This window comes from Thermophilibacter provencensis (assembly GCF_900128445.1).
In the GTDB taxonomy this organism is placed as follows: Bacteria; Actinomycetota; Coriobacteriia; order Coriobacteriales; family Atopobiaceae; genus Thermophilibacter; species Thermophilibacter provencensis.
Genome location: NZ_LT671417.1, coordinates 877,547 through 933,352 on the forward strand (window position 1 = coordinate 877,547; position 55,806 = coordinate 933,352).

The 55,806-nt window shown below is 71.0% G+C and carries 51 protein-coding genes (1 of these 51 running past the window's edge); 18 read left to right on the forward strand and 33 right to left on the reverse strand.

The annotated features are described in order from the left end of the window. Window positions 1-589: 589 nt before the first annotated feature. From BQ7391_RS03960 to BQ7391_RS04005, 10 genes are all read left to right on the forward strand, one after another. The gene (locus tag BQ7391_RS03960; protein WP_075279395.1) at window positions 590-1,240 is read left to right on the forward strand and encodes a hypothetical protein; all 651 of its coding nucleotides are present in this window, start codon (window positions 590-592) and stop codon (window positions 1,238-1,240) included. Window positions 1,241-1,591: 351 nt separating this feature from the next. Beyond that, the gene (locus tag BQ7391_RS03965; protein ID WP_075279396.1) at window positions 1,592-2,014 is read left to right on the forward strand and encodes a hypothetical protein; all 423 of its coding nucleotides are present in this window, start codon (window positions 1,592-1,594) and stop codon (window positions 2,012-2,014) included. A gap of 9 nt (window positions 2,015-2,023) precedes the next feature. Then, window positions 2,024-3,274 carry a relaxase/mobilization nuclease domain-containing protein gene (locus tag BQ7391_RS03970; protein ID WP_083662081.1) on the forward strand — a complete coding sequence of 417 codons (1,251 nt, stop codon included), beginning with the start codon at window positions 2,024-2,026 and terminating at the stop codon, window positions 3,272-3,274. Next, window positions 3,259-3,759: a hypothetical protein gene (locus BQ7391_RS03975; protein WP_075279397.1), complete on the forward strand. Its 501-nt coding sequence runs from the start codon at window positions 3,259-3,261 to the stop codon at window positions 3,757-3,759. The genes BQ7391_RS03970 and BQ7391_RS03975 overlap by 16 nt, the downstream gene beginning before the upstream one ends. A 198-nt stretch (window positions 3,760-3,957) precedes the next feature. Next, on the forward strand, window positions 3,958-4,686 hold the full coding sequence (locus BQ7391_RS03980; protein ID WP_075279398.1) for a lantibiotic protection ABC transporter ATP-binding protein: 729 nt from the start codon (window positions 3,958-3,960) through the stop codon (window positions 4,684-4,686). Further along, window positions 4,683-5,453 carry an ABC-2 family transporter permease gene (locus BQ7391_RS03985; protein ID WP_075279399.1) on the forward strand — a complete coding sequence of 257 codons (771 nt, stop codon included), beginning with the start codon at window positions 4,683-4,685 and terminating at the stop codon, window positions 5,451-5,453. Before BQ7391_RS03980 ends, BQ7391_RS03985 begins: the two co-directional genes overlap by 4 nt. A 5-nt stretch (window positions 5,454-5,458) precedes the next feature. After that, entirely contained in the window at window positions 5,459-6,268 is an 810-nt protein-coding gene (locus BQ7391_RS03990) for an ABC-2 family transporter permease (RefSeq protein WP_075280867.1), read from the forward strand. After that, a complete protein-coding gene (locus BQ7391_RS03995) occupies window positions 6,261-6,665 on the forward strand; it encodes a hypothetical protein (protein WP_075279400.1) in 405 nt (134 codons plus the stop codon). The genes BQ7391_RS03990 and BQ7391_RS03995 overlap by 8 nt, the downstream gene beginning before the upstream one ends. Before the next feature lie 45 nt (window positions 6,666-6,710). Further along, a complete protein-coding gene (locus tag BQ7391_RS04000; protein WP_075279401.1) occupies window positions 6,711-7,373 on the forward strand; it encodes a response regulator transcription factor in 663 nt (220 codons plus the stop codon). Then, window positions 7,361-8,797 (forward strand): sensor histidine kinase, encoded by a 1,437-nt coding sequence (locus BQ7391_RS04005; protein ID WP_129583908.1) that lies wholly within the window; start codon window positions 7,361-7,363, stop codon window positions 8,795-8,797. Before BQ7391_RS04000 ends, BQ7391_RS04005 begins: the two co-directional genes overlap by 13 nt. Window positions 8,798-8,801: 4 nt before the next feature. Here BQ7391_RS04005 and BQ7391_RS04010 read toward each other — a convergent pair whose 3' ends face one another. The 6 genes from BQ7391_RS04010 to BQ7391_RS04035 all read right to left on the reverse strand — a co-directional run bounded on the left by BQ7391_RS04010 (window position 8,802) and on the right by BQ7391_RS04035 (window position 14,586). Continuing rightward, window positions 8,802-9,455 carry a class I SAM-dependent methyltransferase gene (locus BQ7391_RS04010; RefSeq protein ID WP_200799575.1) on the reverse strand — a complete coding sequence of 218 codons (654 nt, stop codon included), beginning with the start codon at window positions 9,453-9,455 and terminating at the stop codon, window positions 8,802-8,804. 75 nt (window positions 9,456-9,530) lie between these two features. Next, complete coding sequence (locus BQ7391_RS04015; protein WP_075279403.1) at window positions 9,531-10,121, reverse strand: TetR/AcrR family transcriptional regulator; 591 nt, start codon at window positions 10,119-10,121, stop codon at window positions 9,531-9,533. Window positions 10,122-10,293: 172 nt separating this feature from the next. Beyond that, the gene (locus BQ7391_RS04020; RefSeq protein WP_075279404.1) at window positions 10,294-10,965 is read right to left on the reverse strand and encodes an ABC transporter ATP-binding protein; all 672 of its coding nucleotides are present in this window, start codon (window positions 10,963-10,965) and stop codon (window positions 10,294-10,296) included. 11 nt (window positions 10,966-10,976) lie between these two features. Continuing rightward, window positions 10,977-12,446, reverse strand: a complete 1,470-nt coding sequence (locus BQ7391_RS04025; protein ID WP_075279405.1) for an FtsX-like permease family protein — start codon at window positions 12,444-12,446, stop codon at window positions 10,977-10,979. Between the two features lie 90 nt (window positions 12,447-12,536). After that, the gene (locus BQ7391_RS04030; RefSeq protein WP_075279406.1) at window positions 12,537-13,910 is read right to left on the reverse strand and encodes a sensor histidine kinase; all 1,374 of its coding nucleotides are present in this window, start codon (window positions 13,908-13,910) and stop codon (window positions 12,537-12,539) included. Next, window positions 13,891-14,586 (reverse strand): response regulator transcription factor, encoded by a 696-nt coding sequence (locus tag BQ7391_RS04035; protein ID WP_075279407.1) that lies wholly within the window; start codon window positions 14,584-14,586, stop codon window positions 13,891-13,893. Before BQ7391_RS04035 ends, BQ7391_RS04030 begins: the two co-directional genes overlap by 20 nt. Window positions 14,587-14,875: 289 nt before the next feature. Here BQ7391_RS04035 and BQ7391_RS04040 point away from each other — a divergent pair, with 289 nt between their 5' ends. The 4 genes from BQ7391_RS04040 to BQ7391_RS04055 all read left to right on the forward strand — a co-directional run bounded on the left by BQ7391_RS04040 (window position 14,876) and on the right by BQ7391_RS04055 (window position 17,713). Beyond that, window positions 14,876-15,244, forward strand: coding sequence for a GntR family transcriptional regulator (locus tag BQ7391_RS04040; protein WP_075279408.1), 369 nt, complete (start codon window positions 14,876-14,878; stop codon window positions 15,242-15,244). A 36-nt stretch (window positions 15,245-15,280) separates the two neighbouring features. Then, window positions 15,281-16,183, forward strand: coding sequence for an ABC transporter ATP-binding protein (locus tag BQ7391_RS04045; RefSeq protein ID WP_075280869.1), 903 nt, complete (start codon window positions 15,281-15,283; stop codon window positions 16,181-16,183). Further along, complete coding sequence (locus tag BQ7391_RS04050) at window positions 16,183-16,908, forward strand: ABC-2 transporter permease (protein WP_075279409.1); 726 nt, start codon at window positions 16,183-16,185, stop codon at window positions 16,906-16,908. The genes BQ7391_RS04045 and BQ7391_RS04050 overlap by 1 nt, the downstream gene beginning before the upstream one ends. Before the next feature lie 79 nt (window positions 16,909-16,987). Beyond that, complete coding sequence (locus BQ7391_RS04055) at window positions 16,988-17,713, forward strand: ABC-2 transporter permease (protein ID WP_075279410.1); 726 nt, start codon at window positions 16,988-16,990, stop codon at window positions 17,711-17,713. A 296-nt stretch (window positions 17,714-18,009) separates the two neighbouring features. Here the strand turns inward: BQ7391_RS04055 and BQ7391_RS04060 are convergent, their stop codons facing one another. The 4 genes from BQ7391_RS04060 to BQ7391_RS12320 form a co-directional block, all read right to left on the reverse strand. Then, entirely contained in the window at window positions 18,010-18,372 is a 363-nt protein-coding gene (locus tag BQ7391_RS04060) for a response regulator transcription factor (RefSeq protein ID WP_075279411.1), read from the reverse strand. A 96-nt stretch (window positions 18,373-18,468) separates the two neighbouring features. Continuing rightward, the gene (locus BQ7391_RS04065) at window positions 18,469-19,965 is read right to left on the reverse strand and encodes an FtsX-like permease family protein (protein ID WP_075279412.1); all 1,497 of its coding nucleotides are present in this window, start codon (window positions 19,963-19,965) and stop codon (window positions 18,469-18,471) included. A 3-nt stretch (window positions 19,966-19,968) separates the two neighbouring features. Continuing rightward, the gene (locus tag BQ7391_RS04070) at window positions 19,969-20,859 is read right to left on the reverse strand and encodes a type II toxin-antitoxin system RelB/DinJ family antitoxin (RefSeq protein ID WP_235858615.1); all 891 of its coding nucleotides are present in this window, start codon (window positions 20,857-20,859) and stop codon (window positions 19,969-19,971) included. A 77-nt stretch (window positions 20,860-20,936) separates the two neighbouring features. After that, window positions 20,937-21,113, reverse strand: a complete 177-nt coding sequence (locus BQ7391_RS12320) for a hypothetical protein (RefSeq protein WP_159437347.1) — start codon at window positions 21,111-21,113, stop codon at window positions 20,937-20,939. A 394-nt stretch (window positions 21,114-21,507) separates the two neighbouring features. Here BQ7391_RS12320 and BQ7391_RS04080 point away from each other — a divergent pair, with 394 nt between their 5' ends. Beyond that, the gene (locus tag BQ7391_RS04080; RefSeq protein WP_075279413.1) at window positions 21,508-21,939 is read left to right on the forward strand and encodes a DUF4313 domain-containing protein; all 432 of its coding nucleotides are present in this window, start codon (window positions 21,508-21,510) and stop codon (window positions 21,937-21,939) included. A gap of 120 nt (window positions 21,940-22,059) precedes the next feature. Here BQ7391_RS04080 and BQ7391_RS04085 read toward each other — a convergent pair whose 3' ends face one another. Then, window positions 22,060-23,814, reverse strand: a complete 1,755-nt coding sequence (locus tag BQ7391_RS04085; protein ID WP_083662084.1) for an ABC transporter ATP-binding protein — start codon at window positions 23,812-23,814, stop codon at window positions 22,060-22,062. Beyond that, window positions 23,807-25,759, reverse strand: coding sequence for an ABC transporter ATP-binding protein (locus BQ7391_RS04090; RefSeq protein WP_083662085.1), 1,953 nt, complete (start codon window positions 25,757-25,759; stop codon window positions 23,807-23,809). Before BQ7391_RS04090 ends, BQ7391_RS04085 begins: the two co-directional genes overlap by 8 nt. Window positions 25,760-25,931: 172 nt before the next feature. On the opposite strand from BQ7391_RS04090, the gene BQ7391_RS04095 reads away from it, so the two are divergent. After that, complete coding sequence (locus tag BQ7391_RS04095; protein WP_075279414.1) at window positions 25,932-26,513, forward strand: TetR/AcrR family transcriptional regulator; 582 nt, start codon at window positions 25,932-25,934, stop codon at window positions 26,511-26,513. On the opposite strand, the gene BQ7391_RS12730 is transcribed toward BQ7391_RS04095, so the two are convergent. Both BQ7391_RS12730 and BQ7391_RS04100 read right to left on the reverse strand, forming a co-directional pair. Continuing rightward, the gene (locus BQ7391_RS12730) at window positions 26,428-26,970 is read right to left on the reverse strand and encodes a CD3324 family protein (protein WP_408033461.1); all 543 of its coding nucleotides are present in this window, start codon (window positions 26,968-26,970) and stop codon (window positions 26,428-26,430) included. The two genes, BQ7391_RS04095 and BQ7391_RS12730, sit on opposite strands and share 86 nt — an antisense overlap. After that, window positions 26,886-28,229, reverse strand: coding sequence for an MATE family efflux transporter (locus BQ7391_RS04100; protein ID WP_075279415.1), 1,344 nt, complete (start codon window positions 28,227-28,229; stop codon window positions 26,886-26,888). Before BQ7391_RS04100 ends, BQ7391_RS12730 begins: the two co-directional genes overlap by 85 nt. A gap of 406 nt (window positions 28,230-28,635) precedes the next feature. Between BQ7391_RS04100 and BQ7391_RS04105 the strand changes: the two genes are divergently transcribed. Further along, window positions 28,636-29,061, forward strand: a complete 426-nt coding sequence (locus tag BQ7391_RS04105) for a selenium binding protein (RefSeq protein ID WP_075279416.1) — start codon at window positions 28,636-28,638, stop codon at window positions 29,059-29,061. A 473-nt stretch (window positions 29,062-29,534) separates the two neighbouring features. Here BQ7391_RS04105 and BQ7391_RS04110 read toward each other — a convergent pair whose 3' ends face one another. From BQ7391_RS04110 to BQ7391_RS04135, 6 genes are all read right to left on the reverse strand, one after another. Beyond that, window positions 29,535-29,939, reverse strand: coding sequence for a metal-dependent transcriptional regulator (locus BQ7391_RS04110; RefSeq protein ID WP_075279417.1), 405 nt, complete (start codon window positions 29,937-29,939; stop codon window positions 29,535-29,537). A gap of 308 nt (window positions 29,940-30,247) precedes the next feature. Continuing rightward, complete coding sequence (locus BQ7391_RS04115) at window positions 30,248-32,005, reverse strand: ABC transporter ATP-binding protein (protein WP_075279418.1); 1,758 nt, start codon at window positions 32,003-32,005, stop codon at window positions 30,248-30,250. After that, window positions 31,995-33,845: an ABC transporter ATP-binding protein gene (locus BQ7391_RS04120; protein WP_075279419.1), complete on the reverse strand. Its 1,851-nt coding sequence runs from the start codon at window positions 33,843-33,845 to the stop codon at window positions 31,995-31,997. Before BQ7391_RS04120 ends, BQ7391_RS04115 begins: the two co-directional genes overlap by 11 nt. Before the next feature lie 244 nt (window positions 33,846-34,089). After that, a complete protein-coding gene (locus BQ7391_RS04125; RefSeq protein ID WP_075279420.1) occupies window positions 34,090-34,698 on the reverse strand; it encodes an MptD family putative ECF transporter S component in 609 nt (202 codons plus the stop codon). A gap of 96 nt (window positions 34,699-34,794) precedes the next feature. Further along, window positions 34,795-36,324, reverse strand: a complete 1,530-nt coding sequence (locus BQ7391_RS04130; protein WP_075279421.1) for an ABC transporter ATP-binding protein — start codon at window positions 36,322-36,324, stop codon at window positions 34,795-34,797. After that, window positions 36,321-37,157 (reverse strand): energy-coupling factor transporter transmembrane component T, encoded by an 837-nt coding sequence (locus BQ7391_RS04135; RefSeq protein WP_200799576.1) that lies wholly within the window; start codon window positions 37,155-37,157, stop codon window positions 36,321-36,323. The genes BQ7391_RS04130 and BQ7391_RS04135 overlap by 4 nt, the downstream gene beginning before the upstream one ends. A gap of 147 nt (window positions 37,158-37,304) precedes the next feature. On the opposite strand from BQ7391_RS04135, the gene BQ7391_RS04140 reads away from it, so the two are divergent. After that, complete coding sequence (locus tag BQ7391_RS04140; RefSeq protein ID WP_075279423.1) at window positions 37,305-38,366, forward strand: helix-turn-helix transcriptional regulator; 1,062 nt, start codon at window positions 37,305-37,307, stop codon at window positions 38,364-38,366. Window positions 38,367-38,741: 375 nt separating this feature from the next. On the opposite strand, the gene BQ7391_RS04145 is transcribed toward BQ7391_RS04140, so the two are convergent. The 13 genes from BQ7391_RS04145 to BQ7391_RS04205 form a co-directional block, all read right to left on the reverse strand. After that, window positions 38,742-39,113 (reverse strand): RNA polymerase sigma factor, encoded by a 372-nt coding sequence (locus tag BQ7391_RS04145; protein WP_083662088.1) that lies wholly within the window; start codon window positions 39,111-39,113, stop codon window positions 38,742-38,744. A gap of 399 nt (window positions 39,114-39,512) precedes the next feature. Next, window positions 39,513-39,884 (reverse strand): metal-dependent transcriptional regulator, encoded by a 372-nt coding sequence (locus BQ7391_RS04150; RefSeq protein WP_075279424.1) that lies wholly within the window; start codon window positions 39,882-39,884, stop codon window positions 39,513-39,515. Beyond that, on the reverse strand, window positions 39,874-41,676 hold the full coding sequence (locus tag BQ7391_RS04155) for an ABC transporter ATP-binding protein (RefSeq protein ID WP_075279425.1): 1,803 nt from the start codon (window positions 41,674-41,676) through the stop codon (window positions 39,874-39,876). Before BQ7391_RS04155 ends, BQ7391_RS04150 begins: the two co-directional genes overlap by 11 nt. Continuing rightward, window positions 41,673-43,382, reverse strand: a complete 1,710-nt coding sequence (locus BQ7391_RS04160; protein ID WP_083662089.1) for an ABC transporter ATP-binding protein — start codon at window positions 43,380-43,382, stop codon at window positions 41,673-41,675. Before BQ7391_RS04160 ends, BQ7391_RS04155 begins: the two co-directional genes overlap by 4 nt. A gap of 217 nt (window positions 43,383-43,599) precedes the next feature. Then, entirely contained in the window at window positions 43,600-44,601 is a 1,002-nt protein-coding gene (locus tag BQ7391_RS04165) for a helix-turn-helix domain-containing protein (RefSeq protein ID WP_075279427.1), read from the reverse strand. A 21-nt stretch (window positions 44,602-44,622) separates the two neighbouring features. Beyond that, window positions 44,623-46,083, reverse strand: coding sequence for an ABC transporter ATP-binding protein (locus BQ7391_RS04170; RefSeq protein ID WP_075279428.1), 1,461 nt, complete (start codon window positions 46,081-46,083; stop codon window positions 44,623-44,625). After that, window positions 46,083-46,808, reverse strand: coding sequence for an energy-coupling factor transporter transmembrane component T (locus BQ7391_RS04175; RefSeq protein ID WP_075279429.1), 726 nt, complete (start codon window positions 46,806-46,808; stop codon window positions 46,083-46,085). Before BQ7391_RS04175 ends, BQ7391_RS04170 begins: the two co-directional genes overlap by 1 nt. Next, window positions 46,808-47,416: an MptD family putative ECF transporter S component gene (locus tag BQ7391_RS04180; protein WP_075279430.1), complete on the reverse strand. Its 609-nt coding sequence runs from the start codon at window positions 47,414-47,416 to the stop codon at window positions 46,808-46,810. Before BQ7391_RS04180 ends, BQ7391_RS04175 begins: the two co-directional genes overlap by 1 nt. A gap of 464 nt (window positions 47,417-47,880) precedes the next feature. Beyond that, window positions 47,881-50,667, reverse strand: a complete 2,787-nt coding sequence (locus tag BQ7391_RS04185; protein ID WP_075279431.1) for a SpaA isopeptide-forming pilin-related protein — start codon at window positions 50,665-50,667, stop codon at window positions 47,881-47,883. Window positions 50,668-50,675: 8 nt separating this feature from the next. Then, entirely contained in the window at window positions 50,676-51,194 is a 519-nt protein-coding gene (locus BQ7391_RS04190) for a DNA gyrase (protein ID WP_075279432.1), read from the reverse strand. A gap of 74 nt (window positions 51,195-51,268) precedes the next feature. Further along, window positions 51,269-52,273, reverse strand: coding sequence for a VirB6/TrbL-like conjugal transfer protein, CD1112 family (locus tag BQ7391_RS04195; RefSeq protein ID WP_075279433.1), 1,005 nt, complete (start codon window positions 52,271-52,273; stop codon window positions 51,269-51,271). An 11-nt stretch (window positions 52,274-52,284) separates the two neighbouring features. Beyond that, window positions 52,285-53,226: an NlpC/P60 family protein gene (locus BQ7391_RS04200; RefSeq protein ID WP_075279434.1), complete on the reverse strand. Its 942-nt coding sequence runs from the start codon at window positions 53,224-53,226 to the stop codon at window positions 52,285-52,287. Window positions 53,227-53,665: 439 nt separating this feature from the next. Further along, window positions 53,666-55,806: the 3' portion of a VirB4-like conjugal transfer ATPase, CD1110 family gene (locus tag BQ7391_RS04205; RefSeq protein WP_235858616.1), read on the reverse strand. It continues 253 nt past the right edge of the window; 2,141 of the gene's 2,394 nt are visible here — the last part of the coding sequence; its start codon lies off the right edge, out of view; it ends in the stop codon at window positions 53,666-53,668.

The following is a 55,806-nucleotide window of genomic DNA, read 5'->3' on the forward strand; positions in this document are numbered from 1 at the left end:
CGCCTCGACCGAGTCCCGCCCGCCGTTCCAGTGGAGGTAGACGCCTAGGTCGCGCTTCCTCGTGGTGATGACCGCCCTGTTTCCCATCTCTCGTCCCTTCTCTCGGGTTCGCGCCGGCCGAACGCAAGCGCGCTTGCCTTCGGCTTGCCTGCCGCGTGCCCGGCGCCGAGGGCGGGTCAACGAGCTGCGGGAAGGCCCCCGGCCGGTCCCTGCACCGATGCCGCGCAGCGGGATCTGTGGAGGGATCCTGCGGCGACATTGACGCGGGCGAGGCGCCGGGCACAGCCCCGCGACGCCTGAGCGGGCGTGGCCGTGCGGGGCGGGGGTTCAGGGGGACCGGTCCCCCTGAACCCCCGCCCCGCACGGCCACGCCCGCTCAGGCGTCGCGGGGCTGTGCCCGGCGCCTCGCCCGCGTCAATGTCGCCGCAGGATCCCTCCACAGATCCCGCTGCGCGGCATCGGTGCAGGGACCGGCCGGGGGCCTTCCCGCAGCTCGTTGACCCGCCCTCGGCGCCGGGCACGCGGCAGGCAAGCCGAAGGCAAGCGCGCTTGCGTTCGGCCGGCGCGAACCCGAGAGAAGGGACGAGAGATGGGAAACAGGGCGGTCATCACCACGAGGAAGCGCGACCTAGGCGTCTACCTCCACTGGAACGGCGGGCGGGACTCGGTCGAGGCGTTCCTCGAGTACTGCCGGCTGCGCGGCTTCCGCGCCCCCGAGACCGACGACTACGGCTGGGCGAGGCTCTGCCAGGTGGTCTGCAACTACATGGGCGGCGAGGGCCTGAGCGTCGGCGTGTGGCCCTACACCACCGACGAGGCGGCGCTCTCCGCGGGCGACGACAACGGCGTCTACGTGACCGAGGGCTGGCGCGTCGTCGGGCGCGTCCTCCCGTGGGAGGGCTTCGAGGAGCAGCGGGAGTACGACCTCGAAGGGATGCTGCGCGAGATTGACCGGGCGCAGCCCGAGGAGCAGAGGCTCGGGGCCTACCTCGACGCCGAGGAGGTGCCCGTCGGCGAGGTGCGCCCCGGCGACACCGTGTTCGTGCGCGAGGTCGGCGGGTCGCTCCGCCCCTACCCGGTCGTGGGCCTCGGGGACGAGGGCCGCGTGGTGAACGGCGTCAGCGTCGGGGGCGTCCCCTACGTCGCGCGCTACTGGAACGGCGGGTGGCAGGAGAACTGCAACAACTTCCTGAGGGAGGAGACGGTCCGGCGCGTGCGCGACCCGTGGCGCAGCGCGTAGGGGTCGAGGGGGGCGGCGGGCGGGCCCGCCGCCCCTGACATCCCGTCAGGTACCGCGCCGGGGCGGCGCGAAGTACGCTGGGTTCGCGCGCACGGGGCGTGCGCGCGAAGGCGCCCCGGGCCCCGGGAGAGGGCCCGGGGCGCCCAGACCAGCAAGTAGCCTGCTCCGTGCGCACGGCGCCCGGAGCAGCGCGCCGCGGCGCCCGGCGGGCGCCCCCCCCCGGCCCGATTCCGATGGCCGCGGATCGGGATCGGGCCGGGGCACGGCGGCGATGGCTTCGCGATCGCCGCCGCGCTCGCGGCGCGCAGCGGGGGAGCCCCCGCGCCCCTGGGGCGGAGAGGGAGGGAGCCCATGGAGAGGTACCCCGAGCGCCTGTACGTCAGGCTCGCGAGGGAGGACAAGGAGCGCGCGCAGGAGGTCGCCGGGGCGATGGGGCTGAGCCTGTCGGACCTCGTCCGCCTCATGGTGCGCCTCGCCGCGGCGGACCCGGGGCTCGCCGCGCGCTCGGCCTCGGAGGGCGGGCCGATCGTGCTGGACACCGCGACGTGCCTGCGCATCGCGCGGGAGCTCAGGCGCTGGGGCTACCACTACAACCAGGGCGTCCACGCGCTCAACTCCGTCGCGTTCCACCTGCGGCACGGCTCGCGCGACTACGGCGACATGGCCGAGGCCCTGCGCGACGCCCGCGCGGAGCTCTCCGCGGTGAACGGGGCCGCCGGGGGCCTCTGCCGCGAGATGGCGTCGCTCACCGGGCGCGCCGCGCTCTTCCTCTAGGGGGCGGCCGTGGCGAACCTCAAGGCGATCGCCGGCCACACCTCGGCGCGCGGCGTCATGCGCTACCTCGAGCGGGGCGGGCGCGCGCTCGCCCGCGACTTCCTGAACCTCGCCCCGCCCGTCGCGGGCGAGGGCCCCGGCGGCCTGCCCGAGCACGGCCCCTACGACTGGGCCGCCGCCATGGACGCCACGCGCGCGGCGGCGGGCAACGACCTGCCCTGGCGCGGGCGCGCGGCGAGGACCTGGAAGCACTACGTGATTTCGCCCGACCCCCGCAACGGCGTGTCGCTCGACGAGCTCAGGGAGCTCGCGACGGCGTGGGCCCGGCGCTGGTTCCCCGACTGCGAGGTGGCCGTCGTCTACCACGACGACAACGCCGGGCGCATACCCCACGCGCACGTCGTCGTGAACAACACCGTCCTCTCGACGGGCAGGCGCCTCCAGGTGCCCGACCCCCTCGAGCTCAACCGCTCGCTGCAGCGCATGGAGGCGGAGCGGGGCTTCGCCCACCGCTACTCCAACGAGCGCGCGGGGTCGGGGCGCGGGAGGCCGCGCACGGCGCAGCGCGTCCACGTCAGGCGCGCCGAGCGCGAGATAGCCGCCAGGGGCGGGCGCTCCTGGGTGGCCGACATCCGCGGCAGGGTGGAGGCGGCGCGCGCCGTGTCGCGCCGCGAGGGGGAGTTCCGCTCGGCCCTCGCCGCCATGGGGGTCGAGCTCTCGGACGCCTCGCCGCGCGGCGGCAGGCGCGACTGGGTGTACTCGCTCGCCGGGACGCCCTCGCGCAGGGTCCGCGGCGAGGGGCTCGGGCTCGAGTACGGCCGCGCCGCAATAGAGGCCCGCTGGGCGGGGTCGGCCCCGCCCGCTCTGCCCCGCGAGGAGGTGGAGCGAGTCGCGCGCTCCGCGCTGGAGGTCGGGGACCTCGCCGAGCTCGACGAGCTCGCCCGGGCCGTGGGCGCGCTGGAGCGCTACCGCGTCCGCGGCGCGGCCGACCTGGAGCGGCGGGCCGGGGCGCTGGAGGCCCGCGGGGACGCCGCGGGCGCGGCGGCCCTGAGGGGTGCGCGCGAGCTCTTCGAGCGCAAGGGGGTGGCCCTCCCGGAGGCCGCGCCGCGGCCCCCGCGGCAGACCGCACCCTGCCGGGGCCCCGCGGGGCGCGGCGGGCGGGCCGGCGCGGTGCCCGGCGGCGGGCGCGACGCGGGCGCGCGCGGGCGCGCGGAGAGAGGAGAGAGGGGCGAGAGGGGGAGCCGATGGTCGTCGAGGTGAGCTACGCCGACGGGCGCGAGGACGTCTTCGACCTCGAGCGGCTCTGCGAGGGGCGCGGCCAGCCGCTCGCCACGGAGTACCGCCTGAGGTTCGACCGCATGGAGAGCGACGGGCTCTGGGTCGAGGCGAACAGCTACGGCCCGGGCGAGGGAGGGGTCGCCGAGCGCAGGCGCGGCTGGCGGCTCATGCTCGCCTCGCCGGAGGAGGTCCGCTCGATAGAGTCCGTGAGCAGGGACGGCAGGCTCAGGTACTGGCGCCTCGGCGGCTCGCTCGTCGACGACCGGCGGCTGTCCGCCGCCGAGCAGCGCCTCTACGAGGGCGACCCCGGGGCCTGCCTCCTGCGGCGGGCGCTGTGGCTCGACGGCGCGGTGTCGCGCGCGAGGCCCGACCTCGGCGCGGAGGAGGCGTGCGCGCTCTACGGGTTCACGCTCGCGGCGCGCGAGGAGGCCGCCGAGGCGGTCTCGGCGGCCGGGGAGGGGGCGTGAGCGATGAGGGTCCTCATGAGGGCGGTCAGGTGGCTGTTCCGCGCGGTGTTCCGCTGGATGTGAGCCCCGGCGCCAAAAGAGCCCAACGGCCGTTACGGCTTCGTTAGAAACGCGCCCCACCATGGATGGCGAACCCGAAGGGACGGCGCGCGGGCACGGCGACTCGGACCGCGCGCCCGGAAGAGAAGGGACGAACCCATGGGCTACATGCTCGAGACGCGTGGGCTCACCAAGCGCTTCGGCCGCGGCGACCAGGCGCAGGAGGCCGTGGCGGACGTGAGCCTCCACATCCGCGAGGGCGAGGTGTACGGGCTGCTCGGCCCCAACGGCGCCGGCAAGTCGACCACGCTCAAGATGATCTGCGGGATGCTGCGGCCGACCGCCGGAGAGATCCTCTTCGCCGGGCACCCCTGGCGCCGCGAGGACCTCTACGCCATCGGCAGCCTCATCGAGGAGGCGCCGCTCTACCCCAACCTCACCGCGCGAGAGAACCTGCGCGTGCGCACCACGCTGCTGGGACTGCCCGAGTCCCGCATCGACGAGGTGCTGGAGGCCGTGGACCTCGCGGACACCGGGAGGAAGCGCGCCGGGCGCTTCTCGATGGGCATGAGGCAGCGCCTGGGGCTCGCGCTGGCGCTGCTCGCCCGGCCGCGCCTGCTCGTGCTCGACGAGCCCACCAACGGCCTCGACCCCATCGGCATCGAGGAGCTGCGCGACCAGGTCCGCGGCTTCGCGGCGGCGGGCACCACCGTGCTCGTCTCGAGCCACATCCTGTCCGAGGTGCAGCAGATGGCGGACACGGTCGGCATCATCTACCGGGGGCGCCTCGCCTACGAGGACGCGCTGCGCCCGGGCGAGGACCTCGAGGAGCTCTTCATGGGCGTCTGCCGGGAGGGGCGGCGCGCACGCGGGGAGGTGGCGGCATGACGGGCGAGAAGACCGGCCTGATCGCGGGCCTGCGCGCCGAGGCGCTGAAGTCGCGCCACGCGGCGCCGGTTCGCCTGGCCGTGCTCATGGCGCTGCCGATGCCCCTGCTCGGCGCGATGCCCTACCGGGGCGCGCAGTCCTTCAGCGCGTGGAACTACTGGTACGCGCTCTTCCTGCCCGTGGCGCTCTCGCTCGTGGTGGCGTGCGTGGCGCAGGCCGACGCGCGAACGCGGATGCGGGGGCTGCTGGGGCTGGGCGTGCCGCTCGGGCGGACCTGGTGGGCCAAGGCGCTCTGGTGCCTGGGGCTTCTCGCCCTCTCCAACCTGGTGGTCTTTGGCATCTACCTCGCGGGGTCCGCGTTCTCCGCGCAGGGCGTCACGGCGGCCGGCACGCTCACGATGCTCTGCTGCGCGCTCGTCAACACGGTGACCGCGGCGTGGATGGTCCCCGCGGGGCTCTGGCTCACGGCGCGCCTCGGCATGCTCGCGGGCATCTTCGTCCCGCTCGCCGCGCAGCTCGTGGGCGGGTTCGCCTGGTCGGTGATACCGCTGCCGCAGCTCTTCCCGCCGTCGGCGAGCATGGTCATCCCCACGAGCTTCATCCCCGTGCTGCCGAGCGGCGAGCCGCTCGCGGCGGACGTGGCGCTCGGCGGGGCGCTCGCGGCGGACAGCATGCTCACGCTGGCGGGCCTTGCGGTCTGCGCGCTCGCGTTCGCCGCGCTCACGGCGGCGGGCGCGGCCTGGTTCGCGCGCTCCGAGGAGAGGTGATCGGCATGGCACGATTCACCGAGGCGGCGCCGCGCATGACGCTCCCGCGGGCCCTGCGCTCCGAGGCCCTGCGTCTGGCGCGCTCCCCGCTCGCGGCGGTGCACCTCGCCTGCGGCCTTGCCGCCGGCCTCGCCTGCGGCGAGTACTTCTCCGTCGCCCGATGGGACCCGGCGCTGGGCGCGGACGCCTACGCCCAGTTCCTCGGCGCCCTCATGCCCCTCATGTCCGCCATCGTCTGCGGGCTCGCCGTGGACGAGGAGCGCGCCGCCGGGCGCCTCGCCAACCTCACGGCGGTCCCGTCGCGCGGGCGCGCCGTCGCGGCGAAGCTGCTCGCCCTCGCGGCGCTCGGCGCGGGCGCGCTCGCCGTGGCGCTCGGCGTGTTCGGGGCCGTGCTCGCCGCCGCCGGGCGCCTGCCGCTCGGGCCCGCCCCGCTCGCGGCCGCCTGGGCGGGCATCGCGCTGGGCAGCCTGCCCCTCTACGCGCTCGGGCTCGGCGCGGCCCTGCGCCTCGGCCGCAACGCCGCGATCGGCGCCGGCGCGGCGGGGACGCTCCTCGCGTTCTTCTCGGTGGGAGGGCTCGCGCACGGCCTCATGACCGGCGAGCTCACCGGCGCCCTGGCGACGCCCCTGAGCTGGGTGCCGCTCGCCTGGCCCGCGCGCCTGGGGTCGCTCGGGGTGGAGGCCTTCATCGACGCCGCGCGCGCGGCGGGCCCGCTCCTCGAGACCGCGCTCGCCGGCCTCGCGCTCGCCCTGGCGGCCGCCGCCGTCCTTCTCGCCTGGTTCCGCCGCTTCGAGGACGGGAGGGCAGATGCGTAGGAAGCCGCTCGCCGCCGCCGTGCTCGCCCTCCTCGCCGCGGCGCTCGTCCTGGGCGGGAACGCCCTGCTCGACGCCGGCTGGGGGCCCGCCCTGCGCTCGGTCGCCGACCGCGTGCTGCCCAACCCGGAGGTCGCCATGTGGGCGCCCGCGCCCGAGCCCGGCAGCCACGCGAGCTCCTACGCCGACGCCACCGGGGCGGGGGCGAACTACGTCTACCTGGTGGACGCGGCGGACGCCGAGGGCAACGTCCGCGAGCTCCAGCTCATCTTCTTCGGGCGGGAGTCGGGCGGCGGGGGCTGGCTCGAGATCGAGGCGCGCGGCGGCTCGGGCGTGCGCTACCGCGCGTGCGACGCGGACGAGGCGCCCGCGGCCGCGCGCCAGGCGCTGGGCCGCTGAGCGCGGCGCTGGTACAATTCCGACTGGAACATCGGGAGGTCGAACATGGCGAGGATACTGGCGGTGGACGACGAGCGCGCGATCCTCGACGCGCTCGCGCGCGTGCTCGGCCGCGACGGCCACGAGGTCGTCAGGGCCGCGGACCCGACGGCGGTCCCGGGGACGGACCTCTCGCGCTTCGACCTCGTGCTCTGCGACGTCATGATGCCGGGGCTCGACGGCTTCGAGCTCGTGCGGAGGATCCGCCCGGACTTCGACGGGCCCATCATCTTCCTGACCGCGCGCGTGGCGGAGGAGGACGCCGTGGCCGGCTACGGGCTGGGGGCCGACGACTACGTCCGCAAACCCTTCGGGGCCGCTGAGCTGCGCGCCAAGGTGGCGGCGCACCTGCGCCGGGAGCGCAGGCCGCGCTCGCACGCCCTCTCCTTCGGGGAGGTGCGGCTCGACCTCGGGGCGCGCGAGCTCGCCGTGGGCGGCGAGGCCGTGCCGCTCACGCCCACCGAGTACGCCATCTGCGAGCACCTCGCCCGCCACCCGGGGCAGGTCATGAGCCGCGCGCAGATCCGCGAGGCGGTGCTCGGCTGGGACAGCGACGCCGACGACGCGGCCATATCCATGCAGGTCAGCCGCGCCCGGAGGAAGCTCTCGGAGGCCGGCGCCGACCCGATCGCGACCGTCTGGGGGATGGGGTACAAGTGGCAGCTCTGAGGACCGGAGCGCGGGGGCGCGGGGGCATGCCGCTCTCCTTCGTCATAGCGCGCTACTTCGCCTACGCGTTCGCGGCGGTCGCCGCGGCGTGGCTCGCCTCGTTCATGGCGCTCTCCGCGGCGATCAACATGGGATGGGTTTACGAGGCAAGCTGGGGGCCGGCCAACGCGCGCGGGGTCGCGGCCCTGCTGGCCGCAGGGGAAGGCCTCGGGCCGGAGGACATACCCACGGCCTACCGCTACGCCGTCGTGGACGAGAGCGGGGAGGTGAGCGAGACGGACCTCGAGGGCGCACGGCTTGACCGAGCCCGGCAGGAGGCGGGCGCGGTCCTCGACGCCGCGCCCGGCGCCGTCGAGATCACGGGCGGGGGCTCGGGCCTCACCTACGCCGCGTTCCCGCTCGAGGGCGGCGGGGCCTGCGCGCTCGTCAGCGAGTACCTGCCGCAGTGGGTCTCGCGCGACCTCGCCGGCCTGCTCCCAAACCCGCAGAACCTCATGCTCGCCGGCGCCGCGGCGGGAAGCGCGCTCGCGCTCGCGCTCGTGGCGCGCCGCGCGAGCCGCGTGATCTCGCGCAAGATGGCGCCGCTCACGGAGGCGGCGGGGCGCGTCGGCGCGGGGGAGCTCGGCTTCGCGGTCGGCAGCACCAACGTGCGCGAGGTGAACGACGTCCTCGCCGCGATGGACGCCATGCGGGCCTCCCTCGCCGAGTCGCTCGAGGCCCGCTGGGCCGCGGAGCGCGAGCAGCGCGAGCAGGTGGCGTCGCTCGCCCACGACCTCAAGACGCCGCTCACCGTGCTGCGCGCCAACGCAGACTTCGTGGCGGAGGAGCTGGGGGACGAGGGGGACGCCGACCTCGCGGCCGCCGCGCGCGACATCTCGGACGGCGCCGAGAGGCTCGACGGCTACGTGCGCCTGCTCATCGAGGCCTCGCGCGGGTCCGGCGGGGCGGATAGGGCCCCCGTGCGGCCGGCCGAGCTCTGCGAGCAGGTCGTCGCCGAGGCCGCGCAGGTCGCCCGGGCGCGCGGCGTGGCGCTCGACGCGGCCACGGGCCCCGCCGTCGCGGGCGCGCCCGAGGCCCCGCTCGACCGAGCCGCCCTGGCGCGGGCCGCCGCGAACCTCGTGGCCAACGCCGCCGAGCACGCCCGCTCGCGCGTGTCGGTCTCCTGCGACGTCGCGGGCGGGAGCCTCGTCATCGAGGTCGCCGACGACGGCCCGGGCTTCTCTCCCGCCGCCCTCGAGCGCGGCTGCGAGCGCCTCTTCACGGACGACTCCTCCCGCTCCTCGCGCGACGGGGGCCGCCACTACGGGCTCGGCCTCCACGCCGCCTCCGAGGCCGCGCGCGCCAACGGCGGCGCCGTCTCGCTCGCCAACAGCCCCTCGGGCGGTGCGGTGGCCACCATCACGATCCCCCTGGACGGGTCCTGACGGCTCAGGCACCCTTGCGCGCGACGACGACGCAGGCAGTCTGGCCCACGCGGCGCCAGGACACGTCGCTGAACCAGGTGCCGAGGATGCGGCGCATCTCGGCCTCGGAGTAGATGCGGACGTCGCCCTCCTTCGAGTGGGGCATCCACGCGTTCATGATCGCGCGGGCGGGCGCCGGCTGCCACGCGTCGCCGACGACGAGCGCGCCTCCGGGCGCGAGCACGCGCCACGCCTGGAAGGCCGCGCGCTCGGGGTCCGGGTAGTGGTGGAAGGAGTCGTTGCACCAGGCGGCGTCGAACGAGCCGTCGCGGAGGGGCAGGCGCTCGGCGTCGCAGAGGAGGACCTCGGCCCGCCCGCCCAGGCGCGCGCGGGCCGCCTCGGCCATCCTCGGCGACAGGTCCACGCAGCTGAGGCGCGCTCTCGGGATCTCGCCAAGCACCAGCTCGGCGAGGGCGCCCGTGCCGCAGCCCAGGTCGAGCAGGCGCGGGGCGGGGTTGCCCGCCACGGCGCGCGCCACCTCCGCGAGCACGTGCGGGTAGAGGCGCCTCGCGTGCCCGCCCTCCATCCCGGTGTCGTAGGTCGGCGCCTGCGCGTCGAAGGCCGCGCGGGAGCGCGAGCGCAGCAGCTCGGCGCTCTCCTCGTCCATCCTGTTGTCCATCTGCTCTCCTTTCTGTTGAGCATTGTTCAATACAATCGGCCGAAAAGAGCCCCGGCCGCAGCCGGGGCGGGATCCCTAGTCTGCGCCGCCCCCCAAGCGGAACTCGGCGAGCAGCGCGCGGAGGTAGCGGCGTGCGGCGGCGGTCGCATCCCCGTCCGGCATGCCCGGGCCCGAGGCGAGGCCCACCGCGCCGTAGGTCATGATCGCGGCGAGCTCGTCGGCGTCGGGCGCCGACGCGCCGCGCGAGGCGGCGTCGGCCTCGAGCGCGGCGCGCAGGTGCGGCCGCACCGCCTCGCACATGGCGAGCGAGAGCCGGTCGTGCAGGGCGCCGTGGCCCTCGGCGTGGAAGTACGCCTCGTGCGGGAAGGAAGCGTGGCCCGCCGCGAGGGAGACGGCGCGGTCGAGCCTCTCGTCCAGCGAGGGGCCCTCCTCATCCAGGACGGCGTTTATCCCCTCGGCGCAGCGGCGGGCGTAGTCCCCGATGGCCTCGGCGAACATCCTCTCCTTGGAGTCGAAGTAGTGGTAGGCGAGCCCCGGCGCCACGCCTGCGGCGCGCGCCACGGCCCGCACGGACACGTTGTCGTAGCCCTCCTCGGCGAAGAGCCTCATCGCGCACGCCAGCAGCTCGCGCCTGCGCTCCTCGGGGTCCATCACGGTTCTGGTCACGGCTGACACCTCCTCGGGATGGATGGTACACCTCAATTGAACATTGGTCAACACTGAGGCGTGCGCGGCGGGCCGCCCGTGGGGACTGTCTTTTGGGCGGCCCGCCCGGGGAGGCGCCGCGCGGGCGCCCCTCCGGGCGGGGGCTCCCCGCGGGAAGCCTCTCGCCCGGCCGCTACCGCTCGCGGACGAGCCTGCCGCGCTTGAGGCGGAGCACCCGGTCCGCCCGGCGGGCGAGGTCGCGCGAATGCGTGACCGCGACCACGCAGCGGCCCTCCTCGTGGGCGGCCCGCACGAGCAGGTCCGCGATCTCTTCCGCGGTGTCCTCGTCGAGGCTGCCCGTCGGCTCGTCGCACAGCAGCGCCCGCGCGTCGCTGCCCAGGGCCCGGGCGATGGCCACGCGCTGCTGCTGGCCGCCCGAGAGCGCGAGCACGCTGCGCCGCGCGTCCTCGGCGGAGATGCCCACCTTAGCAAGCAGCGGCAGCGCGGGCAGGCGCGTGGCGAGCGCCACGTTCTCCGCCGGCGTCAGGTAGTCGACGAGGTTGTAGCCCTGGAACACGAAGGCGACGTTCTCGCGGCGGTGCCGGGCGAGGTCGCCCCGCCCGAGCGGCGCGCCGGCGGCCGCGACCTCGCCGGACACGGGCACGTCGAGTCCGCCCAGGAGCGAGAGCAGCGTGGACTTGCCGCAGCCGGACGGCCCCACGACCGCGTACATCACCCCCTCCTCGAACGAGGCGCTGACGCCGTTGAGGATCTTGAGCCGCGGGCGCGAGGCGTAGGCGTAGGTCACGTCGCGCAGCTCGAGCGCGGGGGCGCCGCTCCCGCGGGCCTCAGGGTTCTTCTCCATGGTCTTCCTCCCTAGCTGAGCGTTGACAGGATCTCGCGGGGCCCCATGCGCCGGAGCGGCAGGCTCGCGAGCAGCACCGCGGCGGCCGAGACCGCGAGCCCCACGCCGAAGAGCGCCGCGACGGACGCCGGCCCCACCTCGACCTCGATGTCGGTGAACGAGGCGCCGTCGACCTCGAAGGTCGGCGCGAAGGGGTCGCCCGAGACGGTGGACACGCCGTCGGCGGTGCTGACGCCGCCGTCTCCGCCGCCCGTCTGGACGCTCTCGGACGCCGAGCCGAGCAGGGCGTCCCCCATCGTGCGCGCCGCGAGCGAGCTCGCCGGCACGGCGAGGGCGAAGGCGACCGCCGCGACGAGCAGCACCTCGCAGAGGTACTGGCCCACCACCGAGGCGCGGCTGAGCCCGAGCGAGAGCAGCACGCCGCTCTCGTGCAGGCGGTCGCGCACGCGCCCGGAGAGCACGAGGTAGAGGACCACGGCCCCCACGGCCACCGACGCCGCCGCGAGCGCGGTCACGAGGCGGTCCATGTTCTCGAGCGGGGCGCTCACGGCGTCCACGTCGGAGGTGTCGGCCGAGACGCGGTAGCCCTTGCCCGCGAGGGCGTCGAGCCCCTCCACCTCGCCTGCGATGCGGTCCAGCTCGGCGGGGTCGTCCACCTGGAAGGTCACGCGGTCGTATCCCTGCTCGGCGGTGCCCTCGCGGGCGTGGTCGAGCGTCTCGATGGTGCCGAAGATGGCGTTGTCCATCGACCAGCTGGCGAGGTCGGCCTGGGACTTGGCCGTGGGCTCGAAGACGCCGGCCACCTTGACCTGCGTGCGGGTGTCCTCCACGTCGATGCCCGCCATCTGCGCGTGGACGGTCGCGCGGCGCACGCTGAACTCGTCGCCGACGGCAAGCCCGTTCTTCTCGGCGAACTCCCGGCTCACGAGCACGCCGTCACCGGAGCCCTCGGTGACGGGCTCGCCCTCGACGAGGCGCAGGTAGCCGTTGGCGAAGTAGGAGTCGAAGGCGCTGTCGCTCACGGCGTAGAACTGCACCGTGCGGCCGAAGTCGTCGCCCGCGTAGGCGGCCGCGAGCGAGGAGTCGCCGTCGGCGCCCTCGACGAGCTCGAGCGCCGCCGAGCCGTCCGTCGTCTCGGGGATGAGGACGTTGGACACGCTGCCGGAGCCGCCGCGCACGCCGTCCACGCCCTCCACGACGTCGCGCACGAAGTCGGCCGTGAGCGGCTCGCCCTGGAACGTGATCTGCGAGCCCGTGCCCACGCTCGAGCTGCCCCAGTTGGACATGTTGGAGGAGTCTGGCTGCACGGTGAACGTGCCGCCGAGCGCCTGGCGGACGTTCAGCTGCGCCGTCTGGGCGGCACCTCGGACAGACCAGCTCGTGAGCGCGAGGACCGCGACCACGAAGAGTAGGGCAAGCAGCGTGAGCGTCTTGCCACGCTTGCGCGCGAGGTAGAGCAGCGCGCGTCTGGGAAACGACATGGTGCCACCTTTCCGTCGGGTTCGGCGGCCGGGGCCGCCCGTGCGACCCCGATGGTGGCGCGCGCCCGTTCGCGCGCGGTCCTCGTTCGGTTAGTCTTCCGTTCGCGCGGGCGCCGCGAGGCCGGAGAGGTCGGCCTCGAAGACGAAGGCCCCTCCCTCGCAGGAGACCGAGAGCGGCGCCCCCAGGCGGTCGAGGGCCTGCGCTGCGAGGTGAAGCCCCAGGCCGGAGCCGCCGCCGTCGCGCGAGCGCGAGGCGTCTGGGCGGAAGAAGGGCTCGGTGAGCCGGGCCGCGACCTCGGGCGGCAGCGGCTCGCAGCGGTTCTCCACGCGCAGGCGGCCGCCCCCGAGCGAGACGGTCGCGCGGGTGCCGGGCGTGGCGTGGCGCGCGGCGTTGGAGACGGCGTTGGAGACGGCCCGCTCGAGCTGCGCGCGCTCGGCCACCACCGGGCAGGGCGCCCCGGGGAGCAGCGCGAGCTCCACGCCGTGCGACGCGGCGAGCTCCCGCGACGCCGACACCGCCGAGGCCGCGACCTCGCGGGCGTCGAGGGCCTCGGGCGCCGCCGCGGGAGCGGACTCGGCCCGCGCCGCCGCGAGCATCTCGCGCACGAGGGCGTCCATGCGGTCGAGCGCCGCGAGCGCCCGGGGCAGGTGGGCGCCGTGGTCGGCGAAGTCGCCGATGCCGAGCATCATGCCCTCCACCTGAACCCGCGCGGCGGCGAGCGGGGTCTTGAGCTCGTGGGAGGCCGCGGCGAGGAAGTCGCGGCGCTCCCGTTCCCGTGCGCGAGCCGCGTCGGCCTCGGCGCGCAGGCGCTCGTTGGCCCCCCGGAGCTCGCCGATGGTGCGCCCGAGCCTCGCCGCCATGGCGTTGAGGCTCCGCGCGAGCACGCCCACCTCGTCTGCGCGCCGCTCGTCGCAAGACCACGTCATGTCGAGGCGCGACAGGCGCTCGGAGACGTCCGCGATCTCGACGACGGGGCGCGCCACGAGGCGGGCGCAGACCCATGCGCCCGCGGCGGAGACCGCGAGGATGAGGGCGGCGGCCGGCGGGAAGAGGCGCAGGAACGCGTCGCCGATGATTCCGAGCGCACCCGATGAGTCGGTGATGGTGAGGAGCTCGCTCGACCCGTCGGCCAGCTCGACGGCAACGGACACGGTGTAGGCGGAGCCCTCCGAAGCCCCCTCCCCGGCGGCCGCGGTGCCGGGCTCCCCGGAGAGCGTCACCGCCGCGCCGTTCTCAGCGGCGAAGCGCTCGACGATGCCCGCCGCCTCCCCGGCGTCCGCCTCGGAGAGCTCGGCGGCGAGCGCCGCGGCGGCCTCCTCGGCGCGGGCTGCGGAGAGGGCGCGGTAGCCGCCCGGCAGCGCGAGCGCGACGGCGACGTAGAGGGCAAGGCACCCGACGGCGAGGAGCGCCGCCGTGAGCAGGAACACCTTCGCGGAGAGGCTGCTAGCGATCGCGCGGCACACGGTAGCCCACCCCCCTCACGGTCTCGACGACGTCGGCCCCGAGCTTGCGGCGGATGTTCATGACGTGGAGCTTCACGGCCGACTCGCCGGCGGTGGGGTCGGCGGGGTCGGCCTGCCCGCCCGCGGAGGCGAGCTCGGCGCGGGAGAGCACCCTACCCGGCCGCGACATGAGGGCGAGCAGGACGTCGAACTCGGTCCTGGTGAGCCCGACGGGGACCCCGCCCCGCGATAGTTCGCGCGAGGCGGGGTCGAGCACCACGTCGCGCCACGCCAGGGCGGCGTCCGCGGGCGCAGGCCGCGCTGAGGAGCGCCTGAGCAGCGCGCGGGCGCGCTCGAGCACCACGGGCAGCGAGAAGGGCTTGGACACGAAGTCGTCGGCGAGCAGGCGGAAGGCGCGCAGCTGGTCGTCCTCGCCGTCAAGGGCGGTGATGACCATGACGGGGACGTCGGAGGAGGACCTGATCGCCTCGCAGAGCGTGAAGCCGTCGATCCTGGGCATCATCACGTCCAGCATGACGAGGTCGAAGGGCACGCTCCGAAGGGCCTCCTGGAACGCGCGGAGGCCCGCGAGCCCGTCCGCCTCCCCGCGTGCCTCGTAGCCCGCGTGCGCGAGCAGCTGCACGAGCGCGTCCAGCACGTCGGGCTCGTCCTCGACCACGAGCACCCTCTCCGCCATGGCCGCCACCCCTTTCTCATCAGACCCCGCTGCAACCATACCGCGCGGGCGTTAGCTTACGGTTAGCTTCCCAGCTGAGGGCCGTCCCGGAGTCGCGATTCAAAAAAGTCGGAAATTACCCTTGCACTGTGTATAGGTGAGTATATACTGTAGCTATCGGGTATATACGGTATATACCCGACGGGGCGGCGCGAAGACGTCCGCCGCCGCCTCGCGCCGCCAAGGGGGACGCCCCGCGGCGGCAACCCCCCGAGGGGACGCCCGAGGGGCGAGCAGGAAGGATCGGAACTTGGACATCATCATCTCGAACTCGAGCGGCAAGCCCATCTACGAGCAGATCACGGACCAGATCAAGGCCGCGATCGTCAAGGGCGAGCTGGCCGAGGGCGAGCAGCTCCCCTCGATCAGGGCGCTGGCCAACAGCCTGCGCGTGAGCGCCATCACCACCAAGCGCGCCTACGCGGACCTGGAGGCAACGGGACTCATCGAGACGGTGCAGGGCAAGGGGAGCTTCGTCTCCGGCGGGAACGCCGAGCTCATCCGCGAGGAGCAGATGAGGGAGGTCGAAGGCCTCATGGCGAGGGCGGTCGAGAAGGGCCGCTCGGTCGGCCTCACCGACGACGAGCTCACCGAGATGCTCGCCCTAGTACTGGAGTAGCGCCCGCGTGGGCGCGCAAGAAGGGACGTGAACATCATGACCAAAGGCTCGAGCGCGGCTCTCATCGAGGCCCGCGGGCTCACCAAGCACTACGACGGCTTCTCCCTCGAGGGGGTGGATCTCGTCGTGAACGAGGGCGAGGTGGTGGGGTTCGTCGGCCAGAACGGCGCCGGCAAGTCAACCACCATTAAGGCGCTCCTCGGCCTCATCCGGGTCGACGGCGGCGAGGGGAGCGTCCTCGGCACCCCGAGCGACGAGCTCACCCGCGCGTCAGGCGCGGCGACGAAGGAGCGCGTAGGCGTCGTCTTCGACACCGTCTCGCTGCCCGGGCACCTCAGGGTGGCAGACGTCGGGCGCATCTACGCGAGCGCCTTCGCCTCCTGGGACGCGCACCGCTTCTCGCAGCTCACCCGCGACCTCGGGCTCGACCCCAAGAAGGCCGTGAAGGACCTCTCGCGCGGCATGGGCATGAAGCTCAGCCTCGCCTGCGCGCTCGCGCACGACCCGCAGGTCCTCATCCTCGACGAGGCCACCGCGGGGCTCGACCCGATGGCGCGCGACGAGGCGCTCGAGCGTCTGCGCGACTTCGTGTCCCAGCCGGGGCACGCCATCCTCATGAGCAGCCATATCACGAGCGACCTCGAGCGCATCGCGGACCGCGTCGTCTGCATCGACGCCGGCCGCATCGTCTTCGACCTCGAGAAGGACGCCATAACCGACTCGGCTGGCGTCGCCCGGTGCCGCGTGGCCGACCTCGAGAGGATCGCCTCCTCCGGCATGGTCCCCGACTCCGAGCTCCGCTACCTGCGCCACGACTACGGCATCGACCTGCTCGTGCCCGACCGCTTCGCCTTTGCCGAGAACTTCCCCGACATCCCCTGCGACCGCATGACCATCGACGACTACATGGCTCTCACCCTGAAGGGCGGTGTCCGATAATGAAGCGCGCATATCTCATCGAGCTCACCATCTTTCGCGACTACGGCAGGCAGCTTCTGGCCCTCGGATTTCTCGTGGCGGTGCTCGTGGGCTGCGGGATGCAGACCGTGCTCGCCGCCCCCTCGATCATCACCTGCATGTTCTTCATGATGGGCGCCATGGGCGCCGCCGCATACGACGAGCAGAACGACTGGGGGCGCTTCCGCCTCACCCTCCCGCTCTCCCGCCGCGACGTGGTGCTCGGCCGCTACGGCGCCATCGTGACGCTGGGCCTGGGAGGCATGGCGGTGGGCCTGCTCGCCGCGCTCGCAATCGGCGCCGCGGCCTCCGCCGTCGAGCTCCCCGGGGAGCTCTCCCAGGCGCTCGCCCTTGACGCCGACATGCTCTCCGCGATGGCTTTCGCCACGACGTTCTGCCTGCTCATCGGCGCCGTCGTCGCCTCCGTCGTGACGCCGATCTACTTCCGCCTCGGCCAGACCAAGGCCACCCAGCTCCTGCCCACGATCATCGTCATGATCTTCGTGCTGCCCGTGGTCTTCCTCGGCAACAGCGGGCTTCTCGACGGGGCGCTTCCGGGCCTCGAGCAGATCTCGGCGTTCCTCGCCTACATCGAGACCCCCGAGGGCCTGGCCGTGGGCTGCGCGGGCATGGTGGCGGCCGCCGTCGCAATCCTCGCCGCGTCCGCCGCGATCTCCCTCAAGCTCTACGAGACGCGAGAGCTCTAGGGCGCGGGCAGGGACGAGCAGAGCGGGGCGCTGCGAGGGCCTTCCCCTGGCGCCCCTCACCAATGATTGGAGCACGAAGATGCTACGCGCCTACCTCGTTGACATGACCGTCCTGAGGGACTACTCGCGGGCGCTCCTCGGCCTCGGGTTCTTTGTCGCCGTGTGCGTGAGCCTGGGCATGCAGACCTCCGTGATGGCACCAGGCCTCCTTGCGATGATGTACCTCCTGCTCGGCGTGTCCGGGACAAACTCCTTCGATGACCTGAATGGCTGGGAGCGCCTCCGTCTCACGATGCCGCTCTCCCGTCGTGACGTGGTGCTCGCCCGCTACGGCGCCATCGCGACACTCGGGCTCGGCGGACTGGCCCTCGGATTGGCGGCGGCGGTCGCCCTCGGGGCGGTCGCGCTCTTCATCCCGCTGCCGGGAGAGCTCTCGTCCGCCCTGGCGCTCTCCGAGGACGCTCTGATGGGCATGGTCTTCTCCGCGGGGGTGCTCTTTGCCGTCGGGTCGCTCTGCGCGGCCGTGGAGGTCCCGCTCTTCTTCCGCTTTGGCAACACGAGGACGACGCAGTACCTGCCGCTCGTGCCCCTCTTCGTGCTTCTCTGCCCCATCATCGTTGCGGGCGGGAGCGGCATGATCGACGAGAGCACGCTCACGGTCGAGGGCCTCGCAGGAGCCCTGAGCCTCGTCTGGTCACCTGCGGGCGCGGCGGGGTGCCTCATCGGGCTGCTCGCGCTCTCGGCCGGCTCTCTCGCTCTCTCTGCCGCACTCTCCCTCAAGCTCTACGAGACGCGCGAGTTCTAGGGGCGGGATGGACCTCACGGTGCTCTTCGTAATCGGATTGATTATCGTGGCAGTGCCGGTGCGCAACTACCTCATCCGGCGCTGGCGAGACAGGGACTGACGACATGCGCCCTTTTGAGGGTTCTTGAGGGCCTGGCCGCCAGCGAGCCTAGGGTGCGTCCATCTTGTCATGCAGCGGAGAACTCGATTTTTATCTGGGGGCGCGACCCAGTCGATCCGGCAGGGATCCAAAAGACAATCCCCACGAGTCCCGACCGGACAAGACGGCCCTCGCGAGAGAGATCCCGCGGGGGCCGTTACCGACGAGGGCCGACGGTTGCCCGGAACCCCCCCCCCGTCATAATGACACCAGGACGGAAGGACCGACAGGAGGGCGCGGACATGGCGGGCGAGGAAACGGAAGGGGAGCGCGGGACGGGCGGAAGGGCGCTCGCCGCGGCGGGCTGCGTCGCGGCGGCGGCCCTGCTGGTCGCGGCGGCGGTCGTCTGGGGGCCCGACCTGTGGGCGTTCTTCACGGTCCGAAGGGCCTCCTGGAACGCGCGGAGCCCCGCGAGCCCATCCCTCTCGCCCCGCACCTCAAAGCCCGCGCTCGCGAGCAGCTGGACGAGCGCGTCCAGCACGTCGGGCTCGTCCTCGACGACGAGCACATGCTTCGCCATAGATGCACCCCTGCCGGCATCACCCAACGCAACGGTAGGCCAGATCCGTTAGCTTTTGGTTAGCGGCCCGCATTTCGCACGGGCCGGCCCAAGGGCCTACTCCACGTTTACGGCAAGGGTGGGCGCTCGGAAGACGGCCCGCTCGCCGAGGGCGTAGGCAAGACGCACCAGGAGCCAGCACACGAGGACGAAGAGCGCAACCGGCGCCACCGGCATGCTGGCGAGAAACACCAACGGCTCAACCGGGCTCGCGGCAATCGCGAGAACGGCGATGACGACGTTGAGGGCGAGCGCCCACGCCAGCGGCCTGGCGATGATAAGCACCGACTCTGCCGTAAACATGCGCGAGGCCTGCCTGCGGTCGATGCCTGCCGCAAGGAGCTGGGACATCTCGCGCCGGCGCGCCGGAATCCTGCCGAGGACGCTCGCGAACACGTCCGCGATCCCAACGCAGGCGAGCACTCCGGCCAGCACGTCGACGAAGAGGCGAAGGCCGGCCCGCACGCTCGCGTCGCGCGCCGCCTCGGCGCGAAGGCTCAGCACCTCAACGTCGTCCCGCCCCGCGAAACGGCGGGCGAGCTCGTCGGCGACGCGCGCCTCGGACGCCGCCGAGTCGGTCAGGACGTTATAGAACAGGTCGCCCGAGCCGACCTTGTAAGCGTCGCCGGTGGAGACGCCCGTCACGCCGTCGGTCGCAAGCAGCTCGTCTACAAGCGCCTGGTCGGGACCCGCGGCCTCGGCGCCGTCCACGGTGACGCGGACGTCCCAGACGCCCGCGTAGCGATCAAAGTACGTCACCTGCGTCGAGAGGTGCGAGAGCGTCTCAAAGTTGAGGAGCGTCACAAAGGCGAGCACGGCCAGGGCGATCGACACGTTCGCGGTGCGCATGCCGCGGCGCCGGGCGCGCAGCGACGACGCCGCCAGCTGAAACTCGATGCCGAGGCCGCTCCCCATGATGCGGGCAAGGACGCCGGGCCGCTTGGCCGCGCGACAGTCGTCGTCGCCCTGCCGCATCGCCTGGACGATGCTCACACGCCCGATGCGTCGCGCCGGGAGCAGGGCGGAGACAAGGACGGTCGAGACGGCGACGGCGAGCCCGAGGACGACCGTCTGCGGCGCGATCTCGACCACCGGGTCGTATGTGCGGCTCTGCGCGGTGGCAGACACCACGGCACTCACCAGCGCGAGCGCCAGCCCAAGGCCGACAAGCACGCCGGCGGCGGCCGCGGGAAGCGAGAGCGCGCAGCCCTCGGCGAGCAGCAGCCGCCTGACCTGACCGTCCTTGGCACCCATGCTCTTGAGAAGCCCGAGCTGCCTGATGCGCGCGCTCATGGAGACGTCGAAGGCGCTCTTGAGCATGAGAACAACGGCGACGGCCGCCAGCGCGATCACGAGGCCGAAGGCGATGGTCGACCCGGTAACGTCGGGGGCCTGGCCAAGCGCCGCCATGCGCACGAGGTAGTCGGTGACCATGAGGCTGCCCACGCCCACGATGAGCCCGAGCAGGACGGACGCCACAAACGAAAGCGAGGCGAGGGCGGCAACGGGCGCCCTGTTGTGGCTGATGTACGCCTCAAGGTAGGAGCGAAGCACTGCTCAGCCCTCCTCGACGACGCGGCCGTCCGAGATGCGCACAACGCGGTCCGCCGCGGCGGCGACGCTCTCGTCGTGCGTTACCAGAACGACGGTGGTCCCAAAGCGGTCGCGCGCCCTGCCGAGCAGCTGCACCACGCGCCCTCCGTTCGCACGGTCGAGGCTGCCCGTCGGTTCGTCCGCAAGCACCACGGCGGGCTTGGCCGCGAGCGCCCGGGCGATGGCGACGCGCTGCTGCTGCCCGCCCGACAGCTCGGAGGGGAGACTCTGCTCGCAATCGGCTATGTCGAGAAGGTCGAGCAGCTCCGCCACCTCGGAGGGGCCGGGCCTGGCTCCGTCGAAGCGCAGGGGCAGATCGATGTTGTCGCGCGCCGTGAGGAACGGAACGAGGTTGTGCGCCTGGTAGACGAGCCCGACGGTGTGCCGGCGGAAGAGCGCCAGCGCATCCGGCCCCAAGGTGGAGAGGTCCATGCCGTCAACCACGACGCGGCCCGCGGTGGGCGCGTCGACGCCGCCCAAGATGTGCAGGAGCGTGGACTTGCCCGATCCCGAGGCCCCCATGACGGCGACGAACTCCCCGCGGCGCACCGTGAGCGAGGCGCCGTCGAGCGCGCGGCGCTCGGCCGCCCCCTCGCCAAAGACGCGCGTCACGCCCTCGACGATGACCGCCGGGTCGGCGTGGTTGGCGCCCACGGCGAGCGACGGCACGGACGCCCGTGCTCCCGCCGCGCCGTCGAGCGAAACGTCGAAGGGGATGCGCCGCTCGCGGTTGACCTTCTTGGCGAAGAGCGTGAACGCCGTGGTCATGCTCATGCCGAGGTCTCGACAGACGCCCTCCATCGAGCGCTTGGTGTCCTGATCGAGCCGGAAGTTCACGAGGGTCGTATCAGCCATGCGGCACCTCCTTAAAGACAATGTCTTTACATTTTCTGCTTAGCGAGGAGCCAGGTCAAGAAGGCGGTCGGCAAACGCTACGCCAGCCGGTCGCGCTCGGCGGCGAGCTCGTGGGCGAAGCGGCGGCAACCCCGCACGGCGAGCGCGGCGGCAGCGGCCGTCCACGCGACCGCGAGGGCGGCGAGCACGGGGGCCGGCGCCGCGGCGCCCGCGCCGCACGCGGCGCGCACCGCCTCGGCAGCGGGGCGCACCATGAGGCGGACGAGATCCTGCTCAGGTAGGGCGTGCGGCCAGCTCGTCCACGCAAGAGGTCCAACCCCCGAGCGCCCGCGCCCCGGACGAACCGCCGGGGCGCGGGCGCCCTCATGCCCGGCCGGCGGCCGGAGCGGCGGTCGGCCCGTCGCCGACCGGGTGGCGCCCTCGCCTCGCGGCCCCAAGGGCGCATGCAAAACCCCGCACAAACCTCCGCGCGGCTCCGGTTGGTGGGGGTTGCGGGCGCCCGGCGCCCTTTGCAGACGCCCTTGACCCCGCGACGCTCCGGCGCGGCTCCTCGGGGAGCAAAGCCGACGACGACGCGCGGCGTCGCCATTCGGCTTTGCCCGCAGGGGGCGAGACGCTGGGGCCGGAGGGCCCGGGAAGGGGACTGGCATGGAGGAGATCATCAAGACGGGTGCGGTGACGGTCGGGTACGAGACCAGCTGGGGGGACCGCGTGAGGCTCGCGGTGTGCGCCGACCGCTACGAGCGGGGCGGCGCGCTCGCCCTGCTCGCCCTCGACGCGACCGATCCGGGCGACGAGGACGAGTACCTGGAGCTCTGGTGCTCCCTCACCGTGAACCTCCCGGGCGACCCGGTCGCCTCGGCGTGGTGCGCGGGGGCGGGCCACGTGGTCCTGGACGCCAACAACGTCCCGGCGGTGCTCGTGGAGGCGCTCGTCGGCGCGGGCGTCGTCGAGCTCGCGGGCCGCTCGGTCCGCTCCGGCTTCTGCTCGTACCCCCTCGCCGGCGTCCCGCAGGACGTGCTCGAGAGGCTCCGCGGCTACGAGGAGACCGTGCGGGCGCTCGCCTCCCGTGCGGGGTGAGGGAGCGGGCGTCCGCGGTATGATTGGCTGGTGGGAGGGGCCGTCCGTGGGGATTGATCGGTTGGGCGGCCCCTCCCGCATTGAGCGCGAGCGTCCCGGTCCGTGCCGCAAGCGAGGGTGCTACGCTATCTGCCAGCCCTCGGCTCGCTCCTGCTCCTCCCACAGGCGCCGGTAGAGGTCGCAGCGGCCCATGAGCTCGCCGTGGGTCCCCTGGTCGACGACCCGCCCCCCGTCCATGACGACGATGCGGTCGGCGTCTCTGATGGAGCGGAGCCGGTGCGCGATGACCGCCACGGTGCGCCCCCGGACGAGCTCGGTGATGGCGGACTGCACCGCCACCTCGTTGAGGGCGTCGAGCGAGCTCGTCGCCTCGTCGAGCAGGACCACGGGCGCGTCCTTGAGCAGCGCCCGCGCGATGGAGACGCGCTGCCGCTCGCCGCCGGAGAGGGTCGACCCGCCCTCCCCCACGGGGGTGTCGAAGCCCTGGGGCAGCGCCTCGATGAAGTCGAGCGCCGCCGCGCGCCGGGCGGCCTCGCGCACCTCCTCGTCGGTAGCGTCGGCCCGGCCCATGCGGATGTTGTCCGCGACGGTGCCCTGGAAGAGGAACACGTCCTGGAACACGATCGCCATGCGGGCGAGCACCTCGTCCGGGTCGAGCCCCCGTTCGTCGGCGCCGCCGAGCAGCACGCGCCCCGCGTCCGGGTCCCAGAAGCGCGCCGCGAGCCGGCATACGGTGGACTTGCCCGATCCGGAGGGCCCCACGAGCGCCGTGAGCCTCCCCTCCTCGAGGGGGAGCGTCGCCCCGCCCAGGGCGCGGGCCCCGCCGCCGTAGGAGAACGTCACGTCCTCGAGCTCGATCCCGCAGCCGCGGGGCTCGTCGCCGCCGGCGGACACGGGCAGCTCGCCCGCCTCCATGAGGGAGCGGATCCGACCGCCCGCCGCCTGCGCCCCGGACCAGTCCGCCAGGTAGTAGAAGAGCGTGACGATGGGCTCGTACACGTTGAGCGTCATGAGCAGGAAGGCGAGCAGCGCGAACGGGTCGACCGCGCCCGCCGCGGCGAGGGCGCCCCCGACGGCCATGACCAGCGCGGCGCCCGCCATGATGATCGCCCTCCCGGCGAGGGCGATCGGGCGCGCGGACGACTCCCTGGCGAGAGACGCGGCCCGCAGCTCCTCGAAGGTCTCCCTCAGGGCGTCGAACCGGGCGCCCGCGTACCCGAACGCGCGCAGCGTCGTTATGCCGCCGGCGTACTCGATCGAGCGGGCCGCGCTCTCCGTCTGCGCGCGGGAGAGGCGCGCGCTGCTGGCGCCGGCGCCCCTCATGCCCGCGAGCAGGAACGGCACGGCGAGCGGCACGGAGGCGAGCATGGCGGCCGTGAGGCGCCAGTCGAACGCCGCCAGCACGGCCGCGGCGACGATCAGGCGCACGGCGATCGTCGCCATCTGCGAGAGGATGTCCCAGCCGTAGTTCATGACCGACTCGAAGTCGCGCTGCAGGACGCTGACGACCTCGCCCGACCCGTGCTCCTGGAACCACCCCATGGGTAGCCGCCGGAGCCTCTCGCCCGCGGCGAGGCGGGCGTCGAGGGCGACGTCCGCCATCCCCGCGCAGGAGAGAACGTAGACCCTCCGCGACGTGAGGTAGGAGACGGCCGCCTGCGCCGCGAGCACCGCCGCGCACGCCCAGAGCGCGCCCGTGTCGAGCGCGGAGCCGGGGCGGATGACGGGCTGCATGACGATCCAGACCGCGGCCACCATCACGCACGACGGCACGTTCGAGACGAGCGAGTCGAGCACGCGCCAGCCTATGATCCCCTTGAGCCGGCCCGGGCTGCCGAACGTGAGGTTCTCGATGCTCTTCCTGAGGTCAGCCATTGGTGCGCCCCCTTCCCGCCGCCTGCGGGCGGCCTCCCACCGACCAGCGCCCGCGGCGCTCGTCCGCCTCGACCATCTCCCGGTACAGCGGGCACGTCAGCATGAGCTCCTCGTGGCTCCCGCGCCCCCTGACCCGGCCCCCGTCCATGACGATCAGCTGGTCCGCCCGCCGCACCGTCTTCAGCCTGTGGGCGACCACGATGACCGTCTTGCCGCGGGCGAGCCGCGCGATCGCCTCCTGGATGCGGGCCTCGCTCTCGGCGTCGGCGTAGGCGGTCGCCTCGTCGAGCACCACGATCGGGGCGTCGCGGAGCATGACGCGCGCGATGGCCACGCGCTGGCGCTCGCCGCCCGAGAGCGACGCCCCGCCCTCGCCGATGACCGTCTCGTATCCCCGGGGCAGCGCCTCGATCACGTCGTGGACCTGGGCGGCCTTCGCCGCCGCGACCACCTCGTCGTGCGTGGCGGAGCCGCCCATCCGGATGTTCTCCTCGACCGTCGCCGAGAGGATGAACGACTCCTGGAACACGAAGGAGCAGGCGCGGTAGAGCTCGTCGGAGGCGATGTCCCTCACGTCGACCCCTCCGATGAGGACCCTGCCCTCCTGGGGGTCCAGCAGCCGCAGCGCGAGCTCGGCGAGCGTCGACTTGCCGCCGCCGGACGGCCCGACGATCCCCGTGACCGTCCCCTGGGGGAAGTCCGCGGTCACGCGGTCGACGGCTGGCCTGTCGGCGCCGTCGTAGGAGAAGGACACCCCCTCGAACCTCACGTCGTGGGACGCGGGCACCCTCGGGTCCGCGGGCTCCTCGACCTCCGGCGCGGCCAGCACCTCGTCCACGCGCGCCACGCTCGCGTTGATGGAGTTGAGGTCGACGGCCTTCACGACCATCTGGAGCACCGGCTCCTTCATGCCGCCGCCCACGAGCGCGAAGAGGAGCGCCTTGGAGAGCAGGGACCCCGCCGGCTCGCCCGCCGCGGCGAGCGCGACGAGCGCGGGGACGATGAGGAGCATCTGCGTGCCGATGACGGCGTACATGAGCCCCATGCCGCGCGCGTTGAACTCGGTGGCCCAGCGGACGTTCCCCGCGAACTCCCGGGCGTCCCGCTCGAAGCGCCCGAAGGCCGAGAGGCTGCGGTTGAACACCTTGACCACCGGCATCCCGTGCGCGTACTCCACCGCGGTCCCGGAGAAGGCCTCGGCGCTTCTCGCCATGGCGACCTGGCACGCGGTCCCCTCCGGCCTGCCGAGCGCGGCCCCGAGGAGCGCGAAGGACAGGACGACCGGCACGGCCAGGAGCAGCGCGAGCCTCCAGTCTACGAGGAGCATGGCGGCGACCGCGACGAGCGGCGTGGCGACGGCCGTGACGGCGTCGGGCAGGCTGTGGGCGATGAACCCCTCGGCCCTCTCCACGTCGTCGACGACGACCTTCTTGAGCTCGCCCTGCCGCGTGTGGGAGAACCACGAGCTCGGGATGCGGGCGAGCTTCTCCATGAGCGCCATGCGCACCTCCAGGAGTATCTGGAAGGCCGCCCGGTGCGCCAGGGACGCCGACGCGTACGACAGAGCGCCGCCCGCGACGGCGGCGGCGAGCGTGGCGGCGGCGCAGCCCGCGACGAGCCGGGCGTCCATGGCCCTCGTGTCCCACCAGCACGCCACGAGCTCGCTCGCGAAGGCGTAGGTCGCGAGGTAGGGGACGATGCGGACGAGCGACGCCGCGACCGCCAGCGCGCATGACGCCGCGACGGCCGCGCGCTGCCCGCCCGCGATCTCGAGCAGCCGCGCGAGCCCCGACCTCCCGCGATTCCCGTCCGGCCCCGCGGCGACCGCCTGCGCGACGGTGCCCGAGGCGTCGACGGCCCCGGGGTCCTCGTAGTACGCGCGCTGCGCCTCGGAGAACACCTCCCTAAGCGCGGGCCTGAACCCCTTGCGCCCCCTCGTCCCCATTCTGCCTCCCGTCTCTCTCGTCCATAAAATGACTGGACTGACAAGTTCTGGTCATTTAGATGTTAGCCTTGGGATACTTGATTGGCAAGGGGCAAATGACCGTTTTTCGCTAAACTGGTCAGTATGATCAGACGGGGCAACGCAACTGACGCGAGCGAAGGGTCGTGACGCCATGCCTGCGATTTTCAGCGACCGGGACCGGGACGACATCTCCTCCCGCATGATCGAGGCGGGATGGGAGGCCGTGGGCAAGCGGGGCATCGGGCGCCTGCGCGTCGAGGACGTGACCCGCGCCGTCGGCGTGGCGAAGGGGACGTTCTACAGTTTCTTCCCCTCCAAGGAGGCCTTCGTCGCCGCCATGGTCGCCTCGAGCAGGCAGGACGCGATGGACGCCCTCGAGGCGATGCGGGGCAAGGGGGGCGGCCTCGGCCCCGAAGACATGAGGCGCTGGCTCGACGCCATGTGGCACTCGGAGAAGAACATCTTCCGCCGCATCGGCATGGACGACTACGAGTGGCTCGTCGGGCGCGACCCGGGGTTCGACCGGTTCGACCCCGACGCCGACAGGCGCGTCATGGGCGAGGTGCTCGGCCACTTCGCCGGGGTTCGCGACGGATGCGACTGGCGCGTGGTCGCGAACCTGCAGAAGGGGCTCGCGCTCATGCTGCTCAATCGAAGCGGGCTCCACGAGGGCGCCATCGACGCGACGATCGACGCCATGATCGACGCCATGATCGCCGAGGTGTTCGGTTAGGTTCCGCACCCGCAAAACCCGCCGCGAGGCCAAAGCGGGCGGCGGCCCGGGCGACGATCCCGGCGGAACGGATTCGCAGCAGCGGCCACGCGCCCGCGGAGGGGTCGCCGCCCCGTGGGCGGTAGACGATCTTCTTGATGGCATGGACGCTCAGCCCGTGCCGGTCCGCCAAGTCCGCGATCGACGCGCCCTCGGAGCGCTCCTCGCGGATCAGCCGGTTCCTCCTCTCGAGCTCGTCCCTGTATCCGCTCGCCTCGCCCCACCTCCTCCTGCCGCCCTCGTCCCTCGGGACGTACAGGCAGCCCCCGGGGACGACCTTCTGGAGCTCCCTGACCAGCGGCTCCGGGAGCACCTCGCGCGCGTTCACGTACCTCACGAGGCCGCCCTCTCGCCGGCGCCCGCCCCGGGCCTCGCCCCGCGGGCGTACCGCCGCAGGTACGCCGCCCCGACGGCGCACGGCAGCGCGGGCGAGAGCGCCTGCGCGGCGAGGACGCCCGGGTAGCCGAGGGCGGGCACGAGAAGAACGGCGAGCCCCACGCGGACCACCACGGCGTCGAGCAGGGCGTTCACCGCCGCCAGCCGCGGCGCTCCCGTCGCCTGGGCGAAGGAGTCGAGCGCGTACATGGCGGCGTAGGCGAGGCTGTTCGCCGAGCAGCAGGCGCGCAGGTAGAGCACGCCCGCGGCCACGGCCTCCGGGTCGTCCGCGAAGAGGCCCACGAGCTGCGGGGCCAACGCCTGGACGAGAAGGACCACGAGCGCCGTGGCCCCCACCGAGACGGCGAGGCCGGCCCGGGCGTAGGCGAGCGCGCGCCGCCGGTCGCCGGCGCCCTCGCAGCGCGCCGCGGCGGCCGAAACCGCCTGCCCGGCGGACCACACGGGCATCCCGGCGAGCGTGTTGGCCTTGGTGGCCGCCCCCGCGCCGGCCACGACCGCCGTGCCGAAGGCGTTGGTCATGGAGGTGATCGCGAGGTACGAGAGGTTCACGACGACCTGCTGGAAGGCCGCCGGCGCGGCGACGCGGGCGAGCGCCGAAAGGTCGCGGGCTCGGGGGCGCGCCGGCAGCGCCGAGCCGCGCCTCCCGGCGAGCACCGCCAGGGAGAGCGCCGCGGCGAGCGAGGACGCCGCCGTCGAGGACCACGCCGTCCCGGCGACGCCGAGCGCGGGCACGAGCGCGACGCCGCCCGCGCAGTTCACCGCGGCGACGGCGACTGCGAGCCACATCGGGGTGCGGGCGTCACCGCGGGCGCGCATGACGGCGCCGGCGGCGGAGAGCAGGAAGGCGCCGGGCAGCCCCGCCGCCCAGACCCGCGTGTACGCCGCGGCGTCCGTGAGCGCGTCTGCCGGGACGCCGAGTGCGCCGTAGAGCGGGCCGGCGAGGACCGCGCAGGGCAGCGCGACGGCGGCCGAGAGCGCGATTGCCGCGAGGAGCGCCGCCCCCTCCGCACGGGAGGCGCCGCGGGGGTCGCCCGCCCCGAGGCGGCGCGAGACGAGCACCGTGGCGCCCACGGAAAGGCCGAGCGAGAGCGAGTTGGCCACGAAGCCGACCATCGTGGCGTTGGCGAGCGCGGCGAGCCCCCGCTCCCCGACGAACGCCCCCACGACGAGCATGTCCACGACCTGGTCGGCGGACTGCAGGAGGTTGGCGCCGAGCGCCGGCAGCGCGAAGCGCGCGAGGTTCGCGGCCGGGCGGCCGCGAAGGAAGTCTATTTCCCTCATTGGGTTTTCCTTTGCACGATCGAGACGAATAGGGCCGCGGCAGCGAAGCCGCGGCCCCAGGACTCGAACCGTGCGCGCACGAAGACATGGGCCGGCGGAAACCGGTCGCCAAAGTGCGCAGGTTGTACCGTCAGCTCCTCGCGACTTCCTGCCTAACATCACGGGGAGCGGCTCCAATCTGGAACTCGCCGATCTCGAGGTACAAGGGAGATTCCCTCCATCAGTGGGACACGCGTGCATTCTACCCTCACGCCCAGCTGATGACAACGGGGCGCCGGCGGGGCGGCGCGGTGAAACGTAATCGCGCAACCACAGTATTCAGATGTGCGCTCGATTCTAGATGGGAACGGTTCGGTCTGCGCGCCTGCAGCAAAATGAAATGGCCAAATCATGCGAGGGGACAAGTATGAACATTCCAACTCGACAGGCGCTTCCACCCGAAAGCTACCTAATCCTTCTTGGCGCGTCACTCTGCGTCTTCAACTCTAACAACGCCTTCGTCATCGAGAACATCCTCAGAACAGACAGGTCGACCCTGGCCTGGCACGACCTCATCGACCTCGAGTCCGGTCAGTTAAAGCCCCACGTCGCACGCACCATCACGAAGGAGTCTGGCGACAGCGCCGTAGCGGACCTCTTCAACGAGGTCGTCTCCATGCGAAACCGTATCATCCACAGCTTCCAGATAACCGCAGAGGATGGCACGCAGATGCTCGCCACCAAGGTCAAAAAGACGCACGAGCAGTTCCGCATCACAGAGGACTATCTCGTGTCGTTCCTCGAGAAGAACGAACGGCTTTCGAGCCTGCTGCACGAATACAGGGGATTCTAGCCTTGTAGCGAGCACCAGCTTTCACGGCGGGCGGAATACCGCTTCGGGCCGCGGGCCAAAAACAGGAGTCGCGCTCGCTTTCCGCCCGCCGTGTCCCACGGGACAATAAAGGCGAGCTCAGGAAGGCAGAAGCGGCGCGCCGCCGGGTAACGGAAGATTGGAGCCGATATGGTCACGCTCGACATGGCCGAGAAGATCCGCGGGTGCTCGCCTCCCGTGCGGGGTGAGGGAGCGGAGCACCCGCGGCGCCCGCGGTATGATTGGCTGGTGGGAGGGGCCGTCCGTGGGGATTAATCGGCGGGACGGCCCCTCCCGACCGCCGGCGCGCGTGCGCTTCGTCGACGGTCGGGAGGGAGCTCGGGAGAGCCCCCTCCCACCGGGACTCTTCATCCCGTTTGAAATGTTGCCTGCGGCGCCCGGAAAAAGAGCCGCCCTGAAAACCACCCGTTGGGAGACTCGCTCGCCCATGTTGCTCAGCCCTCTGGCGCCAGGCGCTCTGAGAGCTTGCGGAACGAGTCCTCGGAGAGGCAGTGCTCCATGCGGCAGGCCTCCGCCGAGGCGGTCTTCGCGTCCACACCGGACTCGACGAGCAGCCGCTCGAAGAAGCGGTGCTTGGCGAGGGTGGCCTCAGCAATGCGCCGGCCCTCCTCGGTCAGCCGCACGTCTCTCTCGACCACCTCCACTAAGCCCTCCGCAGCCAGGCTCGCGAGGGCCTTGGATACGCTCGCCTTGGAAAAGCTCAGGCGCTCGGCGATGTCGATGTTGCGGCAATGCCCGCACTCCCTCCGAATCGCCAGGATGGCTTCTACGTAGTCCTCGGATGACTTAGTTGTCGCCCTGTTTCGCAAGCCGCGGCCCGCATCGGCTTCATCCCTCATTCAAATCATCCTCTCGTTCGCCAAGTTCCTACAGGCGACACGGCTTCGCGGGCAGTCCGCTGCATGAGCCGACTCCACATCGGCGAAGACGATGGGGCTGGTCGACCGGCGATGCCGATCCCCTGTCGAAGAGAATCCTTGATCCGCTCCAGGCAGGAGGAGGGACTCTCGGGGAAGTCGGCAGGGATGCAGCGCTCTGCGCGGCGCACCTCCCGCGACACGCCTTTCGCACCCATCTCGGCATCGAGGAGCATCCGCCTTGCTTCGAACGAATCAGAAGGATTGCCTCCGGTCAGCCCTCGGCCGGCTCATGCCCTCGCATCCGCGCTCCCTTGCAGCGACCACTCGGCGCTTTCGGCCTGCAGGTGCACCATGCGCGCGAACAGGCCCCCGCGCTCGAGCAGATCGGCCGGCGCGCCCTTCTCGGCCACGCGCCCTCGGTCGAGCACGACCACGTGATCAGCCCCCATGACGGTGCGCATGCGGTGCGCGATGACGATCACGGTCTTGCCGGCGAGCAGCCGCGAGAGCGCACCTTGGACCTCGGTCTCGTTCTCCACGTCGAGGGATGCCGTCGCCTCGTCGAGCACCACGATGGGCGCGTCCTTCAGAAGCGCGCGGGCGATCGAGATGCGCTGGCGCTCGCCGCCCGAAAGGCGTGCGCCGTTCTCGCCGATCTTAGTGGCGTACCCCTCCGGCAGAAGGCTCGCGAAGCCGTCGCAGTTGGCGGCGCGGGCCGCGGCGAGCACCTCCTCGTCGGAGGCGCCCTCGCGCCCGATGCGGATGTTGTCCGCAACCGACTCGTCGAACAGCACGACGTCTTGGAACACCTGCGCGAAGTCGCCGAGCAGCACCTCGGGATCCACGGTCGACACGTCCACGCCGCCCACGGACACGCGCCCCTCATCTGCGTCCCAGAAACGGCACGCGAGCTTCGCGCACGTCGATTTCCCCGAACCGCTCGGTCCCACGAGCGCGGTGACCTCGCCCTCCTTCGCCGTGAAGCTCACGTGCGACAACACCGTCTCGTCCGTGCCGCCATAGGAGAACGACACGTCCTCGAACACAACGTCGTGACCGCGCGGGCGAAAGTCCCTCGAACCCGTCATGGGACGCTCCGCAGCAAGCGCGTTGGTGCGGCGGATGGAGTGGCGCGTCTCCATGAGCTCGATGCTCGACTGGAGAACCACGTTGATCGGGTCGTACACGCGGGTGACGACAAGGAGGAACGCGAAGTAAGTGAGGAAGCCGACGTCTCCCGACACGATGAGCGCCGCGCCGACGAGGATGGTGGTGGCGGTACCGAGCTTGAGGAACGCCTGTCCGGACAAGATCGTCGTGCCCGTTGCGAGCTCGGAGGCGACCTGTGCTCGCTCGAAGGCGGATAGCCGCCCGCGCAGACGGTCGAGGAATGCCTCGGAGCGGTTCGTCGCGCGGATCTCGCGCACGCAGTCGAGATACTCCTGCACGCCGTCGATCATTTCGAGGCGGCGTGCCTCCTTCGCTGCTACTTTCCGGTTGGACAGCCCGCTCGTCGCCGCCATGATCGCCACCGCGACGGGAATCGGCCAGAACGCCGAGACGCCCAGCCGCCAGTCGAAGACGATCGCGAAGATGATGACGACGATGCTCGAGATGCCCGTGCCGAACAGCTGCGGCACCACGTGCATGAACAACCGCTCCTGATCTGCGCAGTCCTTCATGATGGCGTTCGTAAGGTCGGACAGGTCGCGCTCGCCGAAAAACGACAACGGAAGCGTGCGCAGGTGCTCGGCGATGCCCTCGCGCTTACGAGCGCTCTCGTCGTAGACCGGACCGTAGGTGTTGCGATACTCGAGCAGCTGCGTTACCGCGACGAGCGCGAGCATAGCCGCCACCGCCACCAGGTACGGGGCGAGTTCCGGCAGGGGTACGCCCGCTTCGAGGTGCGCCGCGAAGTCGCCCACGAGCACGTACAGCACGCACATCGGCGCCATGAGCGCGAGGTTGGCGATCGCGCAGAATGCCATACCCCGCCTGAAGGCGCGCCAGCCCTCTTCGGTGAGCCCAAGTGTCTTACGCAGCATGGCCGGTCCCCTTCCCCTCGATCTTCCACGAAACGCTCGTGCGGTAGTCTTCCCACATCCTCGCGTAGAGGCCGCCCGCCGCCGCAAGCTCGGCGTGCGTGCCCCGCTCAACGACGCGGCCCGCATCGAGCACGTAGATGGCGTCGGCGCCCACCACCGTCGACAGCCGATGCGCGATCATGAGCACCGTCTTGCCCTTCGCCAGGTGCGCGAGCGCCTGCTGGATGAGCGCCTCGTTCTCTGGGTCGGCGAAGGCCGTCGCCTCGTCGAGCACCACGATGGGCGCGTCTTTGAGGATCGCGCGGGCGAGAGCGATGCGCTGGCACTCGCCCCCGGAAAGATAGACCCCGTGCGCGCCCACCACCGTGTCGAGCCCCCGGGGAAGCTTCGCAACGATGTCGTCGCAGCGCGCTGCGCGCACCGCGGCCTCGATCTCCCCGCGCGTCGCGTCGGGACGGGCCGCGCGGATGTTGTCAGCGATACTCATCTTGAACAGCCGGTCGTTTTGGAACACGAACGCCACGCGGTCCATGAGGTCCGCAAGCGGGATGTCGCGCACGTCGACGCCGCCGATGCTCACCGCCCCGTCTCCCACGTCCCAGAACCTGGGCACAAGGCTCGCCGCGGTGGTCTTGCCGCTGCCGCTTGGGCCCACGAGCGCCACGGTGGCGCCGGCAGGCACGCGCAGCGACACGTCGGAGAGCGCCGGGCGGTCAGCGCCGGGGTAGGTAAACGTCACGTGGTCGAACGCGATGGAGCCGTCAACGGGCGTTCGGGTGCGCGCGGGGTCGGCATCTTCCATGGCGGGTGCCTCGAGGATGCGCTCGATGCGCTCCACGGCGTCCTGGGCCTCGGTCAAAGCCTGCGAGGCGTACATCACCTTCGTCATCATCATGGTCGTGAGCGCAGAGAAGACGACGTAGAAAAGGTAGTCGGAGAAAAACGCGGCGAAGTCCCCGGCGGCGAGCGCGAGCAGGATGCCCGCCGGCACGAGCACGACGAACGTGGAGTTGATGGCCACGAGCTGCGCAACCTGCGGCCGCTCGCACAGGCGCACGTAGGCGCTTGCGAACTCGCGGTAGGCCCTGATCGATTCGCGGAACGTCGAAAACGAACGAACCGTCTGCTGGAACACCTTCACCACGGGAATGCCGCGAACGTACTCGACGGCGCCTTTGTTCATGCGGTCGAGCGCATCCTGGTAGTTTTTCATGAACGTCATCATGTTGGTGTTCTCGTCGCCGCCGCCTCCGGCCATCATCCAGAACATGCACGCGGTCGACACCACCACGGGAAGGAGGCATACGAGCCCCATCACCCAGTCGACAGCGAACATGACGACGAGGTACGCCACGGGTGTGACGAGCGCGCCTACGAAATCGGGGATGCGGTGCGCGAGCACGCCTTCGGTCAGACCGGTCGCCCCTTCGATGACGCGGCGCAGCTCGCCAGTGGAGTGGGCGTCGAAGTACCCGAGCGGCACGCGGGAGAGATGCTCGAGCGCTGCCGCGCGCATGTTGGTCGCCGCGCGGAACGCGGCAAGATGCGTGCAGATGAGCCCTGCGAAGTAGACGATGAGCCCACCGAGTGCAAACGCGAACGCCGCGAGCCCGTATCCCGCGGCGTTCGGGGCCGCCGACCAGTTGGGCGCCACCGCCACGAGATCGCGCAGAACGAACCACACGCACACGAGCATGGCAATCGAGCAGAGCGCGTTCGCCCCCGAAAGCATGCACCCAAGCACCGTGAGCTTGCGATGACCGCCCGCGAACTCGAGCAGCCGCATGATGGGCGCGCGTCTTTTCGCGGCGGGCACACCTTCGCCAGTCTTCCGTCCCATTTGCATCCTTTCCCTTGGCTTCCCTAATGTTTGCTTTGGATAACATTAAAACGAGACATCCGAAAACATGGCCTTGTACGCTCGAAGTAAACGATTCAGAGGAAAAAGAGAGCTGCCGCCCCGAAATCGAGACGGCAGCGATACGACCGCTTGCACAGGCGGATGCCCAGCGTCAGCTGCAGGCGGCGTTCCCGACAGCGATTGGATGACGGACGCGCGGCGGCAGCGTTTGGAAGCGAGCGTCCTATGCCGCGATGCGGGCGAAGTGCTTCTTGAAGACCTTCGCACCGAGCAAGCCGCCCACGATGGGGCCAACGACGCACAGTATGCCCGCGACGACGATGAGGGGGCTTTGCATGAACCCAACGAGAGTCTCGCCGTACTCGCGGCTCATACCGGACTGGACCACCATGTCGACGTAGGAGCTGCCCGCGAGAAACACCATCGACTCCTGGCCGACCCAGAAGCACAGCGTCCACACCGCGAACGCCGCGATGACCGCCGCCTTCGACCGTTTGCCTGCCGCCATGACGATCTCCGCCAGCGCGCCGCCCACGACGACGCCCGCGGGCCCCGTCCACAGCATGCCGAGCAGAAGGCTCACGGCCGCCACGATGACCGACATGGCGAGCGTCGCGCCCGGCTTGGGCACGCGCGCGGCGAGATACATCCACACGATGCCGCCCGGGATCGCTCCGACGGCGTGCGTGAACCAGAACGTGTTCGCGTTCATGCCGAGAATCATCGCGAACGCGAAGAACACGATGAAGAGCAGCAGCCCGAAGATCGCGATGAAGATGAAGTCCTTGCCCTGGAGCTTCGCGCTCCCTTGGGCCGATGCCGCCGTTACCATGTGAGACGTCTCCTTTCGTGAGGCAGCCGATACAGATGAGAGCGGCGCGGAGAAACGCATCTCCCGCCGTACGGTGCGGGCGCCCGCGTCGCGGGGTTAGCCGAACCCGAACAGCGCCCGCGCTCGGGGCGCGTTCGACGGTGTAAGGTCGAAGCGTTCCGCGATGCGGCCGTTCTCGAAGTGGGCTATTTCGTCGCACGTGGCGCATGCGAACTCGTAGTCGTGGGTGATGACGACGATGCAGCACCCCTGCTCCTTGAGCGCGTCGATCTGGGAGGCGATGCGCCGCATGTTCGCAAGGTCGAGCCCGCTTGTGGGCTCGTCGAGCACGAGCACGCGCGCGCCTTGGAGCATGCCCGCGGCGATGGCGAGACGCTGGCGCTGCCCGCCCGATAGCGAGAGCGGATGGCGCCCGCGGAACCGCTCGAGGCCGAAGTCGGAAAGCTTGGCGTCGACGATCGCCGCATCGTCCGTGGGGCAGGCGTCGCCGCCGTCGTGCCGGCGGCGGGCATCGAGCGCAAGGCGCAGCTCGCCCTCGACCGTATCACTGAACAGCTGATAGCCGCTTTCCTGCATGCCGAGGAACACCCGTCCCGCGCGATCGCGGGCCGAAAGCGCCGTGCCGTCCACGCACACCTCGCCCGCCGCCTCGGCATGCAGGCCCGCAAGGCAGCGCGCGAACGTCGTCTTACCCACCCCGTTGCGCCCGATGAGAGCCACCGCGCACCCGGCCTGCGCGTCGAAGTTGCACCCCTTGACGACGAACGTGCCGCGCTTGCCGTAGCGGACGGCGAGGCCGCGCGTCGAGAGCACCGGCTCGCCGGAGGAGGCGAGGTCGTTCGGTGCCGCCGTGCGGGGCGCCACGCGCGCGATGTCCCACGCGCGCAGGCCCAACCGCTCGCGCTCAGCGCCGGGCATGCGGGAGAACTCCTCGGCGGCCAAGTCCGAGACGACCGCGCCGTCGCGCATGAGCGCGATGCGGTCGGCGACGCCCGCAAGCCACCACAGGCGATGCTCGACGACAAGGACCGCCTTCCCCTCCTCTTTGAGCCGCACGATAACGTCGCGCAGCCGGAGCATGGCGCGCACGTCGAGCGCCGCGGTGGGCTCGTCGAACACGAAAACGGAGGGTTCCATGGCGTGCACCGACGCGACAGCGACGAGCTGCTTCTCACCGCCTGAAAGTGCGCGGATGTCGCGCTCGAGCAGGTGCTCGATCCCCAAAACGCGCACCGTCGCGTCGACGCGGGCGACGATCTTGTCGCGCGGGACGCCCATGTTCTCGCAGCCGAATGCGATCTCGGAAGTGGTGTCGAGGTTGAAAAACTGGCTGCGCGGGTTCTGGAACACGCTTCCCACCGCACACGACAGGTCGTCCATCTCCCAGTCCGCCACGCTGCGCCCGAACACGCGCACATCCCCAGCCCGATCGCCCGCGTACACGGCGGGGACGAGCCCGTTCACCATGCGCGCGAGCGTCGTCTTGCCGCACCCCGACGGACCCGTGACGACCACGCATTCGCCTGGGCGCACGGCAAGCGACACCCCGTGCGCCGACGGCTCGCCGGCGGCGTCGTAGGTAAACCCCGCCTCGCGAAACTCGACAGCCGCATCGCGCCCACTCATGCGATCACCCCCGCCCGGGAGAGGATCAGCACCGCCGCCACCGCAGCGAAGAGCACCAAGAACGTGACGTCTGCGGCGCGCAGGCTCAGGTCGTAATACGACGTGCGCGGCCGCGACGAGTCCATGCCGCGCACGATAGCGGCGTTCGAGAGCTCGTCGGCGACGATGGACAGCCGGCTCATGACGGGCACGAGCAGGTTCTCCATGACGCGCACGGGCTGCGAGACGACGGATTTGGGAGTGATGGCCATCCCCCGCACGCGCATGGCCTCCGCGACCGCGCGGAACTCGCCGGCCATGGTCGGGAAGAAGCGCAGTGCGATGCACAGCGCGATGATCCCGTGACGCGGCAGGTGCGCGCGCTGGAGCGCGCAGGCGAGCTCGCCCACGCGCGTCGTGGCGATCATCGTGGAGGCGAACATCCCCACGCAGAACACGCAGCGCACCGTGACGACCATCGTCGCGAACGACGCGGCGATGCCGTTCGGAATGAGGAGGAACGCGTATCCCGCCACCATGACGGCCGCGTACGCCATACACCAGCGCAGCGCCGTGGCACCCCGCCCGCACCAGACGGCCACCGACGCGGACAGCGCCACCATCGCGATCTGGCCGATGACGAGCCGCGGCGCAAACGCTGCGGCGTTGATGAGAATAAGGATGACGATCGAGACGCGCGGGTCGAGCCGACGTGCCGCGAGCGCACCCGTGTGCGTGCCTCCGGCCGCACCGGTCGCGGTGCGAGCCTCCTGCCGCAGCGCGGAGGCTCGTCCCCCCGCAAGGGGCGTCGGATCCCCTTGTGAACGTGTGATCTGTCCGTTAGAATTAACCATGGTTAACATACTAGCAACCAGGTGGATGTTACGGCGGCGGGCGCGGAGTTCCGACGATTCCGCCGAAACGGCAAGAAGCGAGCCGAAATCTCAAGAGCGCGCTGCGAGGCGATGCCGGCATGCGCGCATCAAAAGGGAAAGGGATTCATGGGCATCACCATGCAGACGGCGCGCCGACCGTCGGCGCGAACCGAGAACTCCGCCGACGCGCCAGGCGTCAGTCCGAGGATCGATGAGATATTCGTCCCCCAGATGAAGGACATGCATGCCTTCGAAGTCGTCGGCGGCGGCGAGCGAGCGTGCGGGCGGTACTGGTCGATCGACCCCGCCTACGGGCGAGGCGCATACTGGTGTCTCGCGATAGACGACGCCGCAGCGATCGCCGTGTTCGACCTCACGTTCAGAGAAACGGTGTCTTTCGGCTCGGTCGTCCCGAGCTTTTTCTGCTTCGGCAGCTACGGGCGCAACATAATCCCCTACTTCTCCGAACTCATCGGTGTCGAGGACGGATGGGAATCAGGAACGCTGCTCGGATACGCCTGGCGCGCCGGCATGTGCCGCGAGGTCGTCCCGCCCAACGAGCGCCTCGTGGTTGCGAGCATCTCGCTTCTGCCCGATGGCGCCACCGAGGTCGCGCGCGCTATCGGCACCGATCCGATCACGCTCACCACGGCGATCGCCCGGCTCGACGGCACGCTGCGTATCCCGGCGCTTTCGCGCCTGTTCGACGAAATCAAGGCAGCCAGGCCGTCGCGCACCGTCGCCAAGGCGTACTATCGCTGCAAGCTCGTGGAGGCCTGCGCGCTCGTGGTGGACTGGCACGAAAGGAACGCCTCCAGCGCCGCGCCGCGGATGCGCGCCGTCGACCGAACCTCGCTCAACCTCGCCTGCGCGTTCGCACGCGAGCATCTGGGCGACCCCATCGAGCTCGACGACCTGTGCCGCGCGGCGTGCACGAGCCCGAGCAAGCTCGCAAGTCTGTTCCGCGCCGCGGAGGGCTCCACCCCCATGGGATGGGTACGCGAGCGGAGGATGGAGCGCGCCTGTGAGCTTCTATCCAACACGGAATCGCCCATCGCCGAAGTGGCAGCGCGCGTCGGATTCGCGCGGCAGGGCAGCTTCTCCGAGGCGTTCAAGGAGCGCTTTGGCGTGACCCCGCATCGCTACCGCATGCTCAACCGCACAGCGCGCACACACGACGCCCGTTAGGCATCACGGCGCTCGCCGTCAGGCGAGTGGCACCGCAAGAATGGCGGCGAACATGATGATGAGGACGAGGTCGTCCCACCCGTCGAAGAGCACACGACGTACGGACTTCGGCCCGCGCAGGGCGGCGTCACCCTCCCGTACGGGGACGCCCGGGTGTCCAACTTCGTCTGCGGCGCCGTCGGCGGCATCCTCGCCGCCGCGCTGCTCGTCGCGAAGCTGGCCTGCCGAGCGCGGTACCGGGCGGGCTCCGAGGAGGAGCAGCGACGAAACCCGCCGTCGCTTGCCTGTGCACCCGCTCGTTGATCTGCGCGATATGCCTGTTGGGGGCTTAGAACCCTGGCCAGCAGGACTTCTCCGTCATCTTCGATTTGACGGCTATCTGAGAGAATCCTTGGACGCATTGCGCGAGGCGCAGGACCAGAGTGGGCAGGGGGTTGTACTCAGAATTCCCCTCATTCTCTTCCTCGCCCTCGCGAGGCTGTACTTCACCGCCCGCTCGGAGCAGCCCTCACGACGGGCGATCTCCCTGACCGGGAGGCGCACGACGGCATGCATGAGTAGGCGGCGAAGCTGGACTTTCGGCAGCCGGGACAGCGCCGCGACGAGCTCGTCCGCCTGGCAGTGCTTCATGAGGGCGAACCCCGGGTCCGACTCCGGCCCGGTTGACGCGGCGGACGGGCCCATGGCATCGAGGCCGAGCGTGTGCCGGGCCTCCCTGCGCTCGATCCGCCACGCCTCGCGCCGCATGTCCTCGAGGGCGCCGGCGACCGTGCTGTCGACCTCTACGGGGACCGGCGTCCCGCCGGGGCCCGCAACGATGACAACGGTGCCACGGGCGCGGGCGCCTCGGCACAGCCGCGGCCCTGCAGACTTGTGCCCGTCAGCCGCGTCTACCCGGCCCGTCCCGCGAGCCGGGTTGCGCGCCGCGTACCGGCGCCACGCGAGACATCTGACTCGCGGCGCCCTGACGCGCTCACAGCGAGAGCGCCGCTCGCTTCGTAGCCACACGTCCTCGGCAGCGCCAGGTGTGTACAAGAGACAGCCCCCCCTCCCGTCGAGGCGCGCACATGCCCGCAAGAAGGCGGCCCCTCTTGTCGTCCGGCGAAAGGGGCCGCTCTGAAAGCCGCTAGGGGGAGGCGCGCTACCCTATGCGGCGCCGGTCTCCGGGGCCAGGCGCTCTGAGAGCTTGCGGAACGAGTCCTCGGAGAGGCAGTGCTCCATGCGGCAGGCCTCCGCCGAGGCGGTGCGCGCGTCGACGCCGGACTCGACGAGCAGCCGCTCGAAGAAGCGGTGGCGCTCGAGCGTCGTCGACGCGGCGCGCTCGCCCTCCTCGGTGAGGCGGACGTCGTGGCCGCACATCCGGACGAGGCCGGCCGCAACGAGGTTCGAGAGCGCCTTGGAGACGCTCGGCTTGGAGCGTCCGAGGCGCTCGGCGATGTCCACGTTGCGGCACGACCCGCGCAGGCGGCGGATCACGAGGATGGCCTCGAGGTAGTCTTCGCCCGACTCATGAAGCATCGATCGCCTCCCCGCTCACGCCGGCGACGGTCTCCTCGCCTATGCGCCAGCCCTCCGCGCGACCGCGAATCTCGACGAACCGGCGATACGTCCCTTCCTGACCGAGTAGCTCCTCGTGCGTGCCGCGCTGCACGATCCTGCCGCCCTCGACGACGAGGATCTGGTCGGCGCTCTCTATGGTTGCGAGGCGGTGGGCAATGACGACCACTGTCTTCCCCCGCGTGAGCTCGGAGAGGGCCTCCTGTATGAGGGACTCGTTCTCTGGGTCGATGCTCGCCGTCGCCTCGTCGAGGATCACGATCGGGGCGTCCTTGAGCAGCGCCCTGGCGATGGAGATGCGCTGCTTTTGGCCACCGGAGAGGGCGCCTCCGGCCTCGCCCGCCAAGGTTTCGTAGCCATCCGGAAGCTCGCGGACGAACTCGTCGACCCGCGCCCTGCGCGCCGCCTCGACGACCTCTTCGTGCGTGGCGCCCGGGCGCCCGAAGCGAATGTTGTTCTCGATGGTGTCGTTGAACAGGTAGACGTTCTGGAAAACCGCCGAGAAGTTCCTCAGAAGGCTGTCGCAGGTCAGCTCTCGCACGTCATGCCCCCCGACGAGGACCGAGCCCTCGTCGACATCCCAGAAGCGCATCATGAGGTTGGCGATCGTCGTCTTGCCCGATCCGCTCGGGCCCACGATGGCGCACGTCGTCTTCTCCGGAATGTCGCACGACACGTCCGACAGCACCTTCGCGCCCGATTCGCGGCCGTACGAGAACGAGACGCCTCGCAGCTCGATACCGTGCTCAGTAAGGGGGACGTCTCGGCCGTCGGAATCGATGTAGGGGGCGTTCTCTACGGCGTCGATACGGTTCATGATGTCATCGAGATCGCCAAGCATGTGGGCGGAATCGTTCACGCGCTCGACGCCGGAGAACACGGTGAACGAGAATGCGCAGAGGGCAAGGAGCGTCCAGAGCTCGATGCCGCCGTTCGCATATCCCCACACGGCAGACGCCACGACGCCGACGCTCGCCAACTTGAACGCAACGAGGTGGACGAGATTGCGAGGCGTGAAGCCGAACTCGATCGCGATGCGCGCCTCCTTCAGCCTCCTTATCGTTGCCAGGATGGGCCGCATCGCGGCCCCTCCATGGCCGTACGACTTCGCCGTTCCGAGCCCCCGGACGTACTCGACGATATCCCCAGCGAGTTGCTCGGTCTCCGCATGCGCCCTCGGCGTCAGGCGCTTCGAGACCCTGTTCACCGCCGTGAGCGCGAGGCAGGACACGACGGTGCCGGCGAGGGCGGCAAATCCGGCCATCGGCTCGAGGATGAAGAGGAACGCCACAACTGCGGCAAGGTTTACGTAGCCGTTGATCACTGCGTCGACCATCTTCATGCCCTGAAGCTCCAAGATACCCAGTTCCGTGGTCGCCGTCGCCAGTATGTCGCCCGTCTTGACCTCGTCGAAATAGCCGAGTGGGACGCGCTTCAAGACGTTGCCGATTTTGATGCGATCCTCAGGCGCCACCTCGTATCCGATTGACTCCTGCAACCGGTTCTTCCCGTATGTCAGGATGAAGCGCAAGCCTATGCAGGCTATGAGCGCCAGAAGCGACCACCAGACCCACGACGGGTCGAGCCCCTGGATGCCGCGCGCATCCTCCGCGACGCAGGCGAGCAGCCAGGCCGCGAGCATCACGGGCGCCGCCGTTGCCCACGTCATGAAGAACGAGCAGACGCAGCCCAGGATGAGTCTTTTCTTGTAAGGGCCGGTCCAGCGAACGATTCTCATGAGAGCCTTGATCATCGGGAGCCCCCCTTCTGGTCATTCGATCCAGCCGCCCAGTCCCTCGCCCCGATGTGCGCCCTCCACATACGCCCGTAGAGCGGGCATTTTGCGAGAAGGTCGTCATGGGTCCCCTGGTCGACGATCGAGCCCTTGTCGATAACGATGATGTTGTCCGCAGCCGTGATCGTCGAGAGCCGATGGGCTATGACCACAAGCGTCTTTCCGGCCGAGAGCCTCGCGATAGAGCGCTGAATCTTGTCCTCGTTCTCCGGATCGGTGAACGCGGTGGCCTCATCGAGGAGGACGATCGGCGCGTCTTTGAGGATCGCGCGGGCTATCGAGATGCGCTGGCGCTCCCCACCGGAAAGGGCGCCGCCGGCCGCACCGGCTTGCGTGTCATAGCCTTGCGGGAGCTTCGACACGAACTCGTCGCAGCAAGCAGCCCTGGCGGCCTCGGCGACCTCCTCGTCCGTCGCCTGCGGCCGGCCGAGACGGATGTTCTCCCGGATCGTGGCATCGAAGAGGTAGTTGTCCTGGGCGACGAAGCTCACGAGTTCGGACAGCTGGTCGAGGGGCATCTCGCGGACGTCCACGCCGCCCACGGAGACCGATCCGCCGCACACGTCCCAATGGCGCGCGACAAGACGGGCGATGGTCGACTTGCCCGAGCCGGAAGGGCCCACCAGGGCGGTGAACGAGCCCTGCGGAATCGCGAGGGACACCCCATGGAGGACATCGTCGCCCTCGTCGTAGGCGAACCTCACATCCTTCATCTCGATCGACGCGTCGAGCGGCAGCGCCCGCTCGGCGGGATCGGAGAGCTCGGGCAGGTCGAGGAACTCTCTCGTGTCCGCGACGGCATACTCCATGGACTTCATCTCGTTGACGAACGAGGTGAACCTCATGATCGGGTCAACGACGGCAAGCGCCAAAATCACGCACATCGCGAATTGCGACGGGCCGAGCGCTCCCGCGAAGTACATCCAAAGACCGACGGGCAGCACGCCCAGGAGCGTCGTCGGCATGATGCTCGCCATGAGGTTCATGCCGACCCACGCCGATCGGAACCAACCCATCGTGTAGTCCTTGAAGCTGCGGACCGCGTCCGCGTACTTCCGATACGAGTCGCTCGCCTGGTTGAACGCCTTGACTACCTGGATGCCCTCGATGTACTCGACGATCACGCTGTTCACGTGGTTGCTCTCGGCCATGTACGCCGCGTACCTGGCGTTGAACTCCTTCAGGCTCGACGCGAATATGCCAAGCCCTATGGGCACGGACACGAGGCAGGCCGCCGCCATGCGCCAGTCGATGGCCACGAGCCACGCCGCGAGCCCCAGGGCGAGGAGCGTCGACCCGGAAAGCTCGGGGATCATATGGGCGAGCGGGACCTCGACCCCCTCGATCCTGTCGAGGAAAACGTTCTTTATCTGACCGATGCTCTTCCCCTGCACGGTGCCGAGCGACGCCCTCATCAGCTTTTCGACGAAGTCCCGGCGAAGCGTCTCAAGGATGGTGTAGGCGGAGACGTGGGACAGGAGCGTCGAAATGCCGAAGAGTGCCTTGCTTGCGACATACGATCCCGCGGCCAGGCAGAGCCAGGGGGCTGCGATCTCGAACGTGAGCCGCCCCTCCATGGCCGCCTCTACGATGCGGAACACCGCATAGAAGGGAACGAATCCCGTCCCGACGCTCGCTATCGACGCGGCGAGCGATAGCGCCATCTTTCCTTTGCATCTCCCGGAGTACGAGAGGAGCGTCCCCAGCCAGGAACGCCCCCCTTCGCCCCTGTGCCTGCCGGTTCCAGCCATAGCATCACATCCCCGTCCTGCCCGTATGACCGGGCAATAGAAGTTAACTAAGGCTTATTATTGGGCAGAGCGGGAGGGGGTTCAGCTCCATCTGGGCGACGCTCGCCCAGATGGTCGGAAACGGCGGCGCCTACCGCAATGAGCGGCGATAGCCGGCGGGAGAGACGCCCCACGCTGACTTGAAGGCGGCGGAGAACTTGGACGGGCTGTCGTAGCCTACCGCGGCCCCGATATCTGCCACCTTCATCTCGGACTCCCTGAGGAGCTGGGCCGCGAGATCCATCTTGAGGCGCCGAAAGTACGTGGCGGGAGAGGACCCGTACACACCCTTGAAGCACGCCTTGAACGTCGTGAGCGGCATGTGCGCGAGGCTTGCCGCCTCCTCGACGGTCACCGTCGAGGATAGGTCGCGCGCGATGATGTCCCTCACTTGCTTGACCCGAGCAACCTGCGATTTCGGGAAGTACGCCATGTCGTTTGCCGGGAGCGGGTCGAGCGCGTGGAGCAGCAGCAGGAGCTCGAGCGCCTTGATCTGGCAGTAGCTCTTCCGGATTCTTTCCGGGGTCACGCTGAGCTCCGAGAATATGTGCGAGGCTCCTTCGCAGCGGTGGAGCAGGAACGGGGTCCCGTCGAGGCAGTATCTGCGACGAAGCCCGCGCAGGTCGACGGGAAACCCCTCGAGCGCCCGGAGGATCGACCTCTGGGCGCGCTCGACCTCGTAGGTGACCGTGACGCCCCGGTACCTGCCCGTGGGAAGCAGGAACTCCCCGGAATGGTTCGACCTGTCGTCGACCTTGATGTCCCCGGCTGCGACGTAGGCGCACGACCCGCCCGCCATGGGCTGCTCGAGGCGCCCCTCCTCGCACCAGTCGACGCAAAGGACCTCTGCCGAGGTGGAGAACCCTGAGACGCAACGCTCCATATGGAAGTCGTTGAACGAGATCATTATCCCGGGAAGCGGCTCGACGAGCGACATCGAGCCGGCACCCGACTCGGTCTCGATCTCAAGCAGGCCCGAATCCCCGTCGATGTCGATCCGAACCTCGCCCTCGATGGCGCGCTCCGGCGCATCCCCGAGCACCCTCGCAGGCAGCAGCCCCCTGCTAGAAAAAATGTCCGACGGAATGTCCACGATCCACCTCCTCACACCATCCTACCCGGCGCGCGTGAGCTCCAGCGCGCTGTCGCAGCAGCGGTTCAGGAATTCTCGGTCGTGGGTGACGAGGACTACGGTCGCCCTTTCGTCCGACAGGCCGCGGACCAGGCTCGCCACCTGCTTCATGCGGTCGAGGTCGAGCCCGCTCGTTGGCTCGTCCAAAAGGATCAGCCTTCTCTCAGAAAGGAGCGCACACGCCACGGCGAGGCGCTGCTTCTGCCCGCCGGACAGGGCCATGGGGTGCACGTCCCGCGCACCGAGAAGGTCAAGCGAGGCAAGCGTCGCCTCTGCCCTCTCCCTGGCTTCCCCCTCCTCCCTGCCGCCCAGCGAAAGCATGCACTCGTTCCAGACGCTGTCGCTGAAGAGCTGGTTGTTGACGTCCTGCATCACGAGCGAGACGAGACGCCTCCGAGCGCGGCGCGCGACCTGCTTCCCTCCGACGAGGACGCGGCCCGCGTCCTTGCGCTCGAGGCCGGCGATCCCCCGGAGCAGCGTACTCTTCCCCGTGCCGTTCTCGCCCAGGACGCCCAGCACACCGCCGGCAGGAACCGTCACGCTCAGCGGAGCGAACACCGCCCCGTCCCCCCGAACCACGGTGTAGTCGTCCAGCGCGAGGCCAGCCCCCGTCCGGTTGCCCGCCGCCGCGCGCGGCACGCGCACGGCGAGGGCGTCGCCCGCGCCGACGGCGCGGAGCCCCATCCCCTCCCGCTCCTCCGAGGAGAGCCCGAGGAGCTCTTCCGGCGAGAGCTCGCGGACTATGCGGCCGCCCTCGACGAGAATGGCGCGGTCGATGAGGTCCGAGGCGAAATAGAGCCGGTGCTCGGCGATGATGACGGTCCCGCCCTCCGCGACGACGGAGCGCACCTCGTCATGCAGCCTCTGCACGGCGGTCGTGTCGAGGTTCGCGGTGGGCTCGTCGAGCACGTACACGTCGGGCCTCGCCACGTCGACGGAGGCGAAGACGAGGCTCTGGCGCTCTCCGCCGCTCATCTCGGTGACGTTGCGCCCCAGCAGCCTGCGGGCGTCCAGGGCCTCCACGGTGGTTCTTATCCGTGCCTCGATCTCCGTTACGGGGACCCCGCGCGACTCGAGCCCGAAAGCGAGCTCGTCGTTGGACGTGAGGTTGAAGAACTGGCTCTTCGGGTTCTGGAACACGCTCCCGACGCGTTCGGCGAGCTCGTACATCTCGCAGCGACCGGGGTCGAGCCCGCAGACGGAGACCGAGCCGGCCATCTCGATGCCCGGCTCGAACGACGGGATCAGGCCGTTGATGCATTTCGTGATGGTCGTCTTGCCCGACCCCGAGCGTCCGACGAGCATCAGACATTCGCCCCTTCGGACCTCGAGGTCGATTCCGTCCAGAATCTTCCTGCCCCCTGCCGCCTCGCAGGAGACGTTCTCGAGCCTCACGACGGGCTCGCCGAGCGGTCTTCGGGGCGCATGCGAAACCCTCTCCATCAGACAGCACCTCCCCACAAGGCAACCGCGGCCACCGCCGCAGCCGACGCCGAGAGGATCGCCCAGTCCGACGCGCGCATGGAGAGCCTCTCCGTGTCCGTGGACGGGGCGGGGTTCTCGATCCCCCGGCACGTCGCGGCGCGGGAGAGCTCCTCGGCCGTGGAGGTCGCTGACATGACGAGGGGCACCGCGAAGCATTCGAGGCGGCTTGCCGGCGGGATGTCGCGGAGCGCCATGGCGTCCCGGATGTGAGCCGCCTCCTCCTTGAGCGTTGGGAAGTAGCGCATCGTGACGGTCAGGGGGATGAGGACCGCCTGGGGCACGCGCAGCTTCGCGAGGGCCGAGGCGATGCGGTGGACGGTGTTGTCCCTCACGAGCAGGGTGCCCACCATGAGGCAGAGGTAGATCTTGCGCGCGAACGTGAGGCTGATGGTGAACATCGTCGCCGCCACCCCGCCGACGCCGGGAAGCACGACGTTGAGCACCGCCCACAGCGCGGCATACAGGACCGCGAAGCCGACCGCCATGCGAACATGGCCGCAGAGCGCCTGCAGGACGGAGGCCGTGAGGACGAGCAGGAGCTCGACTTCGAGGGATTTGCCCACGAAGGCCGTTATCGAGGCTGCGACGAGCACCCCCATGAGCGTGCGCGGGTCTGGGTCTATGACTCCTTTTCCGCTGCGCGCCCCAAGGATGCGATGGGCTCCGTCATCTGCCCGCCGCATCACGCCAGGCCGGCTTTCACGAAGTGCTTCTTGAACATCCCGCGGGCGATGTAGGCGCCGATGAGCCCCGCGACGAAGGTCGCTGCGAACATGGCAACGAGCATGCCCGGGTTTGCCGCCGTCTCGAGCGTCGCGAGGTAATCGGCCCCCATGCCCTGCCCGGCGATCTGCGCGACGAACGAGTCGTGGAAGGCCCACAGGGGCAGCGGGCTTCCGCACATGCCGAAGCCGAACACGGCGTAGGCGACGGCGTTGCCCGCGAAGCTCTCATAGCGCGTCGCGGCACGGATGATCTCGGCGACGACGCACGAGGCGAGCATGAGGCCGAGGATGAGGGGCGTGAACATCCCGGTGATGAAGTAGATGAGCGAGGGAACCATTCCGATGATGAGGACCGTCCCGAACTTCGGCACCTTCGCGCAGGCGAGCATGAACGGGATTCCGGCGAACAGGGCATCGATGGCGGGCATGAACACCCAAAGGTAGGGATGCAGGCCGCTGAGCAGCATGAAGAGGAAGTTGATGACGAAGTAGAGCGCGGTGAAGATGCCGACGGTGATGAGGTCGCGGCCTTTGAGGCCGCGGGAGGCGGAAGGGGTTCCTGACATAGCTCGCTCCTTAGTTAGAGTTGGTTTACTCTTTGCGAGTATGATGCGCTTCTCGGCTACTCTCTAGCCCATTTGGTCAGGTATGTCCCGTTTGGTCAAGAAAAGATAGAGTTAACTAACTTTTGGAAGGCTATGGTCGCAGCGAGAGCTTTGGCAAGATCCACTGTGCGCTCCAGTACAGCGCCCCGTTCCTGAGTTTCGGCGCGCCACCGACTCCGCAGCCCCCCGGAGCAGCCGGGCAGGGACCCAACCGACAACCCCCACGGACACCGGTCCGCCGTGACATAAAGGGAGCCCCACCGAGGCAGCTTCGCCTCGACGGGGCTCCCTGCCATGACAAGCTGTCATGGCCGCAGCCTACTCGCCTCCCTCCTCCCTCCGGTCCGCGTTGCCCGCCGCCACGCAGCACGCGTAGGCGACGAGCGTGACCGTCGAGGAGAGGACCGCGGTGACGGCGCAGGCGATCACGGTCTCCATCGCTTCCCTCCCTTCGCGCGGGCCCTGTGGCGGAGGGAGCCGCGCGTGACCGCTCCGGCCCCGGCCCCGCGGCGGCGGGAGCCGAGCGCGATGGCGCCACCGACGCAGGCTGCCGCACCCGCGGCGCACGCCGCGGGGACGAGCCAGGACCAGTCGCCCGTCTGGGGCAGGCCGCCGGGCGTCGTCCCCGGGGCGGTCCCCGGCAGGGCCTCGTCGGCCATGGTCACGGCCTGCGCGTCGGCCGTCTCCTCCACGGTGAAGGGGACGTCCTCGGCGAGCGCGTAGCCCTCGGGCGCCTCGGCCTCGTGGAGGATGTAGTCGCCCGGGGCGAGCGCCTCGATGAGGTGGGGCTCGCCGTCGGAGACCCACTCCTCGACGACCTCCCCCTCGGCGTCCACGACCTGCATGGTCGCGCCCGCGAGGGGCTCGCCCGTGTCAGCGTCGACCTTCCCGGCCTCCACCCTGGTGGGCTCGTCGACCATCTCCACCTGCGTCACGGGAACGCCCTCGAGGACCTCGAACTCCACGTCGGAGGTGACGAGGTAGCCCTCGGGCGCGGCCTCCTCGTGGAGCGTGTAGGAGCCGGGCATGAGCGTCAGCTCGTGGGGCTCGTCGCCCGAGACCCACTCCTCCACGAGCTCGCCGTCCGCGTCGTACACGCGCAGCGTCGCGCCGGGCAGCTCGTCCTCGCCCGTCACCGACTTCTTGGAGACCACGGTGCGGGGCAGGTCGTCGTTCGTGAGCGTGCCCAGGTCGACCGTCACGGAGTCGCGGTAGACCCTCACCTCGATGGGGCCGAGGAGCCGCTTGCCCTCGTTGGAAGCGCAGGGGAGCTCCTCGAGCTCGTAGGTGTCGTAGGGCAGCGCCCCCTTGGAGTCGTCGGGCCCCGACGCCCCGAACCACACGCCCGCCGCGGCGTCCCAGGAGCCGTCGGCCGCCTGGTCGTTGGCGTTGGTCGACGCGGTGTGCGGGACCCACGAGGCCGCCGTGCTGGCGTACCCGTTGCCGTCGGTCACGACGACGTGGGACTCGCCGGTGGTCGCGCTGGTGATGCGGAACGGCACGCCCGCCATGCGGGAGAGGTCCCCGTCGGAGACCTTTACGAGCTCGAGGTCGCCGCGCCTGACCTGGTTGGCCACCGCGCGTTCCCCGGTGAGCTCGACGACCTCGCCGTCCGCCGTGACCGAGAACGGGACCTCGGCGTCGGTGCCGAGGTAGCCCTCGGGCGCCTCGACCTCGCGCACGAGGTAGTCGCCGTAGGGCAGGGCGTCGGGCGCGGACTCCGCGGCCCCTCCCTCGGTCTCGAGCGTGAGCGCGACCTCCCCGGGCGCGACCTCCTCGCCGCCGACCGTGACGGGGCTGGCGGAGTCGTTCACGACCTCGAAGACCGCCCCGTCCACGGACGCCCCGCCCTGGGGCGCGTTCTCTCCGGTCTCGAGGTCCCTCTTCTCGACCCTCACCCCGCCGCGGGCGACGTCCTCGGCGAAGTCGGCCTCGTTGGAGACCTCCACCGACGTGTTGTCCTCGGACGACACCTTGAGCAGGAACTCCTCGCCGGAGGCGAGGTAGCCCTCCGGGGCCTTCGCCTCGGTCACCAGCAGCACGCCGAGCGGCACGCCCGGCACCTCGGCCCCGTCGGCCGCCGTCATGGAGGAGACCTCCGCGCGGCCGTCCTCGCCTGTGACCGCCACGGCGCTCATGTCGGGCTCCAGCCCCTCGAGGTCCTCAGGGCCGTCCACGGACGCGGAATCGACGGCGTAGTGCTCGACGAGGAGCTCCGCGCCGGCGAGCGACGCCCCGCCCTGGGGCGAGCCCTCCCCGGTCTCCGAGTCGTGCTTCCGCACCCCCACCGACGCCGCGGCGAGCGGCGCCTCGGGGTCGGGCGTCACGAGGACCTCGCGGCTCTCGTCCCACGTGCCGCTGCCGAGCTCGACCGTGTAGGTGCCCGGGTCGAGCGAGAAGCCCTCGGGCGCCTTGGTCTCGCGCACCGTGTAGGTGCCGCTGGGCAGGTCGCCCGTGGGGCCCGCCGCGCCGGACCCGTCGGTGACGAGGGTCGCCACCTGCGAGCCAGCGTCGTCGTACACCGCGTACTCCGCCCCGGCGAGGCTGTAGTTCGGGTTGCCCTCGGTGGCGGCGGGCCGCGCGGAGGACTTCTGCAGCCGGATGCGCCCCGCGTCCTCGAGGCCGCGGTACACGTCGAAGCTCGCGTAGACCTTGCCGTGGCCGCCGTTCACGCCCCACACGTCGTCGAACGCCTGGTGGCAGGTGCCCATCCGCTCGTTCAGGGCGTGGTAGAGCGTGCGGTCCTCGCCGACGATCGCGGTGTGCACGGTCGACCCCGAGGCGTTGCAGAACACCACGACGTCGCCGGGCCGTACGGTGCCGGCATCGAACGCGGAGTCGAACCCCTGCGCCGAGTCCCCGTGGTACACCCAGCCGTCCGAGACGTACTCCCTGATGGCGTCGGTGCCGCAGTATCCGGGCGAGCCGCCGGGCCACTCGGTCCCGTAGACGTGCACCATCACCCAGCCGACGAACCCCGAGCAGTCCCAGCCCGAGTCGTCCTTGCCGCCCCAGACGTAGGGCGTCCCCAGGTACGACTCGATCTTCGGCTTCGCCTCGGTCCAGCTGACCGAGGACAGCGCGGGCGCGCGTTCGGCGGCCTGCGCCTGGCCGGGCGCGACGAGTGCCTGGACCAGCACCGCGAGCGCGAGCGCCGCGACGAGGGCCGCGCGCAGGGCGCGGCCGCGTGTTTCCTTCGCCTCATTCCCCATCTCTCCTCCTATCTGGCGTCCCTGCCGGCGGCGGGCGCTTCCCTGCCGGCGAGGGCCTCCGAGCACGCCCGCGCCGAGGCGGCGCGCTCTCCGAGCCCCTCGCGCTCGCGCATGCGCTCCGCGTAGGCGCGCCGCGCCTCCTTGAGGGCGTCCTTGATCTGCTGCGGGGTGACCGTGACGACGTCCTTCTCGCGCCTCCCGTCGGCGCCGAAGACGGGGTTGCCCTCCTCGTCGAGCACGGAGCGTGAGAGCCGCACCTCGCGGTCGGCGAGCAGCGGGATGTCCCGCCACGTCTCCGGGTCGCGGAACCGTGCGGGGTTTACGAACAGGGGGCTGAACTCGTAGCCCCCGACGTCCCTGCCGTCGATCACGGTCCCGGCCGGCAGCGTCACCTGGTTGAAGGTGCGCGTCTCGCCGGTCCTGCGGTCGGTGTACTCGATGTCCTCTCGCACGAAGTTGCGGTGGAGCGTGATGTAGACGTTCCTGCGCTCGCCCTGGGCCCCCTCGGGCCTCTCGTTCTCGGCCAATCTGCCTCCTATCACTCGGTTCCTTTCCTCGCCGCCCGCCCGGGGCGGGCCCCGCCCGCGGCCGCCCACGCCCGTCACCCGCCCACGATGTCGCGGGCCCAGGCCCCGCTCTTCACGAGCGCGAGGATGAGCAGAACGCACATGGCGAGGTACTGGAGGGCGTAGGAGAGGCCCCCGACGACCGAGTCGACGGGCGTGCCGGTCCCCGCCGAGGCGGCGTTGAGGCCGCCGAGCACGATGGGGAACGACACCAGGACGACCAGGATGACGAGGCCGGCCAGGCACACCGCGGCGAAGTTGCGCAGGTACCCGACGCCCACCTGGCGCCCCTCCTCGAGGGCCATCACCGACAGCGGTATCGGCGCCGCGGCGGCCATGACGTAGATCTGCAGGGCGCGCGCCCACGACACCACGAGCGCCACGACGTAGGCGGCGATGACGACGACCCAGCTCACGAGCGCGACGACCACCATGGCGAGGAGCGACGCGACGTCGTCCTCCGTGGTCACGATGCTCACCTCGGTCAGGTCGAGCGAGCCACCCGCGCCGAACAGGTCCGTGACGCGGCGGATCGCGAGCCTGACCACCTCGTAGACCGAGCCCATGAGGTCGAAGCTGTGCTGGACGAGGAACAGGAAGACGGCGAAGAACACGAGCAGGAACACCACCTCGCGCACGCCCGGGACGCGGGCGTCGCCCTCCATGCGCTGGGAGACGTGTATGAGCTGCACCGTGAACGACAGCGACAGCACGCCGCACCCTATGGGCAGTATCGCCGCCTCCCAGACGCCGCGCGCCACGTCGTGCATGGTGACCTCGCCCGCGGTGCCCAGCATGGAGTCGAAGGCGCTCGAGAGCACCCCGTCGTAGCCGATCCCCGACAGCACGTCCACCTGCGCGGAGAAGATCCAGTTGCACAGGTCGCGCAGGAGGCCGCAGAGCCACGAGTTGATGTCGCCCGCGATGTCCGCGTAGGCGGGCCTCGGCAGGAGCAGGCAGAGCGCGAGCGCGAGCAGCCCCGCCGCCGCGGCGGCGGGGGCGCGGCGCGCGGCGCGGGTGGCTCTGGTCCCGGTTTCCATGGTTCCCCCTCTCATCGGTACCTGACCGCGCAGGTGAAGTAGGCGACGCCGGTCGCCTCCCGGACCACGTCGCCCGGCTTGGGCGCGTGGATGTAGGAGTCGCCGCCGACGTAGATGGCGACGTGGCCGTCGCGCCACAGGATGTCGCCCGGCCTCGCCTCGGAGAGGGGCACCTCCTCGCCCCCCTCGTGCTGCTCGTTCGCGGTGCGCGGGATCGCGATCCCCGCCTGCGAGTAGCACCACTGGGTGAGGCCCGAGCAGTCGAGCGCCTCGCCCGGCGTGGAGCCGCCCCACACGTAGGGCACCCCCAGCTGCGAGCGGGCCGCCTCGAGGACCGCCGCCATGGCGGCCTCCCCGCTCTCGTACTCCTCGACCGTCATGCCGTCGAAGCGCCTGAGGCCGTAGGCGTCCATCGCGGACTTGAGCGCCTCGACGTAGGACGAGTCGGTCGCGTAGCCGGCGTCCTTGAGGCCCTCCGCCATGAGGTCCGAGTCACACTCCTCGATGGCGCGGCGTATGAGGGCGTTGCCGGCGTAGCGCTCGGCTTGCAGGAGCACACGGGAGCGGAAGACGATGCAGTCCCGGTGGCTCGAGAAGACTGTGAAGCGCGCCCGCACCTGGACGTCCTGGCCGCCGAGCTCCTCGCCGGTCTGCCAGCTCGACCACCCCTCGACCTCGGGGCAGCCCGCGAAGGAGTCCGCCCACTTGATGCCGAAGAGGTTGCGGTCGCGCTCGGCGAGGCCCGACAGCGAGTCGCCGACGCCCGACTCGCAGATGATCTGGGCGATCGTGCAGCCGGCCGGGTGGCCGTACTCCTCCTGGCACTCAAGGGCGGTGACGACCATCTCCCTGGTCACGTAGGGCGGCAGCCCGCTCGCCCGCGCCGCCGACTCCTCGTGGCTCCAGAACCCGAAGAGCGCCGACACGAGCTGTGCGACGGCCAGGACGCACACGACGAAGGAGAACGCCGCGGCGACGCACGCCCCCGCGGGCAGCGCCCCGGGCGCGACGGCGGCGACCAGCTTCGCCGCCGCCCCCTTCTTCGCCGCGGAGCGGGCCGCGGTCGCAGCGGCGCCCCGCGCCCTTGCCTGGGCGGCCCGGCGGGCGGCGTGCCCGCGGGCGCCGGGGCCAGAGGCGCGCCTCCCCCTCCCGGCCCCCCGCGCAGAGGCGGCGCCGGCGCGTCCCCTTCGGCGGGGGAGGGCGCTGCCCGCGCCCCTCGCGGACGGGCTCCGCCCGCCCCCTGGCGAGGCCAGTGTCGCGCGGCCCGCCGCGCGACACCCTCCGGGCCCTCTCGGAGGACCCCCTGACGAGCCCCGCGCGCACGGCGTCGGTCGAGCCGCGCCGGGCGAGGGCCGAGGGTTCCTCCGGCGTGAGCCCGGGCGCCGCCACCGGCTACCTGCCCTCCCCGCGGGCCGCGCGCCTGAGCTCGGCGACCTCGTCGGGCTTGGTGTTGAACAGGTCGTAGAGCCGCCCGCGCGGGAAGTTGTCCTTGATGGGGATGCGCGCCGCGCCCGCGACGAGCAGCCCCTCGCCCGCCTCGACGGACTCGTCGATGAAGCCCTCCTCCTGCTCGGAGAGGTCGAGCAGCTCCGCCCATGCCTCGCGGTCCACGGGCGACTGCTTGTGGAGCAGGATGAAGTCGGAGTTGAGGATGAGGTTGCGCGCCTCCTGGTGGCCGAGCATGTAGACCGAGTTCTGCGTGATTCCGGTGCAGATCAGGTTGAACTTGCGCCCCTCCGCCCAGAAGCGGGAGAAGTAGCTGATGATGGCGGGATGCGAGAACAGCGACTGGACCTCGTCGATGTAGAGCCAGGTCGTGACCCCGCGCTCGAAGTTGCGGTACATGAGGTTGCGCGCCGCCTCCAGGGCGGCGAGCATGCCGAAGGTGCGCATGGAGCCGCCGAGGTCCTTGAACTCGACGCAGGTCACGCGCCGGTCGAATCCCGCGTCGCTCTGGTGGTTGAAGAACGACATCGCGCCGGAGACGTAGCGCTCGTAGCGCAGCGCCATGTCGCGCGCCTCCCGCTCGGGCTGCGCCCGCAGCTGGTTGTAGAGGTCGCCGAGGGTCGGGGTCGCGCCCGCCGTCGCGGCGTAGGCCGCCTCGACGCAGCGGGCGATGACCGAGCGGTCCGCCTCGGTGAGCCCCTCCGAGCCCTCGGCCATGGTCGCCGAGGACAGCGCCGTCACGGCGTCGATCTTGAACGCCATCTGCACGGCGGGCGGCTGGTGCGCCACGTCGGACATGTCGAGCGGGTTCAGGTGCGTGTCGGCGCCGGGGGCGAGCCTGAGCACGCGCCCGCCGTTGGCCTCCACGAGCGGCGAGTACTCCCCGGCGGGGTCGAAGACGACCACCTGGTCGCCGGGGTGCGCAAGGATCGTGTTCTCGATCTCGCGCTTGACCGAGAAGGACTTGCCGCTGCCGGGCTTGCCGGCGACGTAGCCCATCGGGCTCGCGAGGCGCTTGCGGTCGCACAGCACCAGGTTCGAGGACTGCTTGTTCTGACCGTAGTAGCCGCCGCCCTCGTCGAAGAGCTCCTGCGTCGCGAAGGGCATCTGCACGGCGACCTGGGCGGTCGTCATCATGCGCGTGGGGCCGACGTGGTTGTGCCCGAGAGGCAGGACCGAGTTGAGGCCCTGGAGCTGGCGGTAGGCGAGCGGCTCGGCGTCGATGGAGTTGCGCCGGGCCGTGGAGACGACCTGAACCACGCGGTCGTCGAGCTCCTCGCGCGAGGAGGCGAACACCGCCACGAGCCCCGCGTAGAGGAACAGCCGCTGGTTCTTGGTCTGGAGGTGGTCGAGCAGGTCGAGCGCCTCCTCCTTCGAGTACTTGAGCTCGGAGGGCAGGATGTCGTAGTCGTAGCCCTTCTTCACCGCGCGCACCTGCTCGTCGATGATCTCCTTGTCCATCCACGCGATGCGCTGCTTCACGTAGGCGACCGCGCGTGCGCGGTCCATGGGCTGGACGTGGAGCGAGACGGTGAGCGGGACCGGCAGGTCGATGACGTCGGCGATGCAGCGGTCGCCGAGCTCGCTGCCGAAGCGGCGCAGCGTCAGGACCTGGCACCACGTCCCGTCGAGCCTCATGAGCGCGGGCGAGCCGCCCGGCTTGAGGTCGATCGAGGAGGGTGCCACGATGTCCTTGGTCCGCAGGCCCGTCTGCGGGGCGACCATGCCCCAGTCGAAGGCGAGCCGGCGGCCGGGGCGCAGCTGCGAGGAGATCGCCGCGAGGCGCTCGGCTCCGTCGAGCTGGCGGGCCTGGCAGCGGATGCGCGCGAGCGTCTGGACCGCGTCGTTGCGCATGCGCGCGAGGCGCGGCGCGGCCGCCTCGGCGGAGGTTGAGGCCACCGAGAAGGTGAGCCAGCGGCGCCGCACGAGGTTGGACACCCCCTCGCGCATCTTCGCGTTGAGGATCCTGTTGTACTCGCGCGCGAGCGCCGCGGTCTCGCCCTCCTCGCGGAAGAACGAGCGCGCGCCGATCTCGTCGGCGGGCAGCGGCGAGTTGGCGATGGTGAGCTGCGCCGAGCTGTCCGCCC

What these genes read in the sequence shown, in the direction of transcription:
- BQ7391_RS03960 (WP_075279395.1), top strand. Translation starts at nt 590, where the DNA reads ATGGGAAACAGGGCGGTCATCACCACGAGGAAGCGCGACCTAGGCGTC.
- BQ7391_RS03965 (WP_075279396.1), top strand. Translation starts at nt 1,592, where the DNA reads ATGGAGAGGTACCCCGAGCGCCTGTACGTCAGGCTCGCGAGGGAGGAC.
- BQ7391_RS03975 (WP_075279397.1), top strand. Translation starts at nt 3,259, where the DNA reads ATGGTCGTCGAGGTGAGCTACGCCGACGGGCGCGAGGACGTCTTCGAC.
- BQ7391_RS03980 (WP_075279398.1), top strand. Translation starts at nt 3,958, where the DNA reads ATGGGCTACATGCTCGAGACGCGTGGGCTCACCAAGCGCTTCGGCCGC.
- BQ7391_RS03985 (WP_075279399.1), top strand. Translation starts at nt 4,683, where the DNA reads ATGACGGGCGAGAAGACCGGCCTGATCGCGGGCCTGCGCGCCGAGGCG.
- BQ7391_RS03990 (WP_075280867.1), top strand. Translation starts at nt 5,459, where the DNA reads ATGGCACGATTCACCGAGGCGGCGCCGCGCATGACGCTCCCGCGGGCC.
- BQ7391_RS03995 (WP_075279400.1), top strand. Translation starts at nt 6,261, where the DNA reads ATGCGTAGGAAGCCGCTCGCCGCCGCCGTGCTCGCCCTCCTCGCCGCG.
- BQ7391_RS04000 (WP_075279401.1), top strand. Translation starts at nt 6,711, where the DNA reads ATGGCGAGGATACTGGCGGTGGACGACGAGCGCGCGATCCTCGACGCG.
- BQ7391_RS04010 (WP_200799575.1), bottom strand. Translation starts at nt 9,455, where the DNA reads ATGGACAACAGGATGGACGAGGAGAGCGCCGAGCTGCTGCGCTCGCGC.
- BQ7391_RS04020 (WP_075279404.1), bottom strand. Translation starts at nt 10,965, where the DNA reads ATGGAGAAGAACCCTGAGGCCCGCGGGAGCGGCGCCCCCGCGCTCGAG.
- BQ7391_RS04025 (WP_075279405.1), bottom strand. Translation starts at nt 12,446, where the DNA reads ATGTCGTTTCCCAGACGCGCGCTGCTCTACCTCGCGCGCAAGCGTGGC.
- BQ7391_RS04035 (WP_075279407.1), bottom strand. Translation starts at nt 14,586, where the DNA reads ATGGCGGAGAGGGTGCTCGTGGTCGAGGACGAGCCCGACGTGCTGGAC.
- BQ7391_RS04045 (WP_075280869.1), top strand. Translation starts at nt 15,281, where the DNA reads ATGACCAAAGGCTCGAGCGCGGCTCTCATCGAGGCCCGCGGGCTCACC.
- BQ7391_RS04050 (WP_075279409.1), top strand. Translation starts at nt 16,183, where the DNA reads ATGAAGCGCGCATATCTCATCGAGCTCACCATCTTTCGCGACTACGGC.
- BQ7391_RS04055 (WP_075279410.1), top strand. Translation starts at nt 16,988, where the DNA reads ATGCTACGCGCCTACCTCGTTGACATGACCGTCCTGAGGGACTACTCG.
- BQ7391_RS04060 (WP_075279411.1), bottom strand. Translation starts at nt 18,372, where the DNA reads ATGGCGAAGCATGTGCTCGTCGTCGAGGACGAGCCCGACGTGCTGGAC.
- BQ7391_RS04070 (WP_235858615.1), bottom strand. Translation starts at nt 20,859, where the DNA reads ATGGCTGATACGACCCTCGTGAACTTCCGGCTCGATCAGGACACCAAG.
- BQ7391_RS12320 (WP_159437347.1), bottom strand. Translation starts at nt 21,113, where the DNA reads ATGGTGCGCCCCGCTGCCGAGGCGGTGCGCGCCGCGTGCGGCGCGGGC.
- BQ7391_RS04080 (WP_075279413.1), top strand. Translation starts at nt 21,508, where the DNA reads ATGGAGGAGATCATCAAGACGGGTGCGGTGACGGTCGGGTACGAGACC.
- BQ7391_RS04085 (WP_083662084.1), bottom strand. Translation starts at nt 23,814, where the DNA reads ATGGCTGACCTCAGGAAGAGCATCGAGAACCTCACGTTCGGCAGCCCG.
- BQ7391_RS04090 (WP_083662085.1), bottom strand. Translation starts at nt 25,759, where the DNA reads ATGGGGACGAGGGGGCGCAAGGGGTTCAGGCCCGCGCTTAGGGAGGTG.
- BQ7391_RS04095 (WP_075279414.1), top strand. Translation starts at nt 25,932, where the DNA reads ATGCCTGCGATTTTCAGCGACCGGGACCGGGACGACATCTCCTCCCGC.
- BQ7391_RS04100 (WP_075279415.1), bottom strand. Translation starts at nt 28,229, where the DNA reads ATGAGGGAAATAGACTTCCTTCGCGGCCGCCCGGCCGCGAACCTCGCG.
- BQ7391_RS04105 (WP_075279416.1), top strand. Translation starts at nt 28,636, where the DNA reads ATGAACATTCCAACTCGACAGGCGCTTCCACCCGAAAGCTACCTAATC.
- BQ7391_RS04110 (WP_075279417.1), bottom strand. Translation starts at nt 29,939, where the DNA reads ATGAGGGATGAAGCCGATGCGGGCCGCGGCTTGCGAAACAGGGCGACA.
- BQ7391_RS04115 (WP_075279418.1), bottom strand. Translation starts at nt 32,005, where the DNA reads ATGCTGCGTAAGACACTTGGGCTCACCGAAGAGGGCTGGCGCGCCTTC.
- BQ7391_RS04120 (WP_075279419.1), bottom strand. Translation starts at nt 33,845, where the DNA reads ATGGGACGGAAGACTGGCGAAGGTGTGCCCGCCGCGAAAAGACGCGCG.
- BQ7391_RS04125 (WP_075279420.1), bottom strand. Translation starts at nt 34,698, where the DNA reads ATGGTAACGGCGGCATCGGCCCAAGGGAGCGCGAAGCTCCAGGGCAAG.
- BQ7391_RS04130 (WP_075279421.1), bottom strand. Translation starts at nt 36,324, where the DNA reads ATGAGTGGGCGCGATGCGGCTGTCGAGTTTCGCGAGGCGGGGTTTACC.
- BQ7391_RS04135 (WP_200799576.1), bottom strand. Translation starts at nt 37,157, where the DNA reads ATGGTTAATTCTAACGGACAGATCACACGTTCACAAGGGGATCCGACG.
- BQ7391_RS04140 (WP_075279423.1), top strand. Translation starts at nt 37,305, where the DNA reads ATGGGCATCACCATGCAGACGGCGCGCCGACCGTCGGCGCGAACCGAG.
- BQ7391_RS04145 (WP_083662088.1), bottom strand. Translation starts at nt 39,113, where the DNA reads ATGCGGCGCGAGGCGTGGCGGATCGAGCGCAGGGAGGCCCGGCACACG.
- BQ7391_RS04150 (WP_075279424.1), bottom strand. Translation starts at nt 39,884, where the DNA reads ATGCTTCATGAGTCGGGCGAAGACTACCTCGAGGCCATCCTCGTGATC.
- BQ7391_RS04155 (WP_075279425.1), bottom strand. Translation starts at nt 41,676, where the DNA reads ATGATCAAGGCTCTCATGAGAATCGTTCGCTGGACCGGCCCTTACAAG.
- BQ7391_RS04160 (WP_083662089.1), bottom strand. Translation starts at nt 43,382, where the DNA reads ATGGCGCTATCGCTCGCCGCGTCGATAGCGAGCGTCGGGACGGGATTC.
- BQ7391_RS04170 (WP_075279428.1), bottom strand. Translation starts at nt 46,083, where the DNA reads ATGGAGAGGGTTTCGCATGCGCCCCGAAGACCGCTCGGCGAGCCCGTC.
- BQ7391_RS04175 (WP_075279429.1), bottom strand. Translation starts at nt 46,808, where the DNA reads ATGCGGCGGGCAGATGACGGAGCCCATCGCATCCTTGGGGCGCGCAGC.
- BQ7391_RS04180 (WP_075279430.1), bottom strand. Translation starts at nt 47,416, where the DNA reads ATGTCAGGAACCCCTTCCGCCTCCCGCGGCCTCAAAGGCCGCGACCTC.
- BQ7391_RS04185 (WP_075279431.1), bottom strand. Translation starts at nt 50,667, where the DNA reads ATGGGGAATGAGGCGAAGGAAACACGCGGCCGCGCCCTGCGCGCGGCC.
- BQ7391_RS04195 (WP_075279433.1), bottom strand. Translation starts at nt 52,273, where the DNA reads ATGGAAACCGGGACCAGAGCCACCCGCGCCGCGCGCCGCGCCCCCGCC.